General features: G+C 37.1%; 57 protein-coding genes and 2 tRNA genes (2 of these 59 cut by a window edge). 31 read left to right on the top strand and 28 right to left on the bottom strand.

Annotation, left to right across the window (positions count from 1 at the left end; all coding sequences use genetic code 11):
• From CUB63_RS05360 to ppsR, 4 genes are all read right to left on the bottom strand, one after another.
• On the bottom strand, positions 1 to 398 hold the 5' end (the start) of the coding sequence (locus CUB63_RS05360) for a TonB-dependent receptor domain-containing protein (protein ID WP_109847615.1). It extends 1,774 nt beyond the left edge of the window; 398 of the gene's 2,172 nt are visible here — the first part of the coding sequence; its start codon is at positions 396 to 398; its stop codon lies beyond the left edge, outside the window.
• Positions 399 to 479: 81 nt separating this feature from the next.
• Positions 480 to 662: a hemin uptake protein HemP gene (gene hemP / locus CUB63_RS05355; protein WP_072062564.1), complete on the bottom strand. Its 183-nt coding sequence runs from the start codon at positions 660 to 662 to the stop codon at positions 480 to 482.
• Positions 663 to 897: 235 nt separating this feature from the next.
• Entirely contained in the window at positions 898 to 1,944 is a 1,047-nt protein-coding gene (locus CUB63_RS05350) for a 3-deoxy-7-phosphoheptulonate synthase (protein ID WP_109847614.1), read from the bottom strand.
• Between the two features lie 120 nt (positions 1,945 to 2,064).
• Positions 2,065 to 2,931: a posphoenolpyruvate synthetase regulatory kinase/phosphorylase PpsR gene (gene ppsR, locus CUB63_RS05345; protein ID WP_072062562.1), complete on the bottom strand. Its 867-nt coding sequence runs from the start codon at positions 2,929 to 2,931 to the stop codon at positions 2,065 to 2,067.
• 219 nt (positions 2,932 to 3,150) lie between these two features.
• Here ppsR and ppsA point away from each other — a divergent pair, with 219 nt between their 5' ends.
• Positions 3,151 to 5,523 (top strand): phosphoenolpyruvate synthase, encoded by a 2,373-nt coding sequence (gene ppsA / locus CUB63_RS05340; protein ID WP_109400328.1) that lies wholly within the window; start codon positions 3,151 to 3,153, stop codon positions 5,521 to 5,523.
• A 455-nt stretch (positions 5,524 to 5,978) separates the two neighbouring features.
• Here the strand turns inward: ppsA and ydiK are convergent, their stop codons facing one another.
• Positions 5,979 to 7,091 carry an AI-2E family transporter YdiK gene (gene ydiK, locus CUB63_RS05335; RefSeq protein WP_006537070.1) on the bottom strand — a complete coding sequence of 371 codons (1,113 nt, stop codon included), beginning with the start codon at positions 7,089 to 7,091 and terminating at the stop codon, positions 5,979 to 5,981.
• 216 nt (positions 7,092 to 7,307) lie between these two features.
• Here ydiK and ydiJ point away from each other — a divergent pair, with 216 nt between their 5' ends.
• The 11 genes from ydiJ (at position 7,308) to CUB63_RS05280 (ending at position 19,519) form a co-directional block, all read left to right on the top strand.
• Positions 7,308 to 10,364 (top strand): D-2-hydroxyglutarate dehydrogenase YdiJ, encoded by a 3,057-nt coding sequence (ydiJ, locus tag CUB63_RS05330; RefSeq protein ID WP_109847613.1) that lies wholly within the window; start codon positions 7,308 to 7,310, stop codon positions 10,362 to 10,364.
• Positions 10,361 to 10,774, top strand: coding sequence for a 1,4-dihydroxy-2-naphthoyl-CoA hydrolase (menI, locus tag CUB63_RS05325; protein ID WP_006537067.1), 414 nt, complete (start codon positions 10,361 to 10,363; stop codon positions 10,772 to 10,774). The genes ydiJ and menI overlap by 4 nt, the downstream gene beginning before the upstream one ends.
• A gap of 170 nt (positions 10,775 to 10,944) precedes the next feature.
• Positions 10,945 to 11,565, top strand: a complete 621-nt coding sequence (locus tag CUB63_RS05320; RefSeq protein ID WP_109400330.1) for a hypothetical protein — start codon at positions 10,945 to 10,947, stop codon at positions 11,563 to 11,565.
• Positions 11,566 to 11,982: 417 nt separating this feature from the next.
• Complete coding sequence (gene sufA, locus CUB63_RS05315) at positions 11,983 to 12,351, top strand: Fe-S cluster assembly scaffold SufA (protein WP_072062558.1); 369 nt, start codon at positions 11,983 to 11,985, stop codon at positions 12,349 to 12,351.
• A gap of 17 nt (positions 12,352 to 12,368) precedes the next feature.
• Positions 12,369 to 13,871, top strand: a complete 1,503-nt coding sequence (gene sufB / locus CUB63_RS05310) for a Fe-S cluster assembly protein SufB (RefSeq protein ID WP_109847612.1) — start codon at positions 12,369 to 12,371, stop codon at positions 13,869 to 13,871.
• Positions 13,872 to 13,915: 44 nt separating this feature from the next.
• Positions 13,916 to 14,662, top strand: a complete 747-nt coding sequence (sufC, locus tag CUB63_RS05305) for a Fe-S cluster assembly ATPase SufC (RefSeq protein ID WP_072062556.1) — start codon at positions 13,916 to 13,918, stop codon at positions 14,660 to 14,662.
• The gene (gene sufD, locus CUB63_RS05300; protein WP_006537062.1) at positions 14,637 to 15,944 is read left to right on the top strand and encodes a Fe-S cluster assembly protein SufD; all 1,308 of its coding nucleotides are present in this window, start codon (positions 14,637 to 14,639) and stop codon (positions 15,942 to 15,944) included. Before sufC ends, sufD begins: the two co-directional genes overlap by 26 nt.
• Positions 15,945 to 15,955: 11 nt before the next feature.
• A complete protein-coding gene (gene sufS, locus CUB63_RS05295; protein ID WP_170110779.1) occupies positions 15,956 to 17,194 on the top strand; it encodes a cysteine desulfurase SufS in 1,239 nt (412 codons plus the stop codon).
• Positions 17,195 to 17,216: 22 nt separating this feature from the next.
• A complete protein-coding gene (gene sufE / locus CUB63_RS05290; RefSeq protein ID WP_109847610.1) occupies positions 17,217 to 17,645 on the top strand; it encodes a cysteine desulfuration protein SufE in 429 nt (142 codons plus the stop codon).
• 116 nt (positions 17,646 to 17,761) lie between these two features.
• Complete coding sequence (locus tag CUB63_RS05285) at positions 17,762 to 18,679, top strand: L,D-transpeptidase family protein (protein ID WP_006537056.1); 918 nt, start codon at positions 17,762 to 17,764, stop codon at positions 18,677 to 18,679.
• Between the two features lie 177 nt (positions 18,680 to 18,856).
• On the top strand, positions 18,857 to 19,519 hold the full coding sequence (locus CUB63_RS05280) for a hypothetical protein (protein WP_109847609.1): 663 nt from the start codon (positions 18,857 to 18,859) through the stop codon (positions 19,517 to 19,519).
• Positions 19,520 to 19,645: 126 nt separating this feature from the next.
• Here CUB63_RS05280 and CUB63_RS05275 read toward each other — a convergent pair whose 3' ends face one another.
• From CUB63_RS05275 to CUB63_RS05250, 6 genes are all read right to left on the bottom strand, one after another.
• Positions 19,646 to 19,885, bottom strand: a complete 240-nt coding sequence (locus CUB63_RS05275; protein ID WP_069369313.1) for an Lpp/OprI family alanine-zipper lipoprotein — start codon at positions 19,883 to 19,885, stop codon at positions 19,646 to 19,648.
• Positions 19,886 to 20,150: 265 nt separating this feature from the next.
• Complete coding sequence (locus tag CUB63_RS05270; RefSeq protein ID WP_006537053.1) at positions 20,151 to 21,209, bottom strand: linear amide C-N hydrolase; 1,059 nt, start codon at positions 21,207 to 21,209, stop codon at positions 20,151 to 20,153.
• Between the two features lie 163 nt (positions 21,210 to 21,372).
• The gene (pykF, locus tag CUB63_RS05265) at positions 21,373 to 22,785 is read right to left on the bottom strand and encodes a pyruvate kinase PykF (protein WP_006537052.1); all 1,413 of its coding nucleotides are present in this window, start codon (positions 22,783 to 22,785) and stop codon (positions 21,373 to 21,375) included.
• Positions 22,786 to 23,236: 451 nt separating this feature from the next.
• Positions 23,237 to 23,313, bottom strand: a tRNA-Val gene (locus CUB63_RS05260).
• Positions 23,314 to 23,342: 29 nt separating this feature from the next.
• Positions 23,343 to 23,419 (bottom strand) — tRNA-Val (locus tag CUB63_RS05255).
• A gap of 150 nt (positions 23,420 to 23,569) precedes the next feature.
• Complete coding sequence (locus tag CUB63_RS05250; RefSeq protein WP_006537051.1) at positions 23,570 to 24,943, bottom strand: MATE family efflux transporter; 1,374 nt, start codon at positions 24,941 to 24,943, stop codon at positions 23,570 to 23,572.
• Positions 24,944 to 25,254: 311 nt separating this feature from the next.
• On the opposite strand from CUB63_RS05250, the gene CUB63_RS05245 reads away from it, so the two are divergent.
• Positions 25,255 to 25,914 (top strand): riboflavin synthase, encoded by a 660-nt coding sequence (locus CUB63_RS05245; RefSeq protein WP_006537050.1) that lies wholly within the window; start codon positions 25,255 to 25,257, stop codon positions 25,912 to 25,914.
• A gap of 88 nt (positions 25,915 to 26,002) precedes the next feature.
• On the opposite strand, the gene cfa is transcribed toward CUB63_RS05245, so the two are convergent.
• Complete coding sequence (cfa, locus tag CUB63_RS05240) at positions 26,003 to 27,157, bottom strand: cyclopropane fatty acyl phospholipid synthase (protein WP_006537049.1); 1,155 nt, start codon at positions 27,155 to 27,157, stop codon at positions 26,003 to 26,005.
• 303 nt (positions 27,158 to 27,460) lie between these two features.
• Entirely contained in the window at positions 27,461 to 28,678 is a 1,218-nt protein-coding gene (punC, locus tag CUB63_RS05235; RefSeq protein WP_109847608.1) for a purine nucleoside transporter PunC, read from the bottom strand.
• 118 nt (positions 28,679 to 28,796) lie between these two features.
• Between punC and punR the strand changes: the two genes are divergently transcribed.
• A complete protein-coding gene (gene punR, locus CUB63_RS05230; protein ID WP_006537046.1) occupies positions 28,797 to 29,699 on the top strand; it encodes a DNA-binding transcriptional activator PunR in 903 nt (300 codons plus the stop codon).
• A gap of 26 nt (positions 29,700 to 29,725) precedes the next feature.
• Here the strand turns inward: punR and purR are convergent, their stop codons facing one another.
• Positions 29,726 to 30,751 carry an HTH-type transcriptional repressor PurR gene (gene purR, locus CUB63_RS05225; RefSeq protein ID WP_072062547.1) on the bottom strand — a complete coding sequence of 342 codons (1,026 nt, stop codon included), beginning with the start codon at positions 30,749 to 30,751 and terminating at the stop codon, positions 29,726 to 29,728.
• A 267-nt stretch (positions 30,752 to 31,018) separates the two neighbouring features.
• Between purR and cydH the strand changes: the two genes are divergently transcribed.
• Positions 31,019 to 31,102 (top strand): cytochrome bd-I oxidase subunit CydH, encoded by an 84-nt coding sequence (cydH, locus tag CUB63_RS17955; protein WP_109400341.1) that lies wholly within the window; start codon positions 31,019 to 31,021, stop codon positions 31,100 to 31,102.
• 135 nt (positions 31,103 to 31,237) lie between these two features.
• Here the strand turns inward: cydH and sodB are convergent, their stop codons facing one another.
• From sodB to CUB63_RS05205, 3 genes are all read right to left on the bottom strand, one after another.
• Complete coding sequence (sodB, locus tag CUB63_RS05215) at positions 31,238 to 31,816, bottom strand: superoxide dismutase [Fe] (protein ID WP_109847607.1); 579 nt, start codon at positions 31,814 to 31,816, stop codon at positions 31,238 to 31,240.
• Positions 31,817 to 32,054: 238 nt separating this feature from the next.
• A complete protein-coding gene (locus CUB63_RS05210; protein WP_006537043.1) occupies positions 32,055 to 32,870 on the bottom strand; it encodes a sulfite exporter TauE/SafE family protein in 816 nt (271 codons plus the stop codon).
• A 188-nt stretch (positions 32,871 to 33,058) separates the two neighbouring features.
• Complete coding sequence (locus CUB63_RS05205; RefSeq protein WP_109847606.1) at positions 33,059 to 33,634, bottom strand: TetR/AcrR family transcriptional regulator; 576 nt, start codon at positions 33,632 to 33,634, stop codon at positions 33,059 to 33,061.
• Positions 33,635 to 33,733: 99 nt separating this feature from the next.
• Here CUB63_RS05205 and CUB63_RS05200 point away from each other — a divergent pair, with 99 nt between their 5' ends.
• Complete coding sequence (locus tag CUB63_RS05200; protein WP_006537040.1) at positions 33,734 to 34,267, top strand: dihydrofolate reductase family protein; 534 nt, start codon at positions 33,734 to 33,736, stop codon at positions 34,265 to 34,267.
• Positions 34,268 to 34,555: 288 nt separating this feature from the next.
• The gene (locus CUB63_RS05195; protein WP_006537039.1) at positions 34,556 to 34,897 is read left to right on the top strand and encodes a Grx4 family monothiol glutaredoxin; all 342 of its coding nucleotides are present in this window, start codon (positions 34,556 to 34,558) and stop codon (positions 34,895 to 34,897) included.
• A 121-nt stretch (positions 34,898 to 35,018) separates the two neighbouring features.
• Here the strand turns inward: CUB63_RS05195 and rnt are convergent, their stop codons facing one another.
• Together rnt and gloA are read right to left on the bottom strand one after the other, a co-directional pair.
• Positions 35,019 to 35,657, bottom strand: coding sequence for a ribonuclease T (gene rnt, locus CUB63_RS05190; RefSeq protein ID WP_006537038.1), 639 nt, complete (start codon positions 35,655 to 35,657; stop codon positions 35,019 to 35,021).
• Positions 35,658 to 35,752: 95 nt separating this feature from the next.
• The gene (gene gloA, locus CUB63_RS05185) at positions 35,753 to 36,160 is read right to left on the bottom strand and encodes a lactoylglutathione lyase (RefSeq protein WP_036937247.1); all 408 of its coding nucleotides are present in this window, start codon (positions 36,158 to 36,160) and stop codon (positions 35,753 to 35,755) included.
• A gap of 184 nt (positions 36,161 to 36,344) precedes the next feature.
• On the opposite strand from gloA, the gene CUB63_RS05180 reads away from it, so the two are divergent.
• Together CUB63_RS05180 and slyA are read left to right on the top strand one after the other, a co-directional pair.
• Entirely contained in the window at positions 36,345 to 36,584 is a 240-nt protein-coding gene (locus CUB63_RS05180) for a DUF1289 domain-containing protein (RefSeq protein ID WP_072062543.1), read from the top strand.
• 450 nt (positions 36,585 to 37,034) lie between these two features.
• Positions 37,035 to 37,463: a transcriptional regulator SlyA gene (gene slyA / locus CUB63_RS05175; protein ID WP_006537035.1), complete on the top strand. Its 429-nt coding sequence runs from the start codon at positions 37,035 to 37,037 to the stop codon at positions 37,461 to 37,463.
• 303 nt (positions 37,464 to 37,766) lie between these two features.
• On the opposite strand, the gene CUB63_RS05170 is transcribed toward slyA, so the two are convergent.
• On the bottom strand, positions 37,767 to 38,234 hold the full coding sequence (locus CUB63_RS05170; protein ID WP_006537034.1) for an outer membrane lipoprotein: 468 nt from the start codon (positions 38,232 to 38,234) through the stop codon (positions 37,767 to 37,769).
• 222 nt (positions 38,235 to 38,456) lie between these two features.
• On the opposite strand from CUB63_RS05170, the gene anmK reads away from it, so the two are divergent.
• The 4 genes from anmK (at position 38,457) to pdxY (ending at position 42,666) form a co-directional block, all read left to right on the top strand.
• Positions 38,457 to 39,569 (top strand): anhydro-N-acetylmuramic acid kinase, encoded by a 1,113-nt coding sequence (gene anmK, locus CUB63_RS05165; RefSeq protein ID WP_109847605.1) that lies wholly within the window; start codon positions 38,457 to 38,459, stop codon positions 39,567 to 39,569.
• Between the two features lie 43 nt (positions 39,570 to 39,612).
• Positions 39,613 to 40,266: a pyridoxamine 5'-phosphate oxidase gene (gene pdxH, locus CUB63_RS05160; RefSeq protein ID WP_072062542.1), complete on the top strand. Its 654-nt coding sequence runs from the start codon at positions 39,613 to 39,615 to the stop codon at positions 40,264 to 40,266.
• Between the two features lie 132 nt (positions 40,267 to 40,398).
• Entirely contained in the window at positions 40,399 to 41,673 is a 1,275-nt protein-coding gene (gene tyrS, locus CUB63_RS05155; RefSeq protein ID WP_072062541.1) for a tyrosine--tRNA ligase, read from the top strand.
• Positions 41,674 to 41,796: 123 nt separating this feature from the next.
• Entirely contained in the window at positions 41,797 to 42,666 is an 870-nt protein-coding gene (gene pdxY, locus CUB63_RS05150; protein WP_072062540.1) for a pyridoxal kinase PdxY, read from the top strand.
• A gap of 90 nt (positions 42,667 to 42,756) precedes the next feature.
• Here pdxY and gstA read toward each other — a convergent pair whose 3' ends face one another.
• The 8 genes from gstA to pspF all read right to left on the bottom strand — a co-directional run bounded on the left by gstA (position 42,757) and on the right by pspF (position 51,609).
• On the bottom strand, positions 42,757 to 43,368 hold the full coding sequence (gene gstA, locus CUB63_RS05145; RefSeq protein ID WP_006537028.1) for a glutathione transferase GstA: 612 nt from the start codon (positions 43,366 to 43,368) through the stop codon (positions 42,757 to 42,759).
• Between the two features lie 625 nt (positions 43,369 to 43,993).
• Positions 43,994 to 44,782, bottom strand: coding sequence for an enoyl-ACP reductase FabI (gene fabI, locus CUB63_RS05135; protein WP_006537026.1), 789 nt, complete (start codon positions 44,780 to 44,782; stop codon positions 43,994 to 43,996).
• Between the two features lie 207 nt (positions 44,783 to 44,989).
• On the bottom strand, positions 44,990 to 45,799 hold the full coding sequence (gene sapF, locus CUB63_RS05130) for a putrescine export ABC transporter ATP-binding protein SapF (RefSeq protein ID WP_109847603.1): 810 nt from the start codon (positions 45,797 to 45,799) through the stop codon (positions 44,990 to 44,992).
• Complete coding sequence (sapD, locus tag CUB63_RS05125) at positions 45,789 to 46,790, bottom strand: putrescine export ABC transporter ATP-binding protein SapD (RefSeq protein ID WP_072062539.1); 1,002 nt, start codon at positions 46,788 to 46,790, stop codon at positions 45,789 to 45,791. Before sapD ends, sapF begins: the two co-directional genes overlap by 11 nt.
• Positions 46,790 to 47,683, bottom strand: a complete 894-nt coding sequence (gene sapC, locus CUB63_RS05120) for a putrescine export ABC transporter permease SapC (protein WP_109847602.1) — start codon at positions 47,681 to 47,683, stop codon at positions 46,790 to 46,792. The genes sapD and sapC overlap by 1 nt, the downstream gene beginning before the upstream one ends.
• Entirely contained in the window at positions 47,670 to 48,635 is a 966-nt protein-coding gene (gene sapB / locus CUB63_RS05115) for a putrescine export ABC transporter permease SapB (RefSeq protein ID WP_072062537.1), read from the bottom strand. The genes sapC and sapB overlap by 14 nt, the downstream gene beginning before the upstream one ends.
• A gap of 3 nt (positions 48,636 to 48,638) precedes the next feature.
• A complete protein-coding gene (gene sapA, locus CUB63_RS05110; protein ID WP_109847601.1) occupies positions 48,639 to 50,324 on the bottom strand; it encodes an ABC transporter substrate-binding protein SapA in 1,686 nt (561 codons plus the stop codon).
• Positions 50,325 to 50,613: 289 nt separating this feature from the next.
• A complete protein-coding gene (gene pspF, locus CUB63_RS05105; RefSeq protein WP_109847600.1) occupies positions 50,614 to 51,609 on the bottom strand; it encodes a phage shock protein operon transcriptional activator in 996 nt (331 codons plus the stop codon).
• Between the two features lie 214 nt (positions 51,610 to 51,823).
• On the opposite strand from pspF, the gene pspA reads away from it, so the two are divergent.
• The 8 genes from pspA to tyrR form a co-directional block, all read left to right on the top strand.
• On the top strand, positions 51,824 to 52,492 hold the full coding sequence (gene pspA / locus CUB63_RS05100) for a phage shock protein PspA (protein WP_072062534.1): 669 nt from the start codon (positions 51,824 to 51,826) through the stop codon (positions 52,490 to 52,492).
• Positions 52,493 to 52,528: 36 nt separating this feature from the next.
• Positions 52,529 to 52,759 (top strand): envelope stress response membrane protein PspB, encoded by a 231-nt coding sequence (gene pspB / locus CUB63_RS05095; RefSeq protein ID WP_006537012.1) that lies wholly within the window; start codon positions 52,529 to 52,531, stop codon positions 52,757 to 52,759.
• Positions 52,759 to 53,115, top strand: a complete 357-nt coding sequence (pspC, locus tag CUB63_RS05090) for an envelope stress response membrane protein PspC (protein ID WP_109847599.1) — start codon at positions 52,759 to 52,761, stop codon at positions 53,113 to 53,115. Before pspB ends, pspC begins: the two co-directional genes overlap by 1 nt.
• Before the next feature lie 119 nt (positions 53,116 to 53,234).
• Positions 53,235 to 53,489: a peptide permease gene (locus CUB63_RS05085; RefSeq protein ID WP_157955972.1), complete on the top strand. Its 255-nt coding sequence runs from the start codon at positions 53,235 to 53,237 to the stop codon at positions 53,487 to 53,489.
• Entirely contained in the window at positions 53,470 to 54,864 is a 1,395-nt protein-coding gene (locus CUB63_RS05080) for a YcjX family GTP-binding protein (RefSeq protein WP_072062532.1), read from the top strand. Before CUB63_RS05085 ends, CUB63_RS05080 begins: the two co-directional genes overlap by 20 nt.
• Positions 54,861 to 55,904 (top strand): YcjF family protein, encoded by a 1,044-nt coding sequence (locus tag CUB63_RS05075; RefSeq protein ID WP_072062531.1) that lies wholly within the window; start codon positions 54,861 to 54,863, stop codon positions 55,902 to 55,904. The genes CUB63_RS05080 and CUB63_RS05075 overlap by 4 nt, the downstream gene beginning before the upstream one ends.
• A gap of 530 nt (positions 55,905 to 56,434) precedes the next feature.
• Positions 56,435 to 56,854 (top strand): hypothetical protein, encoded by a 420-nt coding sequence (locus CUB63_RS05070; RefSeq protein ID WP_109847598.1) that lies wholly within the window; start codon positions 56,435 to 56,437, stop codon positions 56,852 to 56,854.
• A gap of 153 nt (positions 56,855 to 57,007) precedes the next feature.
• Positions 57,008 to 57,671, top strand: partial view of a transcriptional regulator TyrR gene (tyrR, locus tag CUB63_RS05065; RefSeq protein WP_109847597.1) — the 5' portion only. The gene runs 902 nt beyond the window's last position; the window shows 664 of its 1,566 coding nt (coding positions 1-664); its start codon is at positions 57,008 to 57,010; its stop codon lies beyond the right edge, outside the window.

Below are 57,671 nucleotides of genomic sequence, written 5' to 3'. Positions count from 1 at the left end.
CGAATAAGAGAAGGGTCAATAAACAATCCACCTAAATTATTCATGGTGTTTTCTGATGGTTGATGAATACCATCAATGAGTATTTTTACTCCTTTTTGGTCATACCCACGCATTAAAATATTAGCGCCATTCGTAATACCCGTCCCTGATAAGGTAACTCCCGCGACATCTTTTATCATTTCACCTGTTGTAGCTGCGGTCTGTGCTTTTGCTGTGGTGGTATCAATTGTTGAATGAAAATCGGGAGTTGTATTTGTTGTGTCAATAACGGTGAGCGTTTCCGTGCCATTATTTTCAAGCTGTGCAGAGGCAATAGGGGAGTACAACAAACAAAGTGCTGTTGCAATACCAGAGTATTTGAAATGTTTTTTCAGCATACACATACCATAAATGTCCATAAAAAATCCTTGTATATGGAGTTATTTAGCTGGCTGCCTAGCTGAGGTAATAGGTGGCTTGCAAGTTATTGTCGAAAATGATTATTTAGTCAGGATTAATTTTCCTGCTTTTGTTTGACGTAGTTGATACAACTCTCCGTTGTGTTGAATGTAAACCACGCCATCTTTACCCAATAATTCAATACTATTAATGGATTGAATTATTGAAGAATGAGAGTTCTGATTGATTGAAGAACTATTTAAATTATGAGCTTTTTTATTCATAACATACTAAGAGTAATAAGAGTTATCATTATGATAATCATTATCGTTAACAAAAATATTTAGACAAGCTTTTTTTAACGCAAAGACGTAAAATTAAGTCATATTGTGAATAATAAAGCGTGATGTGATGAGAATTAGAACAGTGGAATAAAGGTAAGGTTATATTTTTATTAAAATATAGCGGGAGCAAAATAAAAAGGGGATAGAAATACCCCCCTTTAGCATAACGTGGTTATTAAAATCTGCTCTCAACGGCTTGTGCTAATAATTCAATAAGTTGTTCTGTGTCATTCCAGCTTAAACAAGGATCAGTGATTGATTGCCCATAATTAAGTGGTTTATTTTGCACGACTTTTTGTGAGCCTTCTTGTAAAAAGCTTTCAGCCATCACACCTACAATCGCTTGTGATCCATCTTTAATTTGTTGAGCAACATTTCTGGCTACTTCTAATTGGCGACGATGAATTTTTTCACAGTTGCCATGGCTAAAATCGATAATAAGATGTTCCGGTAAATCTACTTGTTTTAGTGCGTCAACTGCGTCAGCAATGTCACTTGCGTGATAATTCGGTTTTTTGCCGCCACGTAGAATAATATGACCATAAGGATTACCACTGGTTTGATAAATCGTCATACGACCATTTTTATCTGGCGATAAGAACGTATGACCCACTCGAGAAGCGCGAATAGCATCAATTGCAATACGGGTATTACCATCAGTGCCATTTTTAAAACCTACAGGGCAAGAGAGTGCAGATGCCATTTCGCGATGAACTTGGCTTTCTGTTGTTCTTGCACCAATGGCACCCCAACTAATTAAATCTGCAATATATTGGCCTGTGACCATATCGAGAAATTCAGTTGCAGTGGGCAAACCTAACGCGTTTATTTCAATTAATAGTTTTCTTGCAAGGCGAATACCTTCGTTGACATTGCAAGAGTTATCAAGGTAAGGATCAGAGATTAAACCTTTCCAGCCAATGACCGTACGTGGCTTTTCAAAGTAGGTTCTCATGACGATTTCTAAGCAGTCCTGATAATGGTCTTTTAACTGATTAAGCTTAGTTGCGTACTCTTTAGCAGCTTTAGGATCATGAATAGAACAAGGCCCTATAATCACTAGTAATCGCTTGTCTTCACCGGTGAGGATCGCTTCAATTCGTTTACGTGCCGATGTGATATTTTGGATTATCTCATCAGAAATGGGGAACTCTTTTGCTAAGGTTTCTGGTGTTACCAGACTGTCTAAAGCCTTAGTCCGTAGTTCATCTGTCTTTAACATAATTTATCTCAATAAATATACAGGGTAAATCTACCCAGTGATTAAGATCACAGTAAACGAAATTCAGCTAATTTCACAGTCTTCTCAGTGAAAAACCAATAAAAAAATGACGAAAATGCGTTAGAACATTCTTCTTGCTAATCCCATAGAATCAATCACCTTGGTTGAAATTTCTTCAACCGAATAATTAGTCGTATTGAGATAAGGGATATTGTTTTTTCTAAAAAGTGCTTCCACTTCTGCTAATTCAATTCTACATTGGCGAATTGAAGCATAACGGCTATTTTCACGGCGTTCGCCACGAATAGCTGCAAGACGTTCTGGCGCAATGGTTAATCCAAATAATTTATTCTGATATTCTTTTAATTCCGTAGGTAATTTTAAGAAATCCATATCATCAGCAGTAAATGGGTAGTTGGCGGCTTGAATACCGAATTGCATTGCTAAGTAGAGGCTGGTGGGGGTTTTTCCACAACGAGAAACACCAATTAAGATCACTTGAGCTTGGTCGAGATTACGTAATGATATGCCATCATCATGGGAAAGGGTGTATTCGATGGCAGCAATACGAGCATCGTATTTACTAAGATTTTTTTCAGTTAATCCATGGGTTTTATTTAATTTTGGCGATGCGTTGATCCCCATTTCTTTTTCAAGAGGTATGACGAGAGATTGCACGATATCCTGACAAAAACCCTCACTGCTATTTATTATCTGTTTAACTTCAGGACTGATAATCGAATAAAAAACAAGAGGCTTAGCACCACTCTTTTTATAAATTTCAGCTATTTTCTGTTTTATTTCTTCAGCTCTTTCTACAGTAGAAACAAAAGGTAATGTATAACTTTTCATTTTTAATGGAAATTGAGAAAGTACCGCATGACCTAATACTTCGGCAGTAATTGCTGTACCATCTGAGATAAAAAAGACTGTTCTATCAATGGGTTCATTATTATCACAATTAATAGAATTTAAGCTTAATATCATAACGCTCACCTTTTTTTAGCTGAATTAGCAAATCAAACAATATTATCTAAAGCATTTTTAGTGATTATAAAGGATAAAAAAATAAAGTTTTCTGGTTGATCGATTCACCTTTCTATATTCAGCATCACATTGTGATACGCTTATTTACGTTGTCGTTTTGACAGCGGGTTTTTCTTTTTTTTCTCTCTCTCATAATTGTTTAAAAAAGGATTGTTCTCAATGTCCAGCAATAGCCTCACCCCGTGCAATGTGCTTTGGTATAACCAATTGGGTATGAATGACGTTGATCGTGTTGGTGGGAAAAATGCTTCCCTCGGTGAAATGATCACAAACCTAGCGGAACTGGGTGTTTCTGTTCCTAATGGGTTTGCTACCACAGCGCAAGCGTTTAATGATTTTCTGGAACAGAGCGGTATCAATCAGCGTATTTATGAATTACTTGATAGTGTTGATGTTGATGATGTCCATCAACTGGCTCAAGCGGGTAATCAAATTCGCCAATGGGTAATTGATACACCTTTTACGCCTCAGTTTGAAAAAGATATTCGCGACGCTTATCTCACATTAAGTGAAGGTGAATCTGAAGCTTCATTTGCCGTTCGTTCATCTGCGACTGCAGAAGATATGCCTGATGCTTCTTTTGCAGGTCAACAAGAGACGTTTTTAAACGTTCAAGGTATTGATGCCATTCTCGTTGCGATTAAACACGTATTTGCTTCGTTGTTTAACGACCGTGCAATCTCTTATCGTGTTCACCAAGGTTATGATCACCGTGGTGTTGCATTATCTGCAGGTGTTCAACGTATGGTGCGTTCTGATCTTGCTTCTTCAGGTGTGATGTTTACCATCGATACTGAATCTGGATTTGATCAAGTTGTCTTTATTACATCAGCTTATGGTTTAGGTGAAATGGTTGTACAGGGTGCAGTTAACCCAGATGAGTTCTATGTACACAAGCCAACTTTAGCAAAAGGTTTACCTTCTATTGTCCGTCGTAATCTTGGCTCTAAAAAGATCCAAATGGTTTACGCAGACAGTGTAGAGCATGGTAAACAAGTCCGTATTGAAGATACGCCAGAATCACTGCGCAATCGTTTCTCTTTGACTGATAATGAAGTTCAAGAGTTAGCAAAACAAGCTGTATTGATTGAACAACACTATGGTCGTCCAATGGATATCGAGTGGGCTAAAGATGGGCATAATGGTCGTTTGTACATAGTACAGGCTCGCCCTGAAACCGTTCGATCTAACCAGCAAGTGATGGAGCGTTATCAGTTAAATGAAAATGGCTCTGTCATCATTGAAGGTCGTGCTATTGGTCATCGTATTGGTACAGGCACAGTCAAAGTTATTCATAACTTAAATGAAATGGATAGAATTGAAGCGGGTGATGTGCTGGTTACTGACATGACAGACCCGGATTGGGAACCTATCATGAAAAAAGCCTCCGCGATTGTGACTAACCGTGGTGGTAGAACATGTCATGCTGCAATTATTGCTCGTGAATTAGGTATTCCTGCTGTTGTAGGTTGTGGTGATGCCACTGAATGTATAACAGAAGGGCAAGTTGTAACCGTTTCTTGTGCTGAAGGTGACACAGGATTTGTTTACGATGGCAAACTTGATTTTTCTATTCAGAGCTCCGCAATCGATAATATGCCTGAATTAGGGCTCAAAATCATGATGAACGTCGGTAATCCTGATCGTGCATTTGATTTTGCAGGTCTACCAAATGATGGTGTCGGTCTTGCGCGTTTGGAATTTATTATTAACCGCATGATAGGTGTGCATCCTCGTGCATTGTTAGAGTATGACGACCAAACTGAAGCACTGAAAGCTGAAATCAATGAAATGATGGCAGGTTATGAATCTCCAGTTGAGTATTATATCAGTAAATTAACAGAAGGGATTGCAACATTAGCCGCCGCATTCTGGCCTAAACGCGTTATTGTTCGTTTATCTGACTTTAAATCTAACGAATATGCCAACTTAGTGGGTGGCGATCGCTATGAGCCAGATGAAGAGAACCCAATGTTAGGATTCCGTGGTGCGGGTCGTTATGTTTCTGATGATTTCCGTCGTTGTTTCGCGCTTGAATGTGAAGCGGTAAAACGTGTTCGTAATGATATGGGTTTAGAGAATGTTGAAGTCATGATCCCATTTGTTCGTACTGTCCGCCAAGCTGAAGAGGTGATTGACGAATTAGCGGCAAATGGTTTAAAACGTGGTGAGAACGGCTTAAAAGTCATTATGATGTGTGAAATTCCATCGAATGCCTTATTAGCTGATAAATTCTTAGAACATTTTGATGGTTTCTCTATCGGCTCTAACGACATGACCCAATTAACATTAGGTCTTGATCGTGATTCAGGTGTGGTTTCTTCACTGTTTGATGAACGTAATGATGCAGTGAAAGCATTATTATCAATGGCAATCCAAGCTGCAAAACGTAATGGAAAATATGTGGGTATCTGTGGTCAAGGACCTTCTGATCATGAAGATTTCGCACAATGGTTAATGGAAGAAGGAATTGATAGTTTATCTTTAAACCCAGATACTGTAATTAAAACTTGGGTAAAATTAGCGCAATAGAATTAATATCATCGCTATAAATAAAAAGCTCACAATATAATGTGAGCTTTTTTTATACAATTATATAAATAATAGGCAAAAAAAAAGCCTATCATGGGCTGACAGGCAAAGACTACACACAGCAATATTTTATATTCTTTAATCCCGCCAATTAATTTATTAATATGAACGGCGAAATTATTAATTTGATGAAACATTTGTTTCGTTGATATTTATATTAAGAGAAATGCGTTAATTATGCTCTAAGAATTATCTCAATAAAAAGATTGTTGGTTTATTTAAAAGTGAATATAACTTGCTGGTAACAAACAGGTTTAAAAAAATGTAATTTGTTTCAAAATGTAAGTTTGAATATAAAAATATAATGTTTTATTCCTAAATTGATAATCTTTATTAAACTTTTCTCTGTTATTTTAGAGCATGTAAGTAGCTACACTTACATGCTCCATTATTATTTATTCTTTTTCGATAAAGTTTTTATTCATAAATTCTACTGTTTCAGTTAAATCAGGATTAGGTTTTGGTACTTCATTAATCCATGCATTTAATAAGCTATGAGCAACAGCAAGAACAACAGGGCCAATAAATAATCCAATCATACCTAATGTTAAAATCCCGCCAATAACACCCGTAAGAATTAATACCATAGGTAAATCAGCGCCCATTTTGATTAAATAAGGCCGTAATACACCATCCATTGTTGCAACAGCACCACCCCAGATTACCATGACAATGCCCCATGTTGTATCACCCGTCCAAAATAACCATAAAACTGAAGGGATCAATACTAATAAAGGACCTATTTGAGCAAGGCAGCAAATAAACATAATGACGGTTAATACCGTAGCATAAGGCACACCAGATACTGCAAGGCCAATACCACCAACAATAGCTTGAATTAAGGCGGTTAAAACCACACCTAATGCGACAGCGCGAATAGACATAGATGCAAGTAAGATTGCCGCATCACCACGTTGACCCGCTAAACGAATAGCAAAGTGGCGCAACCAAGATACGACATTTTCACCTTGTAAAAATAGTAAGCCTGAAAATAACAACATCACACCCAAATGTAGGGCAAATCGACCAATATTTAAGGCTTGAGCAAAAAACCAGTTTGCAGCTTGTCCAACATAAGGCTGGATTTTTGAGATTAACGCATTGCCCCCAGAGACAAGAATAGAGTGCCATGTATCATAAAGTGAGCTCCCTATCATAGGGACATCATTAAGCCATAATAATTGAGGGGGCTGAATATTCGAAGGTGATTTCGCTAACTCAATTAAAGGGGCACTATTATCAATGACACTACTAATTAATAAGATAATAGGAATAACGAAGATCAGTAATATCAAAATCATCATTATCATAGTTGATAACCAACGATATTTTACTCGTTTTTCAATAATAAGAAGTAAAGGCCACGTTGCTACAACAATCATTCCAGCCCAAATAAAACCCACAATAAAGGGATTGAGTATCCAAAAACTGGCGATAATAAAAAACGAAATAAAAAGAACAGTGAATAAAATTTTGGGTATATCTGTATGGATCTGCGGTTTTTCCATGGTTTTAAATCCCTACACGAATAAAAATGCTAGAAGCAGATGAATAAACATTGCAAATATCACGTTGTTTATATCACTACGCAATTTGCCAGAATTGTATGATAAGGTGAACAGGTATAGGTCTGAAAGTACAAAATGAGGCGAAGTACCTCTTAGTATACATTTCAACATCTAAAATTAAGCAATGTGGACAATTATATTAAAGAGCTATAACAAATGATCCCACGTATATCGCAAGCACCGCAAGTTAGTGAACTCACAACAGAATTTCTTGATACTCTTCGAAAAAACGGTTTCACCGGTGATATCTCCAGCAGTTATGCTGACAGACTCACTATGGCAACAGATAATAGTATTTACCAGTTATTGCCACAGGCGGTGGTTTTTCCTCGCTCAACAGCTGACGTAACTATTGTTGCACGTCTGGTCGATGAACCCAAATTTCATTCGCTTTCTTTGACACCAAGAGGGGGTGGTACAGGTACTAATGGGCAGGCTTTAACAGATGGTATCGTCGTCGATTTATCTCGCTATATGAAAAGTATCATTGAGATAAACCCAGAAGAACGTTGGGTGAAAGTGGAAGCAGGAGTGATAAAAGATGAGCTTAATCTTTTTTTAAAACCTTATGGCTTCTTTTTTGCACCAGAACTTTCTACCAGTAACCGCGCCACATTAGGTGGAATGATTAACACTGATGCCTCGGGGCAAGGTTCTATGGTTTATGGTAAAACCTCTGATCATGTCCTTGGTATTCGGGCGGTCTTGTTAGGTGGCGAACTCCTTGAAACTCGTGCTATGGATACGGCATTAGCCGAGAATATCGCACAAGAAAGCTCTGCTATTGGGAAGGTTTATCGAACTGTTTTATCCCGTTGCAAAGAGCAACGAAAACTTATTCTTGAAAAATTTCCTAAATTAAACCGCTTTTTAACCGGATATGATTTGCGTCATGTTTTTAGTGATGACATGAAACGCTTTGATTTAACCCGAATTTTAACCGGTTCAGAGGGCACACTGGCTTTTATTACTGAAGCAACGTTGGATATCACGCCAATTCCTAAACAACGTAGCTTAGTGAATGTAAAATATGACTCTTTTGATTCAGCATTGCGTAATGCGCCTTTTTTAGTTAAAGCAAATGCATTGTCTGTTGAAACTGTTGATTCCAAAGTATTAAATCTCGCTCGTGAAGATATTGTTTGGCACTCCGTTAAAGAGTTGATTACTGATATACCTGATAAAGATATGCAAGGCCTTAATATTGTTGAATTTGCGGGTGATGATAAAGATCTTATCGCTTCACAAGTCGCCTCATTATGCCAACGCTTAGATTCATTAATGAAAGAGGGTCAGAGCGGGGTGATCGGTTATCAAGTCTGTGAGGACTTGGCAGATATTAACCGTATTTATGCCATGCGTAAAAAAGCGGTTGGTTTATTAGGTAACGCAAAAGGGCAAGCAAAGCCCATTCCTTTTGTGGAAGATACTTGCGTACCACCAGAACATCTTGCTGATTATATTACAGAATTTAGAGCGTTACTGGATAGTCATCAACTCAATTATGGCATGTTTGGACATGTCGATGCAGGTGTATTACACGTAAGACCTGCTCTTGATATGTGCGATCCACAGCAAGAATTATTGATGAAATCTATCTCAGATGACATTGTCACGTTAACAGCTAAATATGGTGGGTTACTCTGGGGTGAACATGGAAAAGGCTTTAGAGCGCAATACAGTCCCGAATTTTTCGGAGAAACACTCTATCATGAGCTACGTCAAATCAAAACGGTGTTCGATCCTCGAAATAGATTAAATCCTGGAAAAATATGTCCTCCTTTAGAGGTTGATGAACCGATGAAGCAAGTGGATACGATCAAACGAGGTACTTTTGATCGCACTATCCCTTTATCTGTCCGTCAAGATTTTAAAGGGGCTTTAGATTGTAATGGTAATGGGCTTTGCTTTAACTTTGATGCCAAAAGTCCAATGTGTCCTTCCATGAAAATTAGTGGGCAACGCATTCATTCACCTAAAGGACGAGCAGCACTCGTAAGAGAATGGCTACGCTTATTAACAGAGCAAGGCGTTAGTCCAAAACAACTTAGTTCTAGCCTTGAAAATAATAAACCTAGCTTAAGAGGTTTAATTGAGAAAACACGTAATACATGGAAAGCTAAACGTGGTGAATATGACTTTTCTCATGAAGTAAAAGAGGCTATGAATGGTTGTTTGGCTTGTAAAGCTTGTTCAACGCAATGTCCGATTAAAATTGATGTGCCATCTTTTCGTTCTAAATTTACTGAGCTTTATCACCAGCGTTATTTACGTCCATTAAAAGACCATATTGTCGCTAATGTTGAATTGACAACGCCGATTATGGCGAAAGCACCTAAATTCTTTAATTTTTTTATGAAGCAACCGTTGGTGCAAACATTAAGTAAGCACACCATAGGAATGGTCGATTTACCTTTGTTGTCATCACCTACATTGAGACAGCAATTGGCAGGGCACAGCGCGTTAGATATGACGCTAGAAGATTTAGAACATTTATCAGAAAAGCAACGCAGTCATCATGTGCTGGTGGTACAAGATCCTTTTACTAGTTATTACGATGCAAAAGTGGTTGCCGATTTTATCAAGCTAATTGAAAAGATTGGATTTAAACCTGTCTTGTTACCATTTTCACCTAACGGTAAAGCGCAACATATTAAAGGTTTTTTACAGCAATTTAGTAAAACAGCGCAAAAAACGTCAATCATGCTTAATCGTGTTGCAAAATTAGGCATCCCTATGGTGGGAGTTGATCCTGCATTAGTACTTTGTTATCGCGATGAATATCGTGAAATACTGGGTGATAAGCGTGGTGATTTCAATGTTCAACTTGTTCATGAATGGTTAAGTCAATTGGTATCTGAGCCAATAGCTGTTCGTGATGATACCGAAAAATGGTATCTTTTCGGGCACTGTACAGAAGTGACGGCGCTACCACAAAGTATGAAACAGTGGCAGGCTATTTTCCAACATTATGGGCAGCAACTAGAATTTGTGAGTACTGGATGTTGTGGAATGGCAGGTACTTATGGACATGAACTAAATAATTATGAAAACTCATTGGGCATTTATCAGCTTTCATGGGGTAATGCACTAAAAACATTACCAACAATGCGTTGTTTAAGTACCGGTTATTCTTGTCGTAGTCAGGTGAAGCGTATTGATAATGTTGAGCTAAAACACCCACTACAGGCACTTTTGGAGATTATGCCATGATATGGAAACGTGAAACGACAATTGAGCATCTTAATCATATTGGTCAAAATAATATGATGAGCCATTTGGGTATTGAATTAACATGTCTTGGAGATGATTATCTTGAAGGAACAATGCCTGTTGATCATCGTACTAAGCAGCCTTTAGGCCTTTTACATGGTGGTGCTTCTGTTGTTTTAGCTGAAACATTGGGCTCTGTTGCGGGTTATCTTTGTACCGAAGGCGAACAAAAGATTGTTGGGCTAGAAATCAATGCGAATCATATTCGCTCAGCGAGAGAAGGCAAGGTAAGAGGGGTATGCAAACCTATTCATTTAGGACGTTCACACCAAGTCTGGTCAATAGAAATATTTGATGATGAAGGTCGTCAAGTGTGTATTTCTAGATTAACAACATCTGTTATTTCTTAAAGAATAAAAAATATACGCACAAAGTGAAATACTCGTTTTGTGCGTTTTTATTTTTATAGATAATATCAAAAAGAATAAAAATAGAGAGAGAAAATAAAACTATTTCTTTATTTAGATTTTATTTTTAATGATAATCATTATCTTCATAATAAAAGATAAGACGATCGATAATGTTAACTATTTCTAAATTAAACACCACAGTATTATTAATTGCAGGTTTATTAATCAGTGGGTGTGATAATAATTCTACCGTTAAAACGAGTAATGATATAAGTAATATTCCAGTACAAACTGTTTCTGGCTTTAATATGGCTTATCCCACTTCATTTACAATGAGCAGAGAAGATACTGAAAATTATTTCAAATCATTACCAGATAATGTTCAGGATGTCACAACAGAAATGATGGTTTATAAATCAGAACCTATTTGTGATTTGACAGAGGTTCGTTTGGTTTATTTTAAAATGATCGATGTAATGAGTTACGATGTGGATGCAGGCGCACAAGGCATTGTTGATAATATTGCGATAATAGATGGTATGAATGAAATATCCACATCAATAGAACCATTAACTATCCCAAATGTGGAAAGTCGACATGTCTTTTTTGAAGGAAAATATGCAAAAGAAAATGTCAGCTATGAAGGTATTTTAGCGGCTGATCTTAAAACGAATCGAGTATGGCAACTACAATTGATTAGTAATTTCAATAGCCTATCGAACAAACAAAAAAATAGCCAAACCCTTGAATGTACAAATAAATATATTCAAACCATCACTATCAATAAATAAGTACAAAGAGCACACAATCCAATAAGAGGCTATCACATAAGTGGTGCTATCTTGTCCCTTATGATAAGCATAAAAATGAATGTAAACAGAGCTAATAAGCTGTATGTAAAAACACATTTTTATGCTTTTTTATCTAAATTTCAGTGATAACATATAAAGTGCATTTATACTGCAACTTATGTGCGTATTGTGCGAAATATAAGAAAAATTAAAAGTTTTATTTTTTGTAATCAAAGAACAGAAAAGTGTTATATTACATGGTGTTAACATTTTCCATTAACAAATTAATTGCAAAAATAGAACAAAAAACACACATTTATGGAATATCCTTTCAAAAGACATGGTTGAAGTGATAAGGGTTATCATTACCATTAGTGACAGGAAAGATATCAATCTCCTTTCGAAATGAGGTCAGAAATGACAAACAATGTTGAAACTTTTTCTCTTGATGACACAGCTTGGCAAGGCATTGTATTAACGGATAGTGCGGCAAAGCATATCTGTCATTTGGTTGAGAAAAATCCTGAAAAACAAGGGCTTTCCTTAAGTATTAAACCCTCTGGTTGTACAGGGTATGGTTATGTTATTGAACTCGCTACAGCCCCAAATGACGATGATCTTGTTTATGAACATAATGGAGCAAAACTCTTTGTTTCATTAAAAGCAATGCCATTTATCGATGGGTTGGTTGTTGATTATGTTCGTGAAGGACTTAATCAAATGTTTAAATTTAATAATCCTAAAGCTCAAAATGTCTGCGGATGTGGTGAGAGCTTCGGGGTATAACATAGTGAAGTTAGATTATGTCTCAGAGCAATGTTGAAATTGGTGATGAAGTTCAGGGATGGCTAAGCGATCACCATTACAAAGAAGGTTTTTATACCGATATATCAACCGACACCTTAGAAAAAGGATTAAATGAAGCGGTTGTACGTGCAATATCGGCCAAAAGAAACGAGCCAGAGTGGATGCTGGAATTTCGTTTAGATGCTTATCGCCATTGGCTAGAAATGGAAGAGCCACATTGGCTAAAAGCGGATTATCCATCGCTTAATTATCAAGATTATAGCTACTATTCTGCACCATCTTGCAGTTCATGTTGTGCTAATGGCAGTTGTGCTGGTGGCACAAATGAGGCGGTAGTGGGTGATAAACAAGCCTCACAAGATTATTTAACTCAAGAAGTTGAAGATGCCTTTAACCAACTTGGAGTGCCTGTAAGAGAAGGACAAGCCGTTGCTGTCGATGCCATCTTTGACTCGGTTTCTGTTTCTACAACATATCGCGAAGAGCTTGCTGAACATGGCATTATTTTCTGCTCATTTAGCGAAGCTATTCAAGAATATCCTGATTTAGTGCGCCAATATTTAGGCACAGTTGTATCAAGCCATGATAACTACTTTGCTGCACTGAATGCCGCCGTCGCGTCTGATGGAACTTTTGTTTATATTCCCAAAGGGGTTCGTTGCCCAATGGAATTATCGACTTATTTCCGTATTAATGCGGCTCAAACAGGTCAATTTGAACGAACTATTCTGGTTGCTGATGAAGGCAGTTATGTCAGCTATATCGAAGGTTGTTCAGCGCCGGTTCGTGACAGTTATCAACTTCATGCCGCTGTGGTTGAAGTCATTATCCATAAAGATGCTGAAGTAAAATATTCTACAGTACAAAACTGGTTCTCTGGTGGCGATAGTGAAGGTGGCATCCTTAACTTTGTAACTAAGCGCGCTATCTGTGAAGGTGAAAACGCCAAGATGTCGTGGACGCAGTCAGAAACAGGCTCTGCAATCACTTGGAAATACCCAAGTGTGATTTTAAAAGGGGATAATTCTACTGCTGAATTTTTCTCGGTTGCTCTAACTAATGGTAATCAGCAAGCAGATACCGGTACTAAGATGATCCATATTGGCAAAAATACCAAATCAACCATTATCTCTAAAGGTATTTCTGCGGGTAAAAGTCAAAATAGTTACCGTGGACTTGTGAAAGTTCTTCCTAGTGCAAAAAATGCCCGTAATTTTACACAATGTGATTCCATGTTAATTGGTACGCAATGTGGCGCACATACTTTCCCATATGTTGAGGTAATGAATAACTCAGCACAGCTTGAGCATGAAGCGACAACGTCACGTATTGGTGAAGATCAACTGTTTTATTGTCGTCAACGTGGATTAAGTGAAGATGATGCAATCTCAATGATTGTAAACGGATTTTGTAAAGACGTGTTCTCAGAATTACCGCTGGAATTTGCTGTAGAAGCACAAAAATTATTAGCAATCAGCTTAGAACATAGCGTTGGTTAAGTATTAATCAAATTCTGGGTGTAACGATACCGAAGGCATATATTATGTTAGATATTAAAAATTTACATGTCAGTGTTGAAGGCAATGAAATCCTGAAAGGACTAGATTTGCAAGTTCGTGCAGGCGAAGTTCATGCGATTATGGGACCAAATGGTTCAGGTAAAAGTACCTTATCTGCAACACTTGCTGGTCGTGAGGAATATGAAGTAGATGAAGGTTCTATTACTTTCAAAAATAAAGATTTATTAGAATTAGAACCTGAAGAACGTGCAGGTGAAGGTATTTTTATGGCATTTCAATATCCTGTTGAAATACCCGGTGTTAGTAATCAATTTTTCTTACAATCTTCAGTGAATGCAGTAAGAGAATATCGTGGGCAAGAGCCGTTAGATCGCTTTGATTTTGAAGATTTTATTGAAGATAAAATCAAATTACTGGATATGCCTCAAGATTTGTTAACACGTTCTGTTAACGTGGGGTTTTCAGGTGGTGAGAAAAAACGTAACGATATTTTGCAAATGGCCGCACTAGAGCCTGAACTATGCATTTTAGATGAAACCGACTCAGGGCTTGATATTGATGCATTAAAAATCGTGTCTAATGGTGTTAATAGCCTACGAGATGGTAAACGTGCGTTTATTGTTGTAACACACTATCAACGTATTCTTGATTATATTAAACCTGATTTTGTGCACGTGCTTTATCAGGGAAAAATCATTAAATCAGGTGATTTTTCATTAGCGCAAAAATTGGAGGAACAAGGTTATGGCTGGCTTATTGACCCTCAATGAAAAGCGTGAAAAACAGCGCCAAGTTGAACTACGTAATCAACAAGCACTAAAGACGTTTTCTGAATTATATCATCAACGTAAAGGTGACGATAATCTCAATGCTCGCAATCATTGGTTGCAAGTTGAGAAAGTCGGTTTTCCTGTTTATCGTCATGAAGATTGGCACTATACGCCATTAGATGAGACGTTAAGCCAAAGCTATCAACAGTTGCCAGCTTTTGATGTGCAAAGTCTAATTACTAAACATGCTTTAGCGCTTGATTGTTATCGTGTTGTGATGGTAAATGGTACGTTTTCGCCAATAGAAAGCAGTGAAGAGTTTGGCCCTTATCAAGTGACGTTACTTGATAATCAGAGTGAGTTACCTGAGGCCGTCAATGGTGAAATTTTCCTGCATTTAGTTGAAAGTTTAGCCCCACATCCTTTGCTTATTACCCTGAAAAACGGTGTTATTGCGGATAAACCGCTTTATATCCTTAATATTACACAAGGCGAGAGTGGTGCAGAGGTGAATAACGCGAATTATCGTTTTCACCTTGATGTAGGTGCTAATACACAAATGCAGGTTATTGAGCACTATATCAGCAGTGACAACAAAAACCGTCATTTTACAGGTGCAAGATTAACAGCAGCGATTGGTGATAATGCCTCTTTTAACCATATTAAATTAGGTTTTGAGAATGGCGTAAGTCAGCACTTTGCTCATAACGATCTGACGATAGGTCGTGATGCTCGTGTTAATAGTTATGCTTTTTTATTGGGTGCTAAACTCAGCCGTCATCATACGAGTTCTGCGCTAAAAGGTGAAAATACAGTGCTTTCGATGAATAGCGTTGTATTACCTAAAGCAGGTGAAATTGCAGATACTCGTACTTGGTTGGTCCATGGTGAGAAAAATTGCCAAAGTCGCCAATTGCATAAAAGTATTGCTATGGATGCAGGAAAGGCCGTATTTAACGGTATGATCACTGTTACGCCACAAGCATTAAAAACAGACGGTCAAATGACTAATAATAATCTGTTGTTGGGTGATAAAGCGCAAATTGATACTAAGCCACAGCTTGAGATCTATGCTGATGATGTGAAATGTAGCCATGGTGCCACTGTGGGGCGAATTGATGATGAACAACTATTTTATTTACGTTCACGCGGTATTTCTTTAACCGATGCTCGTAAAATGATTATTCATGCATTTGCTGCTGAATTAACTGAATCGATAGAAAATAGTGTGATTAAATCGCTTGTATTAGACAGAATCAATCAGCGCTTATTAGAGGTATAAAATAAGGCATTATGACGCATTCCATTGAAAAAGCGCGAGATGACTTTCCAATTCTTTCACAGCAAGTGAAAGGAAAATCACTGGTCTACCTCGACAGTGCCGCAAGTGCTCAAAAACCAGCTTGCGTCATTGAACATGAAAAGCAGTTTGCCTTAACACAATATGCCGCGGTTCATCGCGGCATTCATACGTTAAGTGCAAATGCGACAACATTAGTTGAAAATGTCCGTAAAAAAGCTTGTGATTTTTTAGGTGCCCATAGCGAAGAAGAGATTGTTTTTGTTAAAGGAACAACGGAAGGGATCAATCTAATTGCGAATGTTTATAGTCAACGATTTTTAAATGATGGTGACAATATCATCATCACAGAAATGGAACATCATGCAAATATTGTTCCTTGGTATATGTTGGCAAAACAGTGTGGTTTTAATGTTCGTGTATTACCGCTATTACAAGATGGTACACTCGATTTAGCTCAATTACCTCGCTTAATCGATGAAAGAACTAAATTACTCAGCCTTTCGCATCAATCAAATGTATTGGGCACAGTGAATCCTATCGCTCAAATTATTCGTGATGCTCGCCAATATGCTATTGAGCAAGGAGGGGAGTTACATATATTGGTTGATGGGGCTCAAAGTGCAATGCATCGAACAATTAATGTTTCACAACTTGATTGTGACTTTTTTGTTTGTAGCGGTCATAAACTTTATGGGCCTACGGGTATTGGCTTGTTGTATGGCAAAAAAGAGATACTAGATGAATTACCGCCTTGGGAAGGCGGTGGTGCAATGATAAAGCATGTTCATATTAATGGTGATATTACCTACGCAGATGCACCTTGGCGCTTTGAAGCGGGAACACCGAATATAATGGGAATGATTGGCTTGGGTGCTGCATTAGATTATCTTTCAAATTTAGGCATGAATAATATTGCTGAGTATGAAAATCATATAATCAAGTATGCTCAAAAGCAGCTACAAAAAGTAAAATCTTTAACGCTGTATGGCAATGATTCTCGCCAAGGTGTGATAGCCTTTAATTTAGGTAAACATCACGCTTATGACGTGGGTGCTTTTCTTGATAATTATGGTATTGCGATCCGTACTGGGCATCATTGTGCGATGCCAATTATGGATTATTATCAAGTTCCTGCAATGTGTCGTGCATCTCTTGGCTTATATACCAATAAAAATGATATCGATGCGTTGGTTAATGCGCTATTACGTGTTGAAATGTTATTAGGTTAAAGATTAAAAAAAGAGGTTATTCATGGCAGTTGCCAATTTGCCAGATGAAGCAAAACTATTACGCAATTTTTCTCGTTGCCAAGATTGGGAGCAGCGTTATCTTTATATGATGGAGCTAGGTGAGCGTCTCCCTCCTTTAACAGATGAACAACGCATTTCAGCTAACTTTATTGAAGGTTGCCAAAGCCAAGTTTGGATTGCTGTTTCTCTTAATGAGAGTAAACAACTTATCCTTTCTGGTGATAGTGATGCAGGCATTGTTAAAGGACTAGTCGCCTTGGTTATTATCTTATTTCAAGGTAAAACAGTTGAGCAAGCTTTAGCGACGGATGTAAAACATTATTTTTCATCATTAGCACTAGAAAGTCACTTAACACCTTCTCGTACGCAGGGTTTACATGCAATGGTTACGACACTAGTTAAGCGTTTTTCAGAATACGCTGTAGCATAAATGTTACCTGATCCCGCTTTAATGTTCTAAACTGACTTATTATATGAAAGCATAACAATGATAATGTTATCATCATAATAGTCAGTTTATTTTATTTCTAACACACGGGATAAACGATGAAAAAATGGTTAACTCTCTTGGGTGCATCGCTATTAGGGATGAGTAGTCACCTATCTTATGCGACAGAATATCTACTACCTGCTGATGACCAGCGTATTATTGGTGAAAACTTTTCATATATAGTTCCCGATGATAAACGCTCACTAGAAGCTATTGCGTCCGAATACCAAGTGGGGTTGCTCAATATGATGGAAGCAAATCCTGGTATTGATCCTCTTTTACCTGATGCAGGTAAAACATTAACTATTCCATTACAGATGATTTTGCCTGACACAGTGCGAAAAGGTATTGTAATCAATCTTGCTGAATTGCGCCTTTATTATTACCCCAAAGAAGGTGGTACAGTTGATGTTTACCCTATTGGTATTGGTCAATTAGGGCGAGAAACACCTGAAATGGTAACTTCTATTTCTCAACTTATAAAAGATCCTACTTGGACACCGACGGCGAATATTCGAAAAAACTATGCGGCAAAAGGGATAACATTACCTGCGGTTGTTCCTGCTGGTCCTGAAAACCCTATGGGGGCTTATGCGTTAAGATTGGCACATAGTCGAGGTGAATACCTTATTCATGGTACTAACGCTGATTTTGGTATCGGTTTAAGAGTAAGCTCAGGCTGCATTCGTTTACGTCCAAATGATATTGAGACACTATTTAATGTCGTACCTAAAGGAAGCCGTGTTCAGGTTATCAATAAACCGATTAAATTTACTGAAACTGCAGACGGTAGACAATTTATTGAAGTTCATCAGCCACTATCCCGCAATGAAGATGACGATCCACAAACTATGCCTTTTACATTTACGAAGCAATTTAATGCTTGGTATGAAAGTGGCAAAGTCAATAAAGATAAAGTCGATGCAGAGCTTATTCGTCGCTCGGGTATACCTGTGGATGTCACTATCAATTAAATTTTTCTCAAGATTATAGAAAAACATATAAAAAACAGGTTGTTAGACATCTGTTTTTTTATGTAAAGAGAAGGGTTAAAACAAACTAATCAGATAAAAGGCGCATTTTTGACATTAAATCAAGGCTATGGTCTTTAGTATAAATAGCTTCTTTATAGATATAAGGTAATAGATATTATGCCACATAATGTAAATATTACTTCTAATGTGACTGATACTTTTGATCGTATTATTTCTAGTATTGAAAAAAAATATAGCCAATTAGCAAATGTAATCACTGCACTAAAAAATAGTACACAAACTTTTTTTGTTGGAAGTGAAACGAAAAGACAACAGAATATTAATAAAATATGTGGTGAGTTTATTTATCTGATCTCAACACAAACAAAAAATAATGAAGATGAAAGATTAAACGTAACAAAATTGAATGATAGTGGTAGCGGGCGTATTAGTACTAGGTTAACCCATAAAACATTGACTAAAGATGTCAATAATTTATTCAATCTTATCCAAAGTGAACTTTTAAATCAACCTGATAAGAATCTCTCAATCACTGAGGGTTACTCTGATAATTCAGTCAATATAATGCTGGCGACACTATATCAATTGTATCAACAGGCGGATAAATATACTCAGGATGATATTAATTATACTAATAATAGTTCATTAAAATTTCAGATACTTGGATTAATTAATAATTTGATTATTAAAAGTAATAGCGAATCGACTGAAAACGGTAAGGCTATGACGTTACTTAAAAATATGAATGAAAAATATAAAAATGAATTAGATTTACAGATAGAAAAAATGAAGGAAAAAATAAAATATAAAGTTAAATAAATACTCAACGTCAAAAACATCTCGAAGAATACGGTCTGTTATAAAATACAAACCAAAGCCCTAACATTGTTAGGGCTTTGTGATAATGATAACCTAAAGCAGTTTTCAGCCTATCGGTGAATCAAATTACTTTTTATAAGTGGTGACTTGGTTATCTAAACGTTGATTTGCACGAGCCGCTTCATCGTAAGCTGATTTAGCTTCAGCGCGAGCAGATTGTACATCACTACTTAGTTGTTGAACTTGCGTGTTCAGGCGGCTTACGTCAGAAGAGATTTGATCTAATTGTGCATTATTACTAGAAGAACAACCCGCTAATAAGCCTGAAGCCAGAATTACCGCACCTAGTACAAGTTTCGCTTTCATAGTTACAACCTCTATTATTAGTTTGTGTAAAGGAACAAGTAGCATTTATATGAAACCATTAATAAGTATGGCACATATATAAGAAAATGCTGGATTTATTTACCGCATTCTACTGAACCATAAGTTGAACAATAGAAAAAATAACACCTAAAACGCAAATCTTCAGTACAAAAAATGCGTGTTATTTCACAAAAGATTTTTATTCATAAAAGTCTGATAGAAAAACATTTTATCTGCATTGTTTTATTGTCACTTATCTTTATCGCTATAAAGTACTACCTAGATTTACTTTTATGAAAATAGGTTCTACCTCATTTTTAAACGACTCAAGTGTAAATTTTTGGAAGTTGAGATCGTTATATCCCCTAAAGAGGAGTATCCCTCGTTCTAAATCGGTGAGTGTTGTCCATACCGAAAACTCGCTTGTATGAAGAGCTTTTAATGTGTTATGACCTAGTAAAGGATCGATTGTAGAATTTTTAGGGCGATCAAAACGATTCATAATATGCGCCAGTTCAACAAGTTGTGTGTCTTGATCAAAAACTTGATGGTAATACGTTGTGTAGTAGACAGCACGAATAAATCTATCAACAGAAGTATCAGAGCTTGGCAATGTTGCTAACGCAATTCCACTATCTGGTTGTCTTACCTTAATATGTCCGAGTGTGCTGGTGGAAATATTAATATTAGAAAGATGAGTATAATTATTTAAGTTGGTCAGATGCCATGGAAATAGTGGGCCATTAGTCATACAGTAAGTCGGATTATCATAAATATGCAATTTCCCCTCTGAAACTTCAACAACAATGCAATCTCCTGTTTTATCATAAAAAGCATAATGGAAAGGACTGGGTAAATTGTGTAATAGAAGTAACTTTTGTGACCAAAATGCTGTTTTAGGGATGTTTTGTTTTAATTCTTCAACAGTTGCATATTGTGCTAAAGCCCATTCACCAATTGCTGCGATAGGTACTGAGGTTGCGTAGTTTTCAGGGCTAAGATCATCGAGTTTTGAATCAGGGAGCATGTTCAAGCTAAAAGAAAGCCCTTCTGTATTGACTCCTTCAAGTACGTCTTTTGTTCCTTCTAAATTAATTGGTGCTGTAATGGCGATAAAAGGGTATTTAACGGCATATTTTAATCCTGGGGTACCATCGGGGGCATTTTGTTGGAAGGTATGAGCTTTAGGATAATATGCAAATATTGAGGCTGGTTTGTCGACTGAAAATTCCATTGTTCTACCATGATAAATGCGATTTTTCTTGTCTTTAATAGCAAGGGTAGTACAAGCAAAAGCATGGGCATTTATTGTGTCATCAGACATTTTACATCCTTATTTCACTTACATTAATAAAATAGTTTATTAAAAGCATAGAAGAAATATGGACAGTAAGAGAGGAAAAATCAGTAGAATAGAAGAAAATATAGGAAGAGAAGAAAAAACGCCACGATAACCGTAGCGTTTGAGCTATTGACGTACTATTAAATTACAGAACGTGAACAGATGAAGTATTTGTTGTACCGCTATCAACTAGGGCACCCGTAACCATAACAACACGCTCACCAGCATGAGCTAAACCACTTGCTAATGCTGCTTCTTTACCAATACGGTAGAAGTCATCAGTAGAAGCGATTTCGTTAACTAATTGAGTGGTAACACCTTTAACTAATAGTAACTGACGTGCAGTTTCTTCGTTATTTGTTAAAGCTAAGATTGGTGCAGTTGGGAAATATTTACGAATAGAACGCGCTGATTTACCACCAAAAGTTGCAACAACAATCAGAGGCGCATCTAAGTTTTCAGCCATTTCTACCGCACCGCGACAAACTGCTTCAGTTACACGTAATTTTGCAGTTGTTTGTTTGTAATCAAGGCGAGATTGCATAATACGGTCTGTACGATCACAGATAGTTGCCATGATAGTCACTGCTTCTACTGGGTATTTACCTTTCGCACTTTCACCTGACAACATAACAGCATCAGTACCATCTAAGATAGCATTCGCAACGTCACCTGCTTCAGCACGAGTAGGGCGTGGGTTTTTGATCATTGAATCTAACATTTGCGTTGCAGTGATAACCACTTTACGCGCAGCGTTACATTTTTCGATCATCATTTTTTGTGCGAAGATAACTTCTTCAACTGGGATCTCAACACCTAAGTCACCGCGGGCAACCATGATACCGTCAGAGGCTTCTAAGATCTCATCAAAATTATTTAAACCTTCTTGGTTCTCAATTTTTGAGATGATCATAATGTTTTCGCCGCCGTGTGCTTTTAAGTGAGCACGCATTTCTTCTACGTCAGAACGTTTACGAATAAATGATGCTGCAACGAAATCAACGCCTTGCTCGCAACCAAAGATAAGATCTTGTTTATCTTTTTCAGCTAATGCAGGTAAACCGATAGAAACGCCAGGTAAGTTCACACCTTTGTTTTCACCTAGGTCACCGTTGTTTAAAACTTCACAAACAACTTCAGTATCAGTTACAGCAGTTACCTTCATGCCGATAAGACCATCATCAACTAAAACGGTGTTACCAACAGTTAAATCTTTAGCGAAACCTTCATAAGTGACAGCAACGCGGTCTTTATTGCCAACGACAGTTTTGTCTGTGGTAAAAGTGAAAGTTTGGCCAGCAACTAAAGAGACATCGTTACCACCTTCTAATTTGATGGTACGGATTTCTGGGCCTTTAGTATCTAATAAAATAGCAGCTTTTTTGCCTGTTTTAGCGCAAACGTTACGCAGGTTCTTGATACGGTTGCCATGCTCTTCATAGTCACCGTGAGAGAAATTTAGACGCATAACATTCATGCCCGCGTCCAGTAATTGATTTAGTTTTTCTTCAGATTCGGTTTTTGGTCCGATGGTGCAAACAATTTTTGTCTTTTTCATGGCAGTCTATTTAATGGTTGTATTGTAATGGATGAATAAGGATTAATGTCGCTATTTTTAATCAACTGTGCGAAACAGAATATATAACTCATCTATAATGGATAAGTTGCGCAACATGTTAATGATTCAGCAACATCATAAAAAACTTGTCACTATTTTGTATCGAAGGTTGGTAGACATCTTACATTATAGTCTATCACGATTCATTTGTTCTGTTTTCTAAAGATGCCCGTAAATCAATACGCTGAAACCTTTCAACAAAATTATGTTTTGTATTATAGAGGTTAATTTCTATGAAGAAAATCGAAAAAAGGTAAATTTAAGTGATGTGATCAAAATACGGTGTTGACTGCTTGTTTTTTAAACGTTTTGTTGCGCAATAAAATATTGCAAGCAAAATTAATTATTTTGTAGGGTAGGTAAGATGAGTAAAAATTAGGAAAAAGAGAAATGGTGCGTCCAAGTGGACTCGAACCACCGACCCCCACCATGTCAAGGTGGTGCTCTAACCAACTGAGCTATGGACGCACTGTATTGAGATGTTGTTGAAAAATAAATGGTGCGTCCAAGTGGACTCGAACCACCGACCCCCACCATGTCAAGGTGGTGCTCTAACCAACTGAGCTATGGACGCATTATCTATTCTGGGTAACAACGGGAACGAATATTAACGAGATGATCCGATTCTGGCAAGAGGAAAAACACAAATTTATATTCAACTGCTCGTATTTAAAGCTATTTGTTGATATTTGTGTCATTCTCTTGCCAAATTAACCTTTTTTGTTTAACGCTCTGAGCGTAATAACACCACTTCATCAGATTGACGCTGGATCCACCAAATACGAGAACCCATCATAATCGCAGATGCGGTTAAACCAAGAATAAAGCCAATCCAGAAGCCGGCAGGGCCCATTGCTTCAACAAAATAATCAGTACGCCCTAAGATATAACCTGAAGGCAGACCAATGACCCAATAGGCAATAAAGGTAATAAAGAAGATAGAGCGCGTGTCTTTATACCCACGTAACACACCCGAGCCAATAACTTGTACTGAATCTGATAACTGATAAAGTGCAGCGAATAACATAAGATGAGACGCTAATGTTACCACTTCAATATTATCGTTATACATTAACGCGATTTTTTCTCTAAAGATGATAGAGAAAATCGCGGTACAACTTGCTATCATTAACCCAACTGCAAGTGCTGTAATCGCTGAAGTACGGGCTTGTTCTGTAGATCGTTGTCCTAAGTTGTGACCAACACGGATTGTCGCCGCGATTCCCAATGATAGAGGGAACATAAACATCAACGAGCTAAAATTCAGTGCAATTTGATGACTTGCCACTGCAGTAACGCCCAAAGGTGAAACTAATAATGCAACAACGGCAAATAGTGTTACCTCAAAGAATAAGGCTAGGCCAACGGGTAAGCCTAAAATAGTAATACGTTTTATCATGTGGAAATCAGGGCTTACTAAACGTTTCTTTGGCATAACGTCACGTTGTGTCGGTGCTCGGCGCACGTAATAACGCATCATTAAGAACATCGCCCAGAAAACAGCGGCCGTTGCAACACCGCAACCAATCCCCCCTAATTGTGGTGCACCAAATTTACCGTAAATAAAGGCATAGTTAACAGGGATATTAATCAATAATCCAATAAAGCCAATGATCATGCCGGGTTTTGTTTTCGATAATCCCTCACATTGGCTTCTCAGTACCTGATAATATAGGCAACCAGGGGCTCCCCACATAATGGCATGTATAAATCCTATGGCCTTTTCCGCTAATTCGGGTTCGATATCATGTTGCGCTTCAATAATAAAACGGCAGTTATAAAGAATAGCAATTACCATGATTGATAAGAAAGTGGCGAGCCAAAAACCTTGCTGTGTACGATTAGCAATGTGTTTTCGTTGTCCTGAACCATTTAATTGTGCAACGATTGGTGTTAAAGCCATTAATATGCCTTGGCCTAATAAAATCGTTGGTAACCAAATAGACGTACCTACTGCTACTGCCGACATCTCTGTAGCATTTACAGCACCCGCCATGACAGTATCAACCACTCCCATTGCTGTTTGGGAAAATTGCGCGATGATAACGGGGATACCGAGAGCAAGTAAGCTACGCGCTTCTCTTATATACTTCTGCACGCATACACCTTTATTTATTATAAGAAAACGAGAAAGGGGGGAGAACAAACGTCGCGTTGTTAAATGACGTAAAGAGATCCTCAAGACCGCTTATTCTAATGATAAAAGTTTAATTAGCAACGAAAGAAATTAGGCTTTTTAAACACAGAATTTTGATAATTTATTAGGTGTTTTTACGCTATATTGAACGGCAATAATTAATAAGGAACAAATACGGTAATTGTTCCTTTGGATTAATACGAGCTATGTTATCCTGAATAGCATAAAACCTAAATTGAGTTTACCAGTTTATCGACCCAAGGAGATGTAAGATGTTTACAGGTATTGTTCAGGGAAAAGGGCGGGTTATTGCTATCGAAGATAAAGGCGATTTTCGTACCCATATCATTGAATTACCCAACGAGTTAGTCAGCAATTTAGAAACAGGTGCTTCTGTTGCAAATAATGGTTGCTGTTTAACGGTTACTAAAATTGAAGGCACACATATTAGCTTTGATTTAGTGAAAGAGACATTACGTTTAACTAACCTTGGTGAATTAAAAGTCGGCTCTGAAGTAAATATTGAGAGAGCGGCTAAATATGGTGATGAAATTGGTGGGCATGTGATGTCTGGTCATATTGTGACAACAGCTGAAGTTGCCAAAATTATTACATCAGAGAATAACTTACAAATCTGGTTCCGTATCTTTGATAAAGCATTAATGAAGTATATTTTACACAAAGGTTTTATCGGTATTGATGGGATCAGTTTAACTGTTGGCGATGTGGTTAATAATCGTTTTTGTGTACACTTAATTCCTGAAACGCGTGATAGAACAACATTAGGTTGTAAACGTCTTGGTGATAAGGTCAATATTGAACTTGATCCTCAAACTCAGGCGATTGTAGATACAGTAGAGCGCGTTATGGCACAACAGGCACAGCAGAAAGCTTTGTTAGTAGCAACCGAACAAAATGAAAATAAGGAATAAGAAGCACATAATTAACTATTAACGTGTTGCGCTTAAAAGGGAATTAAAAAGCCAGTTTATTGATTAAACTGGCTTTTTTAAGAAAAAATCAACGTGGAATTTGTAAGCCACCAATCTGTCCTTTAGGGCTTAACATAATTTGCCATAATTGAATATCTCTGGCTCTAAATGCACCTGCACACGCATTTAGATAATAGCTAAACATGCGTTTAAAACGAGGCGTGTAATTTGACTCAATGTCTGGCCAGCAGGCTAAAAATCGTTGATACCATGCCATTAAGGTTTTATCGTAATCAGCACCGAAATTGTGCCAATCTTCCATTACGAATTTACCGTCTATCGCACTTGCAATTTTTTGGATGGAGGGTAAACAACCATTAGGAAATATATATTTACTGATCCAACTATCTACATTTACTTTATCGCGATTAGAACCTATGGTATGCAATAAAAACAGACCATCTTCCTTTAAGTTACGACGAACCACATCAAAATAGGTTTCATAGTTTTTAGGTCCTACATGTTCAAACATACCGACTGAAACGATACGATCAAATTGTTCATGTAAATCGCGGTAGTCTTCTAAAATAATATTAACATCAAGTCCTTGGCATCGTTCTTGTGCCAATTTCTGTTGTTCAATAGAAATAGTAACCCCTGTGACAGAAACACCAAAATGTTTTGCCGCATAAGCAGAAAGTCCTCCCCAACCACAGCCAATATCTAGTAAGGTCATTCCTGGTTTTAGATCTAATTTTCGGCAAATTAAATCTAATTTATGTTCTTGGGCTTGTGCTAGATTATCGGCCTGTTTCCAGTATCCACAGGAATATTGCATATTAGGGTCAAGCATAGCGATAAATAAATCATTACCGAGATCGTAATGTTCTTTACCTACCATCCAAGCTCGTTTTTGTGTTTGTAAATTGAAAAGGCGTGCTGTCGCAATTCTGAAAATATCATGTAGATTTTTAGGAAGTTTGTTTTCAAGGCCCGCACGTAAAATTTTATGAAAAAATATATCTAGTCGTTCACAATCCCACCAGCCATCCATATAGCTTTCACCGAGTCCAAGTGAACCTTGCTGTAATACTCTTTTATAAAAATTTTGATTATTAACTTGAATATCATAAGGTTCTGAACCATTAACTCGAATATCAGCATGAGTTAATAGTTCGATAGCAATCCTTTTATAAGGATCATTGGAGGTCTTTCGGCCTTCTTCTACACAAGATGTACTCATAAATTCTCCGGCGTAAACTAAGCGGGTTTAGAGACATAAACTAAGAAAGAATGTGCGTAGATAGATAGTATTAAAATAGTATTGTGTTCAATATGAATTGAACGGATAGAATTAATAAAACAACTAATCTCACATAATCAGCGAATAATTTGTTTAATGCCTCAAAATCCGAAAGAAAATAGATAAAGCGCAGTTAAGCGTTTAGATAAGTATAGATATGTGAATTATTTTTCTCTATAAAATAAAACGGCCATTTTTTATAAAATAGCCGTTTTGAGAATTATCTTAAAATAAAAGGAGGAGTTATTCAGTTGCTTGAACTGTGTGTTTGGCAACAGACTTATTACGCTGAATAAAGTAACCAACTGCCATTGGGATCGCTGTTAACGCCATAATTGCAGTAGTGTTAATTAGGGGATGCTGGCTGATAAATGCAGACACGATAAAACTTGCTAAACTACAAAGACCCAGTTGTAGCGCATTTTGTAATGCGGCTGCTTTACCACTGATTTCAGGATAAGCCGATAAAGCATTAGATACAGCGATTGGATAGGAAGCGCCATTCATTGCAGCCATAATACAGAACGGAATTAAGATCGTGGTTAATGTTGGCTCAGTAAATTTAGCAACAAGGTATAATGCAGTCATACTAACAGCATAACCAATTAATAGCAGTGGTAATAATGTTTTACCCGTCATTTTTGATAGTAAAATACGACAACCATAGCCACCGACCATAAAGGCAATAGTTTGTGGAATATAACTTAAACCAATATCCTGCGGAGAGTAGCCCATTTTTTCAAGAATGATTGGTGAACCAGCTAACCAAGCAAAGAAACCTGCACTACAAGACGCGTAAACTAATACGTTACCAGTGTAGAGCGGGGATTTTAATAAAGTCATAAATGAGGCAGAAGATTGGTTTGCATCTGTGACGGATTTTTGTTTAATGTTTTTTAGCATTAATGTCGGTAACATCAAAACTAAAGTTACCGCCATTAACAGCATGAAAATCATACGCCAGCCACCATGGTTTAATAATGATGCACCGATCAAAGGCGCAAGTGCTGGGGATAACGCAACCAGTGGCATAATTAAAGCAAAAACGCGCTGAGCGCGAGATTCATCGAAACGGTCGATGACAAGAGCTTGCCAAATAACAGCTGCAGAACAGACACCAAAAGCTTGTAAGAAGCGCATCGCAAGTAAACCTGTTGCACTTTCAACCCACAACATGCCAAGGCAGCCTAAAGAGAAAAGGCTTAACCCAATAAGAAGAATAGGTTTTCGACCTACTTTGTCAGAAAGTGGCCCCCAAAGTAACTGAGCAACAGCAAAACCAAATAAAAAGATACTTAAGCTATTACTGATAGCGCCTTCGCTGATAGCGAGTTCACGCTGCATCATACCGAATGCAGGTAAGTACATATCAATTGCTAAGTAACCTAGCATACTCAAACCAGCTAGGTACACCATGAAGCTCATAGGTGTTTTTGATTGTGTGGACGTTTTAGTATTCATTTTATTTTCTATGCTATGTGATGTAGAACATTTTATGTATTGTAACTAAGGCTTATTTTACTTGTGAAACGGGAATATTTGGTTAATACTGTGAAAAATTTTCAAAGGAATAAACTCTATGTGGTCAGAATACTCTTTAGAAGTTGTTGATGCAGTCGCAAGAACAGGAAGTTTTAGCTCAGCTGCACAAGAATTGCACAGAGTGCCATCCGCCGTTAGTTACACTGTTCGGCAATTAGAAGAATGGCTTGCTGTTCCTCTGTTTGAGCGCCGTCACCGTGATGTAGAACTAACCGATGCAGGTAAAATTTTCATCAAAGAAGCTCGTTCTGTTATCAAAAAAATGAATGACACTCGACATCTATGTCAACAGGTTTCCAATGGGTGGCGTGGTCAATTTAGTATAGCAGTTGATGGCATTGTTAAACCCGAAAGAACACAACAACTTATTCTCGATTTTTATCGTCATTTTCCTGATATTGAGTTGTATGTCTACCCAGAAGTGTTTAATGGGGTATGGGACTCCTTAGTTAATGGTCGTGTTGATTTAGCCATTGGTGCAACAAGAGCGTCACCAATTGGTGAACGTTATAGTTTCAGGGATATGGGTTTTATGCCTTGGCGCTGTGTTTGTCATGTTGATCACCCATTAGCTAAAGCGGAACATCCACTAACGGATGATGAAATGCGACCTTATCCTAGCCTATGTTTAGAGGATACATCACGTAGTTTACCAAAGCGTGACACTTGGGCGTTAAATAACCAACGTAGAATGGTTGTACCAACGTGGGATATGGGGCTTGAATGTTTGTTGGCAGGATTATGTGTAGGAATGGTGCCTTGGCATCGTGCTGAGCCATTGATAGTCCAAGGAAAGTTAGTTACTTTGCAACTGGCACAGCCATTGCCAGACAGCCCATGCTGTCTGACGTGGGTCGATAAAAGTGAATCGCCTGCTTTGACATGGTTGTTAGATTATCTTGGAGATAGCCAAACCTTAAATGAGGAATGGCTTCGCTAGAAATCAGATAGCTGGATAAATAAGAATTAACGGCGGTAGTCGATAAAAGGACCGTCGGCAACTGAACGGCGCTCAACTAATCGCGGATGAACTTCGATTGTTTGGGCGTCTTCGCGTTTATTAACGATGCGATCAAGCAACATTGATAATGCCATTTGGCCTAAACGCTCTTTTGGCTGATGAACGGTTGTTAGCGCAGGTGTAAAATAACGTGCATTACGAATATTGTCGTAACCCACAATCGAAATATCTAAAGGAACACGCAGACCAAGTTCATCCGCAGCGCAAATTGCGCCCATTGCCATGACATCACCACCACAAAAAACTGCAGTAGGGCGCTGTTTTTGGTTTAGCATTTGATACATTGCTTTATAACCGGATTCAGGTTCAAAGTCACCTTGTACAATCCACTCATCTTTTACTGTGATTTTGGCTTCTTCCATAGCTTTTAGAAAGCCCTGTAGACGACCACCACCAGTGTTGCGCTCTAATGGTCCAGGAATAATACCGATATCGCGATGACCACGCTCAATAAGGTAACGACCTGCGATATAGCCACCATGGAAAGCGTTATCGATAATGGTATCAGTAAAGTCACCACGCGCTTTTCCCCAATCCATGACAACCATGGGAATATTACGATAGCCTTCTAAAAGAGTCAGAAGGTGATCAGGATATTCAGAACACATGACTAATAACCCATCAACACGTTTTTGTGCCAGCATGGCTAAATACGCTTTTTGTTTATCAAGATTGTTATGTGAGTTACATAAAACCAGAGTATAGCCTTTGCTATAACAACTATTTTCAACTGCTTCAATCACTTCAGCGAAATAAGGAGCTTCACTGGACGTGGCTAACAGGCCAATAGATTTGGTGTGATTGACTTTCAAACTACGCGCAACGGCACTTGGCGAATAATTTAATTCTTTTATAGCAGCCCAAACTGCTGCTCGTGTGTTCTCAGCAACAAAACGGGTTTTGTTGATCACATGAGAAACAGTCGTGGTTGATACGCCTGCGCGTTTTGCCACGTCTTTTATTGTTGCCATGGTGTGGAAAACTCCTGACCTTCATTGGTCTCTTTTATCTAATTTTATGGTTTAACTGCCAGTATAGTCATACATAGGGCAAACACTGGCAATAATTTAGCGATTAGCTGTGAATTTTGTATGATCTAGCTCAAAAGTGAAAGTATTAATCAATGTTATAAATTGTGCACTAGTCGCTATTTTAACAAATTCTGATATGTGATAATAATTAACCATGACAAGGTTATGGTTAATTATGTGTATTATAATCATTTTGAGGGAGAATAGATGGATACGGATCTGAAATTTGGTTTGAGTACAGCAGTAGCAGCGCTGGTTATGATTGTTATTTTTTCTACTCTGCTTTTCTAATCATGTTTTAATAAGTACCCGATTAATTTAAGTAATAGATTATCGAATACTGAATATAACAAAGGGCTCAAGGCCCTTTGTTATTATGTCATCAAAAATGAATCTCAATCATTCACCTTTGATTATCAATCTAAATTAAGCAAGGTTAGCTTCAACAAATGACCAGTTAACCAATGCCCAGAACTCTTCTAAATATTTAACACGTGCATTGCGGTAGTCGATATAGTAAGCATGTTCCCATACGTCTACAGTTAATAGTGGTTTATCTGCACCTGAAACTGGCGTTGCCGCATTAGAGGTGTTAACAATTGCAACTGAACCGTCAGCTTTTTTAACTAACCAAGTCCAACCTGAACCGAAGTTTTTTGCTGCGACATCATTAAATTGCTTTTTGAATTCTTCAAAAGAGCCAAATGCCTTGTTGATAGCATCAGCAATTTTACCTGTTGGTGCACCACCTGCATTTGGTGCTAAGCAGTTCCAGTAGAAAGTGTGATTCCATACTTGTGCCGCGTTATTGAAAATACCACCATCGGTAGACTTGATGATTTCTTCTAAAGATTTGCTTTCTAAATCAGTACCTTTAACTAGGTTATTTAAATTAGTTACATAGGTTTGGTGGTGTTTGCCGTAGTGATATTCTAAAGTTTCTTTAGAGATATGTGGCTCAAGAGCATCTAACGCATAAGGTAATTTTGGTAATTCGAAAGACATTGCGTACTCCTTTAAACTATCTATTTCGGGTTTTGTGCCTGAAATCATTCCATCAAAACCATTTGAATCGATAGAATGAGGCAAATGAATCACTAATTTGTTACTATTTTGCTAATTATTTTAACAAAAATTCATTGAAATAACAGCTAAATATCTTTTATCTATTAGTATAGAACATATAGATTAGTTATTTTGATAAGAGTATCTCTCACCAAGATATACGTAAAGTGTTAAAACATTATCCTAATATCAGTGTATATAACATTTTAATCATGACGATTAATAGGAATAGGGCAAATATTTGGCGTACTCTGGCAATAGGGAGTCGATAGGCGACTTTTACGCCGATAGGAGCTGTAAGTATACTGGTGATACTGATGCCAATAAAAGCAGGCAGATAGATAAAACCTAAATAATAGTTAGCTAATTCAGTTTGTTGCCAACCATAAACGATCCCCATAATTGACCCAATAGTGGCGATAATTACACCAAGCATTGATGATGTTGCGATACATTTACGGGTATTAAATCCCCAGTAGCTTAATAGTGGTATTGTTATTGTGCCCCCAGCTATACCAATAAAACTTGAAATAAAACCTACTAAACTACCACCAGTAGTAAGTGCTGGTTTTGAAATAACGGGGTCTTGTGCATTCTCAACACGTTCGGCTTCTTTTTTCTTGGTCAGTAATCCATATATGGTATAGGCCATAAAAATACAAAAGATAATTTGTAATAGTGTATTTGAGAGTTTTTGTACTAGAAATGTCCCAACAAGCATACCGATGATAGTGCCGATAGATAATAGAGGAAATTGCTGCCATAAAATGGCTTTATGTTTGTTATGCGAATAAGCGGAAGAGGCGGTAGAAAATATAATCACAGAAAAAGAGGTTGAAAGGGCGATTTTCATTACCATGTCAGCAGGGATAGCTTGTTGGCTAACAACATACATTACAATAGGAACGATAATGGCTCCGCCCCCAATCCCTAATAATCCGGCAAAAAATCCAGTTATACATCCCACAATCAAAAACAGTAAAATCATTTCCATACTAAATACTCATAAGTTTCAGTAAGTGTGTTGGCTAAACCATGATAATGGCAGATCCCTATTAGAAATAATATCTCATTTTGATGGAAGTGTTATTCGACAGAACAGAAGAGTTATATGGCTTAAGGAATAAATTTACTGTATTAATCTATTTTATCAGGTGCGCCGTAAAACCCCTGTCCTTCACTTTAAGGCGGGGAGGATGTCAAAGATCCTAATGAATGGCAAATTAGCTTTAATGGGCCATACATCATTTCATTTTTAATAATACTTTTATCATGGTTACAATTGATTGAAATAGAGAAACCGTGCAAATAATCAGCGATTAAATTTAGGCTATCTTCTTCAATTTTTTTAGGAAGAGCTAAAGGAGCGGTGATAATTTTAAATCGTTTGGCGAATATTTGAGCAGGGCCTTGCAACGACATAGTCAGTATAATATTCATTAATCCTTTGTATTTACATAACATTTCTACATAACTGACACATAAATTTTTTAATTCCTCTTTCCAGTCAGAATACTCTTGAGGAATATAGATCTCCTCTGTAAGTGACGTAGCGAGTGTCTCTAATAGTGAATCTTTATTTTTGAAGTAGTGGTAGATTGCCATGGGATCTACATTTAATTGTGTTGCTAAAGATCGAATACTAGGTACTTTTCCGTCGTTTTCCATCAAAATCTTGACTTTGTTTAAAATAGCATCAGCGCTTAACTGTGAATGTGCTCTTGTGGGTCTTCCTTGTTTTTTTTCATTGACATTCATCTAATAACTCCAATAAGCTCAATATAAATTCTACGGTGTAGAATTATTGTAAGTAATAGTTTGAATTTATTCAATTACAAAGAATTTGATGAGATATGTATGGCAAATATTGTATTTATTGCAACGAGCTTAGATGGTTATATTGCAGACAGGCAAGGTAAGCTCGATTGGTTATATTCGATACCAAATCCAAATAATATTGATACTGGTTTTATCGCTTTAATGGAGAAAATTGATGCGTTAGTTATGGGGCGTAATACTTTAGACACGATACTCAGTTTTAATTGTGATTGGCCTTATACAAAGCCCGTATTCGTGCTGAGTAATACTATGACAACTGTTCCAAATGGTTATAGCGGGAAAGTATTTTTAGTCAAAGGTGAATTACAAAACATTATTACTGAATTGAATGCCAAGGGGTTTAATGAACTTTATATTGATGGCGGTGTGACAGTGCAAAACTTTCTAAATGAAGACTTAATAGATCAAATGATTATCACCCGCTTTCCGATCTTACTTGGGGGTGGAACACCTTTGTTTGGCGAACTAAAACAGCCATTAAATTTCAAGGTGATTAAAAATGAGATATTACTAGAAAATCTAGTTCAAACTACTTATTTACGTGATAAATAATATTTATTCCTTCTAGGAAGTGATATTAGGCATTAATACACTTATCTAAGTGCTCTTTATCTGCGACGCGACTAGTGGCTAAATTGACATTAACCTTGTTTTATTTGTCCTTACATTGTCATGTATTATCGTGTTTTTTTCGTAGATTATATGGAAATTTATCTGTAATTTATTGATTTTAAAGCATAACTAAACTTATATAGAGGTTTCTAATATAAAGTGGTATTCTTCTTTCATGTTTTCCCCTATAAAGCATATCGAATATAAAAGGCTGTAAGGACTTAATAAATGACGACTATTGAAAAAATTGAACGCCAGATCAACGAAAACCCAATTATTTTATACATGAAAGGTTCACCAAAATTACCAAGTTGTGGTTTTTCTGCTCAGGCAGTTCAAGCTATCTCTGCTTGTGGTGAGCGTTTTGCGTATGTTGATATCCTGCAAAACCCAGATATTCGTGCAGAATTACCAAAATATGCGCATTGGCCAACCTTCCCACAATTATGGGTAGATGGTGAATTAGTCGGTGGATGTGATATTATTTTAGAAATGTATCAGCGCGGTGAATTACAGAAGTTATTAAAAGAGACTGCTGATAAATATCGTGGTGAAGAAGAAGCACAGTAATTAAATTTTTATCGTTTCGCTATTGAAACGCATAAAAATAATGAGTTCTTCAAGAAAAAGCCAGTTCATTAATAAACTGGCTTTTTCTATTATTCATACATGTATCAGCGAAATTATGGCTTCAAGGTGTAGGTAATGGCCATCCACCCAGTTTTTTCCAGCGGTTAACTAATTCACAAAAAAGTAATGATGTGCGATTAGTATCATATAATGCACCATGCGCTAATTTGCTATCAAAAGGAATGCCAGCGGTGATGCAGGCTTTAGCTAAAATTGTCTGTCCTAATACCAACCCACTTAAAGCCGCAGTATCAAAGGTGGCAAAAGGGTGAAAAGGATTACGTTTTAATCCAGCACGTTCAGCCGCAGCCATGACAAAGCTGTGATCAAAATTTGCATTATGAGCCACAATAATGGCGCGATTACAATCTGCATCCTTCATTCCTTTACGTACCATTTTAAAAATAGCATGCAAAGCTTCATATTCACTGACTGCGCCACGAAGTGGATTTGTTGGATCAATGCCTGTAAATTCTAAGGCAGCAGGTTCTAAGTTAGCCCCTTCAAAAGGTTCAACATGAAAATGTAATGTGTTATCAGGTTTTAGCCAACCTTGTTCATCCATTTTTAATGTAATAGCGGCGATTTCAAGTAAACCGTCTGTTTTCGCATTAAATCCACCTGTTTCAACATCAATAACTACAGGGTAGTAACCCCGAAAACGGTTACAAAGCTTATTGGGATTATTTATATCAGGCATTAAGTTGTACTTATCCGATAAAAATAAAATATCGGAAATTGATAATCAGTAAGGCCAGAAAGATAACATATGTATCTTTCTGGTTTTTATAAAAATTAGTTACCTAGAGCGTGACTTGCACTTTTATTTTCGATGAGCTCGATTTTATATCCATCAGGATCTTCAACAAAAGCAATAATTGTTGAGCCACCTTTTACTGGGCCAGCATCACGGGTAACATTACCGCCAGCTTGGCGAATGGCTTCACAGGTCGCGGCAACATCATCAACACCTAATGCTACATGCCCAAAAGCAGTTCCCATTTCGTAGCTATTTACACCCCAGTTATAGGTTAATTCGATAACTGCACCAGTGCTTTCATCACCATAACCAACAAAAGCTAACGAGTATTTATATTCCTCATTCTCGCTAGTGCGTAGAAGTTGCATACCTAAAACCTTGGTATAAAAGTCGATAGAACGTTGTAAGTCGCCCACACGGATCATGGTATGAAGTACTCGCATATAAACCTCTTGTGTTTTTTAATGATTAAACCCTACAGATAAACTGATGGCGGGGTACTATAACGCGTTAAAGCCCTAAAGTTCAATTTTACTACGCTTTTAACAGTTCAATAAATCATGTTGTGCAGATAATATCTCTATTAACTATACTCTATTGTAACAAACAATAGGGAGGGAAAATCAAATGCAGGAACAATTAGAATTTTTTGATATTCCTAGTCCTTGTATTGGGCGTTGTGAAATGAATATGCAAGGATATTGTGTTGGCTGCTATCGCAGCCGTCAAGAGCGGTTTAATTGGTCAACAATGAATCAACAAGAGAAAAGAAATATATTACGGCTTTGTCAGCAACGTTATTTAAGATCATTAAAGAAATTGGGTTCTACAATTGAAAAAGAAAATAAACAACTCAATTTATTTTAAATATTCTATTTATTTTTTAATATTAAAATAATAATTAACTATCTTTTTAATTCATTATTGTTATTTATTGTAGTTATGATGTTTATTATTTTTTCTTTATTAATCTAAGGTTGATATTTTAAATTGTTACCATGCTGTATTGTTTTTAATTGATTGATTGTAAATGTGTTTTTTTTGCTTCTGCTATTGTCTGTAAAATAATAATTATTATTATGTAAAAAAATATAGATTAGTTTTTATAACAAGGTTATTCTTTATGAACTTTCATGGCTAGAAAGAAATGGTTTAATTATGTCTGGAAAATAATTACTTATCTAATAAATGGGATTATAACTATATTAGTTATTAAAGGTAATGTTTTAATTAAAAAGAATAGGTAAATATCGTATTAAAAATGAATATCTAAACTTTGTAATAAGTTGACTGAAAATGCTAATTAAGGAGAGATAAGTGGAATCAACATTAGGAGCTGATTTAGCGCGTTTAGTTCGATTATGGCGTGCTTTAATTGATCATCGTCTCAAACCATTAAAATTAACTCAAACCCATTGGATTACTTTGTATAATATCAGCCAATTACCTCCAGAGCAGTCACAAATCCAATTGGCAAAAGCGATAGGAATCGAACAGCCGTCTTTAGTGAGAACCTTAGATCAACTGGAAGAGAAAAAACTGATATGTCGCCATACATGTGCAAATGATCGTAGAGCAAAACGTATAAAATTAACAAAAGAATCTGAACCTTTTATTAATGAGGTTTATGCTGTTATAGAAAAAACGAGACGAGAAATATTAGGTGGTATTCAACTAGAGGAAATAGAAAGACTAATAAGTACAATCCAAAAACTAGAAAAAAATATAAATAGGTTAAATGACTAATAATTTCAAATTTAATATATATTCTAATTAAATAATATTAATTATATGATGATAACAATACTCTCAATAATCCAATGTTCAGCTAGAACACAAGTGAATGAGTCACTAGGGACATATAAAATATGCAATTGGTGCGAGTAAACGATATCAATAACACTGAAAATTGACGAGTATATAAAAAAATCATTATATATTCATAATTGTAATAACTAGATTATATATTTTGCTCTCTCTTTAGATTAATTATTATTGGGTCATAAAATAAAACAGGCAACTTTAATGTTGCCTGTTTTTTGTTGCTAATTAGCGAGGAGAAACAGTTAAGTTATTTCCATTACCGATAACTGCAACACGTTGACCTTTACTATACACAGTATTATCTGCTTTTTGAACGATAGCGACAGTTCTACCACTATCTAAACGAACTTCAATTTGAACACCCTTAGTCGTATTTAAAGCACCTTGTGCTTGTTGTCCTGCCATACCACCTGCAATTGCACCAGCGGCTGTTGCAAGGTTACGACCTGTTCCTCCGCCAACAGTGTTACCTAACATACCGCCGAGAACGGCACCACCGATAGCGCCTAAAATATTTTCATCGCTACCCGCTTGAATATTGACTGAACGTACAGAAACCACTGTACCATAAGTAATATTTTGAGCTTGTTTGGCTTGACTTGCAGTATAAGTGTCACCTGATAGTGAACTAGTATTCACACAACCAGTAAGTACAGTCATTGTGAAAAGGCCAATAAGTAAATGCTTAAACATAGTCACTCCTAAAGAAAACCTGAGGTAAATTGCTCAGATTATACCAATGTTGTCTATTATCAGTTATAGCTTGTTTTTTGCGTATGTCGAGACTGATTTTAATAATATATAGCTTACTATATAGTAAAAGCCGATAGTAAAAACAGAAGAGATTTCTGAAAAAAAGAGAATATAACATTATATGTTAAAAATTTGCATCATCTTGATTATAAGGAAAAGAACATGATAGCAGGGCGGTACATTGGTGTGATGTCTGGCACAAGCTTAGATGGTGTTGATGTTGTATTAGCTGCAATCAATAATAAGTTCGTTGCACAACAAGAAAATCACTTTCTGCCTTATCCTCAGAATCTACGCCAACGAATTTTAGCTGTTTGCCAAGGGCAACCGACTACCTTGCATGAAATCGGTCTATTAGATGCTCAATTAGGTGAACTTTATGCGCAAGCAATCATAGAATTACTCTCAAAAGCAAAACTTAGCGCGAGTGATATTACGGCAATAGGGTGTCATGGACAAACTGTTTGGCATGAGCCAGAAAGTGATATGCCATTTACTATGCAAATTGGTGACAACAACCGTGTTGCTACACTAACAGGAATTACGACGGTCGGTGATTTTCGCCGCAGAGATATTGCTTACGGTGGACAAGGGGCGCCTTTAGTGCCTGCTTTTCATCTTGCCGTATTAGGACATCCTGTTGAAAAACGTATTATTTTAAACATTGGTGGCATCGCCAATATCTCATTGTTATTACCCGGTATTGCCGTTAAAGGCTACGATACAGGACCAGGAAATATGCTATTAGATAGCTGGAATTGGATCCATAACCAAACACCCTATGATGATAATGGCAAATGGGCTGCGACTGGTACTGTAAACCCAACTTTATTGAAAGATATGCTTTCGGATCCTTATTTTTCGCGTTCAGCACCTAAAAGTACAGGGCGAGAATATTTCAATACACAATGGTTAAATTACCATTTAGCAAGAGTACCTAATGTTTTTCCTGAAGATGTACAAGCAACGCTAGTTGAATTAACCGCGATAAGTATTGCGCAACAGATACAATTAAATGGTGGATGTGAACGTTTACTCGTTTGTGGTGGTGGGGCGCGAAATGGGCAAATTATGCATCGATTAGCTTCACTATTACCCGGTACAGAAGTCGCAACAACGGATAAATATGGTTTAAGTGGTGATGATATGGAGGCACTGGCATTTGCTTGGTTAGCCGCGCGCACTATTGCAAATGAATCAGGGAATTTACCTTCTGTAACAGGGGCATCGAGAGAAACTGTTTTAGGGGTGATTTACCCTACAAATCCTCGTTAAGCGTGATATGCTGAATGCAGTTTCTCAAAAGAGAGAGTGAAAAATGACAGATCTTGATTTTATTGATGTTGCTGATTTACGCCGTGAATATATGAAAGGTGGATTACGACGTCATGAGTTAACTGAACAGCCATTGGTATTGTTTGAGAAATGGCTAAAACAAGCTTGTGAAGCGCGTTTAAGCGATCCTACGGCTATGTGTGTTGCAACTGTTGATGAAAATGGACAACCTTACCAGCGTATCGTGTTATTAAAGCACTTTGACGAACATGGCTTAGTTTTTTACACCAACTTGGGCAGTCGCAAAGCGAGCCATTTAGAGCACAATCAACGCGTTAGTTTATTATTCCCTTGGTATCCATTAGAAAGACAAGTTTGTTTTTTAGGGAAAGCCGAAAAACTGTCTCCTATTGAAGTTATTAAATATTTCCATAGTCGCCCTAAAGATAGTCAAATTGCAGCGTGGGCTTCTCGACAGTCTTCTCGCATTTCCGCAAGAGGCGTGTTAGAAAGTAAGTTTCTAGAATTAAAGCAGAAATTTCAAAATGGGGAAGTGCCATTACCGAGTTTCTGGGGGGGATATCGTGTGACATTTGATTCTGTTGAATTTTGGCAAGGAAGAGAAAATCGGCTACACGATCGCTTTATCTATCAGAAATCACCACAAGGATGGGACATTGAGCGATTAGCACCTTAATAGAGTGTTAATAAATTTGCCTCAAAAAGTCTTTTTCTACTGGTACTTAATGTAGTGGCGCTTTATGCTATACCACTCGTGTTTCACTTATATTTTAAATAGACAAAAAACAATAAACCGATGGAGTCATTGATGTCTAGCAAGAACCTAATCACACAATTGCAGGAGCGTGGGCTAATTGCTCAGGTTACGGATGAGGCAGCTTTAGTCGAGCGTTTGGAGCAAGGTCCTATCGCTCTCTATTGTGGCTTCGATCCTACCGCTGATAGCCTGCATTTGGGGCATTTGGTTCCTTTGCTGTGTTTAAAACGATTCCAACTAGCCGGGCATAAGCCTGTGGCGTTGGTGGGTGGTGCAACGGGTCTGATTGGTGATCCTAGTTTTAAAGCCACCGAGCGCAAACTGAATACCCAAGATACTGTTCACGAATGGGTAGAAAAAATTCGTAAACAAGTGTCACCTTTCTTAGATTTCGACAGTGGTGAAAACAGTGCGGAATTAGCAAACAACTATGACTGGTTTGGTCAAATGGATGTGCTGACATTCCTGCGTGATATCGGTAAACACTTCTCTGTGAACCAAATGATCAACAAAGAAGCGGTTAAACAGCGTTTAAACCGTGACGATGTGGGTATCTCTTTTACTGAATTCGCCTATAACCTATTACAAGCTTATGACTTCGCGTCATTAAATACGCATTTAGGTGTTGAATTACAAATCGGTGGCTCTGATCAGTGGGGTAATATCACTTCAGGTATCGATTTAACCCGTCGTTTCAATCAGAAACAAGTATTTGGTATGACTGTACCATTAATTACTAAATCTGACGGAACTAAATTCGGTAAGACAGAAGGCGGTGCGGTTTGGTTAGATCCTAAGAAAACAAGCCCATACAAATTCTATCAGTTCTGGATCAATACAGCAGATGCTGATGTTTATCGCTTCTTAAAATTCTTTACCTTTATGAGCATTGAAGAAATTAATGCACTTGAAGAAGAAGATAAAAATAGTGGTCAAGCGCCTCGTGCTCAACGTGTATTAGCAGAACTTGTTACAGGTTTAGTTCATGGTGAAGACGGTTTAATCGCCGCTAAACGTATTACAGAAAGCTTATTCTCTGGTGCAATTGCAGACTTAACACAAGCTGATCTTGAACAATTAGCACAAGATGGTATGCCAACAATTGAGTTAGAAAAAGGCAGTGATTTGCAACAAGCGCTGGTTAACGCAGAATTAGTTCCTTCTCGCGGTCAGGCTCGTACAATGATTGGCTCTAACGCAGTTTCAATTAATGGCGAAAAACAAGACAATCCTGAATACATCTTTGAAGAAAAAGATTTCTTATTTGGTCATTATTCTATTTTACGTCGCGGTAAAAAACACTACTGCCTTGTTATCTGGAAATAATTGACAAGTAAAGGGCAGCCGGTGAGTTGCCCTTTTTCTTAATAACAATAAATAAATGTATATACCTCGCCTATGATAATAAAGCTTGGGTGTTGTGTGTATTCACAATAATCGGTTTATGTCATGAAAAATATACTCTCTATTCAGTCTCATGTTGTTTTCGGTCACGCGGGTAACAGTGCTTCTGAGTTTCCAATGCGTCGCATGGGTGTAAACGTTTGGCCTTTAAACACAGTGCAATTTTCAAATCACACTCAATATCCAGAAAAATGGACTGGTTGTGTTATGTCAGCAGAACACATTACTGAGATCGTTGATGGTATTGCCGCAATCGGCAAGCTCTCACAATGTGATGCTGTACTAAGTGGTTATCTGGGATCGGCCGAACAAGGTTTGCGCATTGTTGATATCGTTAAAAAAGTAAAACAAGCCAATCCTAACGCATGGTATTTCTGTGATCCCGTGATGGGGCATCCTGAGAAAGGCTGTATTGTTCCTCCTGCTGTTTCAGGCGTGCTGTGTGAAGATGCATTACCTATTAGCGATATCATTGCACCTAATTTATTAGAGCTTGAAACATTAAGTGGTGGTAAAGCACTTCACAACGTTGATGAATGCCTAAATGCTGCTCGTGAATTGTGTAAACAAGGCCCTAAAATTGTATTAGTAAAACACTTATCACGTGCTGGATATCGTCATGATCGTTTTGAAATGCTGTTAGTAACCGCAGAACATAGTTGGCATGTTAGTCGCCCATTAGTTGATTTTGGTGAGCGTCAACCAGTAGGTGTCGGTGATTTAACTAGTGGTTTAATGCTGGTGGATTTACTCAAAGGTATTGAATTACAAACCGCATTAGAGCACGTTGCCTCAGCAGTTTATGAAGTGATGCTAAAAACAAAAGAGATGAATGAATACGAACTACAACTCGTTGCAGCTCAAGATCAAATGGTGCATCCAACACACCGATTCTGCGCAACACAGCTAGATTAAATCAATCAACTTTTAACAGAAGAAAAAGCGGATATTAATGTGATATCCGCTTTTTAATTGTGTTTAGATTATTTTTTATTGAGTTTTAATTTACTCTTTAATTAACCCTTCAGTGACTAGTGCACTATGTACATTAGGTCGTTGTGCAATGCGTTTTAGGTAATTTTGTAGGTGTGTTAAATCAGTTAAATCTAAACCAACATGCGGTGCCCATTGGCTTAATGTAAATAAATAGGCATCAATAACCGTAAAATGCTCACCACATGCACATTTTTGTTTGCTCAATACATCATTAATATAGGCGAATTTGCTTTTTAATTTAGTTTTAACAATAGGTACATAGCTTTCAGGCGTATCTGGTGAAAATAGAGGGCCATAGCCTTTATGCACTTCACTAGCAAGAAAGTTTAACCATTCAATTTGATGATAGCGTTCTAGTGATTTTGGCGATGCAATTAAATTTCTATCAGGTTTTAAGTCAGCAAGGTATTGAACAATTGCAACACCTTCAGTCAAAATATCACCATTATCTAATTGAAGAACAGGAACTTGGCCTTTGGGATTGATGGTTAGAAAATCTTTCCCCGATTCTGTTTTTTTAGCACGTAAGTCGATTCGTTCTATTGAGAAATCTAAACCAGTTTCACGTAAAACGATATGAGGGGAAAGCGAGCAACTACCAGGCGTGTAGTACAATTTCATATTGAATAGCTCCCTATCAATGAGGTGGTGAATTAACTTACAGATATTAGAATATCTTCACTAAGATAAGATGATAAGTGGTTCTAAGAAATTAGCAAACTCAAATGGTGCGAATAAAAAAGGCTTTTGTAAATTTGTGAACAAAACGATTAATTGATGAAAACACTCGAAAGTAAATGTGCCTTATATTTATAACATATAAGGCGTATTTTATTATGATCCTTCAAAAGAAGATAAAAATGAAATATCAAGGTAATAAATTTTCGTTTTTTTTGTCAACACCGTTTCTTACTAAACTTAATTCAGACTTAATAAAAAATAAAACCACAATAAAAAATAATCACACCAATAAGGGAAAAAATATAAAACAGAAATCTAAATTTCTTCATACATTAAATTCTTTTATTAATATGTGATTATTTTATCGCTAATATAAAGAAAGGATTATAGGAATAAACTAAAAAAGTGAAATTTATCTAACGAGCTATGATATTTAAAATAAAAGAAAAAAGTCAGGTATCAGATAAAAATTTGATAGCTAATAGAATTAAGCGTTAAAACAGTAGAGACAATATAAAAACCAGCCTTAACAGTAAGGCTGGCTTCTATTATTTATATAACAGAATTATTTTAGTTCTAATTCATTCATTGCGGCGATGCTGAAACCACCATCTACATGAACGATTTCACCTGTAATACCACCAGATAAGTCTGAGCATAGGAATGCTGCTGTATTACCAACATCTTCGGTTGTTACAGTACGACGCAGAGGCGTTACTGACTCGCAATGGCTTAACATTTTACGGAAATCTTTGATACCAGATGCCGCTAATGTACGGATTGGACCAGCAGAAATACCGTTAACACGAATACCTTCAGGACCCATAGCATTTGCCATATAACGAACGTTAGCTTCTAAAGAAGCTTTAGCTAGACCCATAACATTATAGTTAGGGATTGCACGTTCAGCGCCTAAATAAGTTAGAGTTAATAGAGCTGAATTCGGATTTAGCATTTCACGGCTTGCTTTCGCCATAGCAACGAAGCTGTATGCACTGATGTCGTGAGCAATTTTAAAGCCTTCACGAGTTACTGCATTAACGTAGTCGCCATCTAATTGGTCAGCAGGAGCAAAACCGATAGAGTGAACAAAGCCATCATACTTTGGCCAAACTTTTGCAAGTTCTGCGTACATAGTATCGATGCTTTCATCTTTTGACACATCACACTCTAATACGATATTTGAGTCTAATGATGCTGCAAACTCTTCAACGCGTGGTTTCAGTTTTTCATTTTGGTAAGTAAATGCAAGTTCTGCACCTTGGTCACGCATAGCTTTGGCAATACCATAAGCAATTGATAATTTACTAGCAACACCAGTAATAAGAATGCGTTTGCCGGTCATAAAGCCCATAGCTGTATCCTTGTTTTTTCGTAAATCGCGATAATAACATCATTCACAGTTTTATTTATCTGTTAGGTTATCACGCTTATTGTTAATAAACGTGGCTGATTCTACCACGACATTTGTAAATTTGTTTAATTTCCCTAGCACCTCCGAGGAGTTAAGGGAAAAGGGTGAAATAATGTGCAATCAACATTATGCTTATATTGTTTACACTTAAGTCAAATCTTGGCGCCAAGCTTCTGCTGTTAAGGCTTCACCAAAGTGACTTGCTACCAATCTTCGAGTAACTTCATGTAATGGTGATGCAAGGACTTCTGCCGTATTACCACGTTCAACAACTTCGCCATTATCCATCACAATGACTTTATCGCTAATATGTTTTGTCATGCCTAAGTTTTGTGTCACATAAATGTAGGCAATATCATGAGTTTCTTGCAGTTCTAACATCAAATTTATAATTTGTGAACGTAAAGACATATCTAGCGAAGCTATTGCCTCATCGGCAATAATGACTTGAGGTTGTAATATCAATGCTCGTGCAAGTGCAATTCGTTGGCGCTGACCTGATGCAAACATATGAGGATAATAATTTGCATGTTCAGGTAAAAGACCCACTTGACGTAATGTTTGATAAATTCGCTTCTCACGCTCAATAGCGCTTAATTCTGTATTTAGGCGTAAAGGTATCTCTAATGTTTGACCGATACGTTGGCGCGGGTTTAATGAGTTAGTGGGATCTTGAAATATCATTCTAATCCGCTGGCTACGATAAGGATAATCACCAAAAGTTAGTCGATGCCCATTAATAAAAATATCGCCACCTGTAGGCTCAGTTACTCCTGATAACATTCTCGCTAGTGTAGATTTACCTGAACCATTAGCGCCAATAATAGCTAAAGTTTGCTTGGGTTCTAGCGTAAAACTTACCGGTTTTACGGCTTCTAACTGCTGACGCCGAAATAATCCAGTACGATAGCGAAAAGTTTTTGATAAATTTTTTACCTCAAGCAGTTTATCGAACATCAGTTGGCTCCACATTTAACGGAAAATGACAAGCCACGGCATGGTTTTTAAATAAACGTAACCGAGGTGCTTCAATACATTGTCGTTGCGCATAAGGGCAACGAGGCCCTAGCCGACAACCTACAGGTAAATGCTCAAGAGAGGGAATTGCGCCCGGTAATGTATTTAAACGGCTTTTATGGGCTAATGAGTTGGTAAAATCGGGAATAGAGCGGATCAAAGCTTGAGTATAAGGATGATAAGGTGTGACTAATAACTCATCAGGAGATGCTGTTTCGACAGTTTGGCCACAATACATAACCGTAATTTTATTCGCTAATTTACTCATCCATTGCAAATCATGACTAATCAACAAAATGGTCATATTGTTGTTTTGATTGAGTCGAGTCAGCAAACGAAAGATTTGGGTTTGTGTTGCTGGCTCCATAGCGTTAGTAGGTTCATCCGCAATCAGTAATCGAGGCTGATTTGCAATAGCAATAGCAATCATCACTTTTTGGCATTCACCTTCAGTCAATTCATATGGGTAACTGCGCATAATGTCTTTATGATCTTTAATACCGACACGGTGTAATAGCTCAATTGCGCGACGTTTCCGCCAATGAAAGCGTTGCCACCAATGGCCTTTAAAAGTCCAGCGAGGAATTGCCTGTATAAGTTGTTGCTCAATTTTTGTAGCAGGATCAAGACAAGATTGTGGCTCTTGGAAAATCATTGAGATATTATGACCAATGACACGGCGTCGCGCTTTTGGTGATAATTTAAGTAAGTCGATATCATCAAAACGAAAACGATCGGCTGTCACACTGATATTATCTTTTGTTACGCCACAAATCGCTTTTGCAATTAAGCTTTTACCAGATCCCGATTCACCAACAAGGCCTCTTACTTCGCTTTCATTTAAGGTTATAGAAACACGATCTACCGCTTTTACTGGGCCATCTGGTGTCATAAATTCAATGGTTAAATTGCGTATATCTAATAAAGGCATTATTCCACTCCCTCATTTATAGCACGCTGTAAACCATCACCTAAAAGGTTTACCAGTAAAACGCTTATCATAATAGTGGCACCCGGAATTAAGACTGTCCAAGGAGCAACATAAATTAACTCTAAAGAATCACCTAGCATTGCTCCCCATTCAGGTGACGGGAGTTGGGCTCCTAAATTGAGAAAACCTAATGCTGTAATATCAAGAATAGCAATTGAGAAGGCACGTGTTAATTCAGAAACTAGTACAGGCGTAATATTAGGCAGTACGGTGTACCATAAAATAGAAATATTCGATGCGCCATCAAGACGAGAAGCAATAACATACTCTTTGTTTAATTCATCATTAACAGCAGAGTAAATCATTCTGACTAAACGAGGTAATAGTGCCAGCCAAATTGCTATCATTGCGTGACCAAGACTTGTTCCTACAAAAGCCACAACAATAATAGCAAGTAGTAAGGATGGAATTGATAACAGTGTGTCTAATATATGATTGAGAACGGCGGATTTTAAGCCGTGGGTCATACCTGCAAAACAGCCGATAATTAATCCCATTAATGTCGCTGCAAAAGTGACAATAAATGCACCACCAAAGGTCATGCTTGTACCAATTAAAATTCGGCTAAATACATCACGCCCTAAATCATCGGTACCAAAGAAATAGGAGACATTGCCGTTCTGATACCAAGATGGGGGAGTTAGTTGATGGCCAAAAAATTGTTGGTCGAGTGCATAAGGCGCAATATGAGGCCCTATAATACTGAGTACTAAGAGAAAAAGAACGCCATAAAACCCTATCATTGAAATAACGTCTTTAGAAAAACATTGCCAAATCACCGCGGCGGGTGAAGGTGTTTTTTTCTCTTTATAAAATTGGCTATCTAAAGGCATATCCCACCTTGTGTTTCATTGGGTTACTCATTGCGCCCACAATATCTGATAAAACGTTAACAATAATGACCATTGAACCCACCAACATTACACCAGCTGAAATAGCTGAGTAATCTTGTTGGCGGATTGCTGTAACTAACCAACGACCAAGTCCAGGCCAGTTAAACACTATTTCCGTCACCATAGTTAGTGTCAGCATGGTGGAGAACTGTAAGCCTAATTTAGGAATGATAGGGGGTAAAGCATTATGAAGAATATGGCGACGAATAATTGTAAAACGTGAGAGACCTCGAGTTGCGGCTGCTTTCACGTAGTTCTCTGACATGATTTCTTCAGTACTGTTTCGCATTAATCGAATAACTTCAGTTGTTGGTGCAATAGCCAGAGTTATTACGGGTAAAATCAAATGCTGTAATACGTTAATGATCATTTGTTGGCGATAAGGTGAATCAGATAACCACGCATCAACTAATGCAATGCCTGTAATAGGTTGCAAGTTATAAAGCAAATCAATACGGCCTGAAACAGGTAGCCAGCCTAATTTTAGTGAGAAGAAAAGAGTTAACAGCAGTGCAAGCCCAAATACAGGCACAGAGAAACCTAAGAGCGCGAAATTACTGATAATAATATCGGCGGATTTATTACGCCAAACCCCCGCAATAATGCCAGCTGGAATACCTATAATCAGAGCGAAAAGAAAGGCTAAGGTACAAAGCTCCATGGTCGCTGGAAGTGCTTCTATCAATTGCAATTTGATAGGTTCACCATTGATAGAGGAAATACCAAAATCAAAATGGATCATATTATGGGCGTAAAAAAAGTAGGCATCAGTGAGTGATGCACCACTTAGTGGGGCATTTGGTGTGTAATAACTTAGGCTAAAGCTCACTAGCGACAAAAAGAACAGTGTCACAAGTAATAAAAGTAATCGACGTATTGAATAAATAATCATGGATTATTTTACAGCCTCTTTCTTGTGATTTTGTTCATCTACTTCTGCCTCTCGATAAACACCAGCAAAAGACGCATTGCCAAAAGTACTCAATACCAACCCTTTAATATCATAACGATATGCTTGCATACGTAAAGAGTTTGCTAAAGGCAACACAGGTAACTCTTGAGCAAGTATATCTTGAGCTTGATGATAATAATCCATTCTTGATGCAAGTTGCTGACTATAAAGTGCTTTTTTCAAAATTTCATCAAAGTTAGGTAAACACCAATGACTTAAGTTAGTTTGTGAGCCAATTGCTGCACAACTAAAGAGAGGGCGGAAAAAACTATCAGGATCGTTACTGTCAGTTGACCAACCAGATAAGGTCATATCATGGGTGCGATCCATCATACTCGTTTCTTGATATCGTCCTTCAATAGGACGAATATTCATTTGAATACCCACTTGCGCTAAGTCTGCTTGAATAAGTTCCGCCATTTTTAATGGGCTTGGGTTATAAGATTGTGAGGCGCTAGGTACCCAAAGATTTAATTTCAGCTCATCAAGGCCTAGCTCTTTAAGAATTTGTTTCGATTTTTCAGGATTGTATTCTGTAATTTTGGCTCTGTTATCATAAGCCCAAGATGCACGAGGAAGCACTGATGCTGCCGTTTCCGCCGCACCATAATAAATAGATTCCATTAAACGTTCGTTATTAATGGCATAAGCAATAGCCTGACGAACTTTAAGATCATTTAGTGGTGGCTTACTGGTGTTAAAGGCTAAATAAGCGATATTCATACCAGAACGCAACGTTAATCTTAGTCGCGGATCGTCACGCAATACTTTTAATTGACTAGCCGCAGGATAGGCTAAAACATCACACTCACCTGTTAATAGTTTAGATATGCGACCTGTACCTCCAGCCCCCATATCAATAACAACTTGTTGCATTTTAGGCTGGCCTTTCCAATAGTTTTCATTTCTGAATAAACGAACAAATTGGCCTGGTTGATATTCATCAAGAAAGAAAGGACCCGTACCTACTGGTTTCCAATCAAGTTGTGTCTGGTTGCCCGATTTTTCTAAGCTTTGTGCATATTCAGTGGAAAGAATAGGGGCGTAATGTGTTGCTAAATGCCACAGAAAAGAGGCGTCAGGCTCTTTTAGGCTAAATTCGACTGTGTATTGACCCAATTTTTTAATTGATTGGATATTGTCGGCAAAACTTAAGCTATCAAAATAGGGATATTTTCCACCATTAACTTGATTGAAAGGATTTTTGGGATTAATCATCCTTTCAAAACTAAAAATAACATCATCAGCGGTGAGTTTACGTGTTGGTGTAAACCAAGATGTTTGTTGAAAAGAGATATTTTTACGTAAATAAAAGCGGTATGTTGCGCCGTTATCTAATGTTTCCCATCGAGCTGCGATTTCAGGGATCAGGCGATAAGTGTAAGGGTCAACATCTAAAAGACGGTCATAGAGCTGGGCAGCCAGAGGATCAATAATTAATCCACTACTTGATAACTGTGGATTAAAGGTATTTACACTGCCATCAACACAATAAACAAAACCATTTTGATTAATTGGAGTTGGCTCAAGCGTTATAGATGGTGCTTGTGTTTTTGGTGCTACATCCGCGATACAAGTTGCGCTTGTAAAGGTAAATAGCAAAGTACCAATAAATAAAATAGGGCGCATAAATAATGTCTTTTAGAGAAACGATTTTGCTATTGTAACTTAAAAAACTTTCTATCCCAAAATAGTCAAAAAAAACAAAGTGAGAAAAATTCTCAATAAAATGCTTTACAAATGCTAATGATAAAGATTATCATCCGTATTGTCCTTCGGCGGTAAGAGGTTTTCCGCAGAGGGAACGACATTGCTCACATTGCTTCCAGTATTTTTTTACTAGCCAGCTCGGGTGCTGGCTTTTTTTGCCTATTGTTTATAGAGTTTTCTTGCAATTAAAAACATCTATATCAATAGATTAAGTTGTTATTTGATGTTTTTTAATTAGCCCTCTAAATTGATCGTAGCTTAATGATAACTTTTCAGCTGCCTCTTTCTGGTTATATAAGCTCTCTTTTAATGCATTATTAACTAATTTTTTTTCCGCCTCATTTTGCCATTGGCGTAAATCCAACGGTAATGTAGGGAGTGAAAAATTTTCTTGAGACGATTTCTTTAATTCGGATTTTTTTGACGTTTGAATACCAGCAAAGGGATCAATAATGATATTGTTGAGTACGCTATCACTAGTTCCATGACGATAAACTGAGCGTTCAACAACATTTTTAAGCTCACGAATATTACCTGGCCATGAATAATCTAAAAGTACTTGGCGTGCACTATCACTGAAACCAGGAAAAAAAGGTAAACTTAACTCTTGGCACATTGAGATAGCGAAATTTTCAGCAAGTAACATAATATCTGCGCGTCGCTCTCTTAATGGAGGGAGTCTAATTACATCAAACGCTAATCTATCCAGTAAATCAGCACGAAATTTACCTTCTTCCGCCATTGCTGGTAAATTAGCATTTGTCGCGCAAATCAGCCTAACATCAACATGCAGAGATTGACTACCTCCAACGCGCTCTAAATGACCATACTCAATGACACGTAAAAGCTTTTCTTGTACAAGCATGGGTGCAGTCGCCAGTTCATCAAGAAAAAGAGAACCTCCATCCGCACGTTCAAAACGCCCTTGATGACGATTTTTAGCGCCAGTAAAAGCGCCTGCTTCATGACCAAACAGCTCAGAATCAAGTAAATTATCATTGAGTGCAGAACAGTTGATTGAAATGAAAGGCCCTTGCCACCAAGGTGCAAGGTAGTGTAATCGATGGGCAATCAACTCTTTACCTGTACCTCGTTCACCAATAATTAATACAGGCTTTTTTAATTGAGCAAGTGCTGAAGTTTGTTCTAATACATCAATAAATTGACTATCAACGCCGATTATTGTCTCTAAATTCTCATTCATTGGTTAAATTCACCATATTGAGGTATTTTTTGCCAGTTTATCAGGTGTTCGAAAAATAGGCGAATAATATAAGTCACCTATTATTAATAGCTTAAGTAATTTTTAAAAGTTGGCACGCAAATTGTATTAACTAAAGTATGCGGGCGTTACGATAGTACGCCATTATTGAAATAATTTAACGTCACTAATTAGCATAGCTATTAAGGATAACATCATGGGTATATTTTCACGTTTTGCTGACATAATTAATGCCAATATCGCTTCTTTATTAGATAAAGCGGAAGATCCTGAAAAAATGATCCGCCTAATGATCCAAGAGATGGAAGATATGTTAGTTGAGATCCGTACAACTTCAGCACGTACTTTAGCTGAAAAGAAAGGATTAGAGCGCCGTATCGAACAAGCTGAAAAACAGATGAAAGATTGGCAGGATAAAGCAGAATTAGCTCTTATTAAGGAAAAAGAAGATTTAGCTCGTGCAGCATTAATCGAAAAACAACGTGTAGCATCAGTTAATGATACATTGAAACATGAACTGATTATCATTGATGAAACGCTAACTCGCTTAAAAGGTGAAATTAGCGAGTTAGAAAATAAGCTAACTGAAACTCGTGCAAAACAGCAGTCTTTAGTTGTGCGTCATCAAGCTGCAAACTCATCTCGCCAAGTTCGTCGTCAATTAGACAGTGGTAAAATGGATGCAGCAATGGCACGTTTTGAACAGTTTGAACGCCGTATTGATCATATGGAAGGTGAGGCTCAAAGTTACGGGCTAGGTAAAGAAAAATCATTAGACCAACAGTTTGCTGAATTAAAAGCTGATGATGAAATTAGCGCGCAATTAGCGGCATTAAAAGCTAAAATCAATATCAACAAAGAGTAACAGCAAACGTAATAACCATCTTATAAAGGATATGTAATGGGCTATATATTTCTGGGAATACCACTGACCATTTTTATTTTGTTTATTCTCCCTATCTGGCTGTGGTTACATTACAACAGCCAGAAAGGCGGAGGTAATGTTCAGCTAACCCAACAAGAAATGCAGCGACTGAACGCGCTGGTGGATAAGGCTCAGCAAATGCAGGAGCGCATTAAGACGTTAGAACAAATACTTGATGCAGAACATCCTAACTGGAGGCAATCATAATGACGATGCAGAGCAAACAATTGTATCGCTTGCCACAAGAGGGCGTGATCCGTGGCGTATGCGCAGGCCTAGCCCATTATTTTAATATTCCTGTTTTACTTGTCAGGGTTATTGCGGTGATTGCGCTGTTTGCTGGTTTTTTCGGTTTAACTATTATTGCTTATCTTGTCTTAAGTTTCTTTATGGAGCCAGCCCCTGCTAATTATCAGCGAGGCGAAGATCAGCAAGAGAGCTTAAAAGAAATTTTAAGTGGAGTAGATAACCAATTGATGCAAGGCGAAAAACGTCTGCAACAAATGGAACGCTATATTACCTCTTCCACTTATCAGTTAAATAAACGCTTTCGAGATTTGTAATATTTTTGCCATTTAATCTGATAAGACGCTCCATTTTAGGAGCGTCTTTCTTTCAGCCTATTTATCTTTTTCAACGCTTGTATTGTGAGAGAGTAAAATTTCTGATTGAGGAGTGTATTGTGAATTTCAATCAAGTATTCGTTTCTTTAAAAACAAATAAACTCGCCCAATTAGCCAAAAAAGGGTTAACATTTGGATTAATGTTATTCACTTTATTTGGACCAGCAGCAATCACAGGCGGAATATTAAAACGAGTAAGTAGTAAACCGTTACGTTGGTTGGTTCTATTGATAGCTGAACCTATTATCAAAGCAGGTTTTAATAAGCTATCGCGTCAAGTGTCTTGGGAGAAACATGAAACGCCTACAAAATGAACTTACAGCTTTTATTAATCGTGGTGTTGATAGACATCTTCGTTTGGCCGTAACCGGATTAAGTCGAAGTGGTAAAACAGCATTTATTACCTCTTTAGTTAATCAACTTATTAATGTACATACAGGCGCGCGTTTACCGCTGTTTTCGGCTGCACGAAATAAACAGCTACTAGGTGTAAAACGTATTCCTCAACACAATTTTAATATTCCACGTTTTACTTATGATGAGGGAATGGAATCTCTTTATCATACCCCTCCAAGTTGGCCAGTTCCTACAAAAGGGGTTAGTGAAATTCGTTTACAACTACGTTACCGCTCTAATGAATCGTTAACTCGTTTTATAAAAGAAACCTCTTCTCTTTATTTAGAAATTGTTGATTACCCTGGTGAATGGCTATTAGATTTACCTATGCTTGAGCAAGACTATTTTGAATGGTCAGAGCAAATGAATAAGATCAATCGACAAAGAACGTCACCAGAACAACATTGGCAATTACTCCTTAAAAAATGTGATCCTTTTGCGCCAGCGGATGAAACATTATTAGCTGATATTGCCTCCGCTTACACTGACTATTTATTAGCATGTAAAGAAGAGGGGCTTCATTTTATTCAGCCAGGGCGTTTTGTATTACCCGGTGAATTAGCTGGAGCACCTGTTTTACAGTTTTTCCCATGGGCTGATTTACAAAAATACGATATTGCTAAATTAAAGAACGCAGATAAACGTACTAATATTGGTATGCTAAAACAGCGCTATGAATATTATGGACAGCATGTTGTAAAAGGTTTTTATCGTGATCATTTCCAAGGATTTGATAGACAAATTGTTTTAGTTGATTGTTTACAACCTTTAAATCAAGGTGCAGATGTTTTTAATGATATGCGCCAAGCATTAACACAATTAATGCGCAGTTTTCATTATGGAAAAAGAACCTTACTTAGACGCTTATTTTCACCTTGTATCGATAAACTTCTATTTGCAGCCACAAAAGCCGACCATATCACGGTTGACCAACATGAAAATTTAGTGTCATTGCTTCAACAGCTTATTCAAGATGCTAAACAAAATGCTATTTTTGAAGGGATCAGCATTGATTGTATGGGACTCGCTTCTATTGCGGCAACTGAAAGCGGAATAGTTGATCATCATGGCGAAAAAATACCAGCCTTAAAAGGTTTTCGCTTAAGTGATAACACACCATTGGTGTATTTCCCTGGTGAGGTTCCTAAGCGATTACCTGAAAAAGCATTTTGGGAAAAGCAGGGGTTTAGTTTCGAATCTTTTAGACCTCAGCAAATATCAAGAGATAGTGCGATTCCTCATATTCGCATGGATAGTGCAATGGAATTCTTGTTAGGGGATAAATTAAAATGAATGAGCCATTAAAATCGCGAATTGATTTTAAAGAGCCCATACTTCAAGAAGAAGTCACCTTAAAAAAAGGTGTTGGCTTTAATGAAAATGAGCAATTTTTGCCTATTGATCCACAATTGGATGAGGAGAATGAAGGGCAATTAGAAGGCGATGTTCAATCAATTTTAAAACCGAAAAAAAGTGTCTGGAAACGTTTATTAACGATCGCGAGTACCATTTTAGGAATTAGTGTTATTGCCCAAACTGGACAATGGATTTTCAACTCATGGATAAATTCTGACTGGATTGCGTTGGGTGCGGCAAGTGCAGGTGGATTAATTGTTGCTGCTGGCATTGGATCACTTATCACAGAGTGGCGCCGTATTTATCGTTTACGCCAACGCGCTGATGAAAGAGATAAAGCAAAAGAATTACTTTATAGCCATGCAATGGGAAATGGCAGGCCATTTTGTGAAAAACTCGCTAAACAAGCAGGTATTAGCTCACAACATCCGGCATTAATTCGTTGGCAAAGTGCATTACATGACACACATAATGACAAAGAAGTATTAGAACTTTATAGTCAACTTGTTCAACCAATTTTGGATAAACAAGCAAGAGCTGAAATTAGTCGTTCTGCTGCGGAGTCAACTTTAATGATCGCTGTCAGTCCACTGGCAATGGTTGATATGGCCTTTATTGGTTGGCGCAATATTCGTTTAATTAATCGTATTGCCGAAATTTACGGTATCGAGTTAGGTTACTATAGTCGTTTAAAACTATTTCGTCTTGTTTTGGTCAATATTGCATTTGCTGGTGCAACGGAGCTGGTTAGAGAAGTCGGAATGGACTGGCTTTCACAAGATCTTGCAGCACGGTTATCAACAAGAGCTGCTCAAGGCATTGGTGCTGGGTTATTAACTGCACGATTAGGAATAAAGGCAATGGAGTTATGCCGTCCTTTACCATGGATTGATGATAATAAACCTAAACTAGGCGATTTTAGAAAAGAGTTAATTGGGAAATTAAAAAATACCATTGGTAATAAAAAGAAAGAGTAAATCATTATTTAACCTTTCTATTCTTTTAAATAAAAACCGTAGAAGTTATTCTGCGGTTTTTTTATATAAATATTAACAACGTGTTGTTTATATAAAATAACCATACCGATAAAGAAAAAGAAATATTGTTATTAAAATAATAAACTGAATGCTATAAAGTAATTTTAATTCCTTATTACCAAAGATGTTATTATTTTAAAATGAAACTATCGTGATAAGAAATTTTTAAAATAGTCGATTCTTTAAAGGAATAAGACTGTTATAACTACTTGTATATAAAGATTAATATCTGTTTCTTTAGCGACATATTTATGCTTTTAATCACAGTATTTCTTTTTTTGATAGAAAATAGTATTGATTTTAGTGTAATAAATAGCGTTAAATATCACCCCAAGGTAATTTTTATAGTTTTTTTGATATCTTTTAATATGCTTATTTTTTGATTAATTTACTAATCAAAAAATAGTGATGGATTTCATTTGTAAAAAATATAAGAAGTGACTAAATAATATTTATAACAAGGTTAAAAAATGAAAGAAATACAAATATCAGTAATAAAGAAACTCTCTAAACCAAGACGTAAACTTTATCTGAGTTCGGCATTTAATATCTCAAATATTGATAACCAACTCAGCATTTTAATCCCTATTCTTAGTGAGACGATTAATGAGATTAAAAAGAGACAATATCAAAAGCAATCTAAGCCATTTCGAATAAAAAAGGCATCCCAATTTTTTGAATATTTAGCTGAGTCAGATAAGAAAGAAAGGGCAATAAATGCATTAGAGTTTTTACTTTTTTGTTTTGATAATGGATGTAGAATCATCAAAAAAGTGATTAGTCAAGAATTAAGTCCTTTGGTGAAAGATGTCGAATATCTTATCGATTTTGAATTGAAAAAAATAATAAGAACCCCTTCTTTTTCGTTATTTGATTTTTTTAAGACATAAATAATCAGGGTTAAAAATCAAAAAATTAATTTAATTGTGTAAAAATAAATGCTAGTAGTGTCAACCTTTGCTGACAAGCCTCTTTATTTCGTTGATATTTATGTATAATATCTAGAATTAGTTCAGGGTCACTCAGTATTAAGAAGGTTCATAATGCGTTTAGAGGTCACTTGTAAAGATCGCATCGGGTTAACCCGTGAATTATTAGATCTGCTGGTATTAAAAAATATAGATTTACGTGGAATTGAAATATTCCCAATAGGTCTGATTTACCTGAATTTTTCACAGATTGATTTTGATATTTTTCAGCCGTTAATGGCTGAAATCCGTAGAATAGACGGTGTTATTGATGTACGTACGGTTGCATTTATGCCTTCTGAGCAAGAACATCGTGCAATTTGGACATTATTAGAATCTGTACCAGTACCTGTTTTTTCTATAGATACAAAAGGTAAGGTTAAATTACTAAATCCCGCAACGAGACTACTGTTTGGTTTATCTCCAGATGATAATTCTGAGAAAACCTTTAACCAATTGATCCCAAATTTTAATATCCATCGTTTTTTAGAGCAAAAAGAGCATTTTATTCAGATGGTGCCTATCACGCTGAAAAAACAAGATTTTGAAATGGAAATTGTCCCAATAAAACTCACGGATGATAATCAATATAATCATTGTGTTGGCGCTTTTGTTTTGTTGAAATACCATTCTATTATTTATGATCACCCTAAATTAATGGCTAATGATCAAAGTGGTTTTGACCAAATTATTGCTGTAACACCTAAAATGAAGCAGCTTATTTCTCGCGCAAAGAAAA

Origin of the sequence: Proteus penneri (assembly GCF_003144535.1) — a bacterium.
Classification (GTDB): domain Bacteria; phylum Pseudomonadota; class Gammaproteobacteria; order Enterobacterales; family Enterobacteriaceae; genus Proteus; species Proteus penneri.
This window is presented reverse-complemented; position numbering and strand designations above follow the sequence as displayed.

Coding starts and splice junctions, on each gene's coding strand:
- hemP (WP_072062564.1), bottom strand. CDS start 662: ATGAATAAAAAAGCTCATAATTTAAATAGTTCTTCAATCAATCAGAAC.
- CUB63_RS05350 (WP_109847614.1), bottom strand. CDS start 1,944: ATGTTAAAGACAGATGAACTACGGACTAAGGCTTTAGACAGTCTGGTA.
- ppsR (WP_072062562.1), bottom strand. CDS start 2,931: ATGATATTAAGCTTAAATTCTATTAATTGTGATAATAATGAACCCATT.
- ppsA (WP_109400328.1), top strand. CDS start 3,151: ATGTCCAGCAATAGCCTCACCCCGTGCAATGTGCTTTGGTATAACCAA.
- ydiK (WP_006537070.1), bottom strand. CDS start 7,091: ATGGAAAAACCGCAGATCCATACAGATATACCCAAAATTTTATTCACT.
- ydiJ (WP_109847613.1), top strand. CDS start 7,308: ATGATCCCACGTATATCGCAAGCACCGCAAGTTAGTGAACTCACAACA.
- menI (WP_006537067.1), top strand. CDS start 10,361: ATGATATGGAAACGTGAAACGACAATTGAGCATCTTAATCATATTGGT.
- CUB63_RS05320 (WP_109400330.1), top strand. CDS start 10,945: ATGTTAACTATTTCTAAATTAAACACCACAGTATTATTAATTGCAGGT.
- sufA (WP_072062558.1), top strand. CDS start 11,983: ATGACAAACAATGTTGAAACTTTTTCTCTTGATGACACAGCTTGGCAA.
- sufB (WP_109847612.1), top strand. CDS start 12,369: ATGTCTCAGAGCAATGTTGAAATTGGTGATGAAGTTCAGGGATGGCTA.
- sufC (WP_072062556.1), top strand. CDS start 13,916: ATGTTAGATATTAAAAATTTACATGTCAGTGTTGAAGGCAATGAAATC.
- sufD (WP_006537062.1), top strand. CDS start 14,637: ATGGCTGGCTTATTGACCCTCAATGAAAAGCGTGAAAAACAGCGCCAA.
- sufS (WP_170110779.1), top strand. CDS start 15,956: ATGACGCATTCCATTGAAAAAGCGCGAGATGACTTTCCAATTCTTTCA.
- sufE (WP_109847610.1), top strand. CDS start 17,217: ATGGCAGTTGCCAATTTGCCAGATGAAGCAAAACTATTACGCAATTTT.
- CUB63_RS05285 (WP_006537056.1), top strand. CDS start 17,762: ATGAAAAAATGGTTAACTCTCTTGGGTGCATCGCTATTAGGGATGAGT.
- CUB63_RS05280 (WP_109847609.1), top strand. CDS start 18,857: ATGCCACATAATGTAAATATTACTTCTAATGTGACTGATACTTTTGAT.
- CUB63_RS05275 (WP_069369313.1), bottom strand. CDS start 19,885: ATGAAAGCGAAACTTGTACTAGGTGCGGTAATTCTGGCTTCAGGCTTA.
- CUB63_RS05270 (WP_006537053.1), bottom strand. CDS start 21,209: ATGTCTGATGACACAATAAATGCCCATGCTTTTGCTTGTACTACCCTT.
- pykF (WP_006537052.1), bottom strand. CDS start 22,785: ATGAAAAAGACAAAAATTGTTTGCACCATCGGACCAAAAACCGAATCT.
- CUB63_RS05245 (WP_006537050.1), top strand. CDS start 25,255: ATGTTTACAGGTATTGTTCAGGGAAAAGGGCGGGTTATTGCTATCGAA.
- cfa (WP_006537049.1), bottom strand. CDS start 27,157: ATGAGTACATCTTGTGTAGAAGAAGGCCGAAAGACCTCCAATGATCCT.
- punC (WP_109847608.1), bottom strand. CDS start 28,678: ATGAATACTAAAACGTCCACACAATCAAAAACACCTATGAGCTTCATG.
- punR (WP_006537046.1), top strand. CDS start 28,797: ATGTGGTCAGAATACTCTTTAGAAGTTGTTGATGCAGTCGCAAGAACA.
- purR (WP_072062547.1), bottom strand. CDS start 30,751: ATGGCAACAATAAAAGACGTGGCAAAACGCGCAGGCGTATCAACCACG.
- cydH (WP_109400341.1), top strand. CDS start 31,019: ATGGATACGGATCTGAAATTTGGTTTGAGTACAGCAGTAGCAGCGCTG.
- sodB (WP_109847607.1), bottom strand. CDS start 31,816: ATGTCTTTCGAATTACCAAAATTACCTTATGCGTTAGATGCTCTTGAG.
- CUB63_RS05210 (WP_006537043.1), bottom strand. CDS start 32,870: ATGGAAATGATTTTACTGTTTTTGATTGTGGGATGTATAACTGGATTT.
- CUB63_RS05205 (WP_109847606.1), bottom strand. CDS start 33,634: ATGAATGTCAATGAAAAAAAACAAGGAAGACCCACAAGAGCACATTCA.
- CUB63_RS05200 (WP_006537040.1), top strand. CDS start 33,734: ATGGCAAATATTGTATTTATTGCAACGAGCTTAGATGGTTATATTGCA.
- CUB63_RS05195 (WP_006537039.1), top strand. CDS start 34,556: ATGACGACTATTGAAAAAATTGAACGCCAGATCAACGAAAACCCAATT.
- rnt (WP_006537038.1), bottom strand. CDS start 35,657: ATGCCTGATATAAATAATCCCAATAAGCTTTGTAACCGTTTTCGGGGT.
- gloA (WP_036937247.1), bottom strand. CDS start 36,160: ATGCGAGTACTTCATACCATGATCCGTGTGGGCGACTTACAACGTTCT.
- CUB63_RS05180 (WP_072062543.1), top strand. CDS start 36,345: ATGCAGGAACAATTAGAATTTTTTGATATTCCTAGTCCTTGTATTGGG.
- CUB63_RS05170 (WP_006537034.1), bottom strand. CDS start 38,234: ATGTTTAAGCATTTACTTATTGGCCTTTTCACAATGACTGTACTTACT.
- anmK (WP_109847605.1), top strand. CDS start 38,457: ATGATAGCAGGGCGGTACATTGGTGTGATGTCTGGCACAAGCTTAGAT.
- pdxH (WP_072062542.1), top strand. CDS start 39,613: ATGACAGATCTTGATTTTATTGATGTTGCTGATTTACGCCGTGAATAT.
- tyrS (WP_072062541.1), top strand. CDS start 40,399: ATGTCTAGCAAGAACCTAATCACACAATTGCAGGAGCGTGGGCTAATT.
- pdxY (WP_072062540.1), top strand. CDS start 41,797: ATGAAAAATATACTCTCTATTCAGTCTCATGTTGTTTTCGGTCACGCG.
- gstA (WP_006537028.1), bottom strand. CDS start 43,368: ATGAAATTGTACTACACGCCTGGTAGTTGCTCGCTTTCCCCTCATATC.
- fabI (WP_006537026.1), bottom strand. CDS start 44,782: ATGGGCTTTATGACCGGCAAACGCATTCTTATTACTGGTGTTGCTAGT.
- sapF (WP_109847603.1), bottom strand. CDS start 45,799: ATGTTCGATAAACTGCTTGAGGTAAAAAATTTATCAAAAACTTTTCGC.
- sapD (WP_072062539.1), bottom strand. CDS start 46,790: ATGCCTTTATTAGATATACGCAATTTAACCATTGAATTTATGACACCA.
- sapC (WP_109847602.1), bottom strand. CDS start 47,683: ATGCCTTTAGATAGCCAATTTTATAAAGAGAAAAAAACACCTTCACCC.
- sapB (WP_072062537.1), bottom strand. CDS start 48,635: ATGATTATTTATTCAATACGTCGATTACTTTTATTACTTGTGACACTG.
- sapA (WP_109847601.1), bottom strand. CDS start 50,324: ATGCGCCCTATTTTATTTATTGGTACTTTGCTATTTACCTTTACAAGC.
- pspF (WP_109847600.1), bottom strand. CDS start 51,609: ATGAATGAGAATTTAGAGACAATAATCGGCGTTGATAGTCAATTTATT.
- pspA (WP_072062534.1), top strand. CDS start 51,824: ATGGGTATATTTTCACGTTTTGCTGACATAATTAATGCCAATATCGCT.
- pspB (WP_006537012.1), top strand. CDS start 52,529: ATGGGCTATATATTTCTGGGAATACCACTGACCATTTTTATTTTGTTT.
- pspC (WP_109847599.1), top strand. CDS start 52,759: ATGACGATGCAGAGCAAACAATTGTATCGCTTGCCACAAGAGGGCGTG.
- CUB63_RS05080 (WP_072062532.1), top strand. CDS start 53,470: ATGAAACGCCTACAAAATGAACTTACAGCTTTTATTAATCGTGGTGTT.
- CUB63_RS05075 (WP_072062531.1), top strand. CDS start 54,861: ATGAATGAGCCATTAAAATCGCGAATTGATTTTAAAGAGCCCATACTT.
- CUB63_RS05070 (WP_109847598.1), top strand. CDS start 56,435: ATGAAAGAAATACAAATATCAGTAATAAAGAAACTCTCTAAACCAAGA.